Genomic DNA, 56,972 nt, shown 5'->3' on the forward strand with positions numbered 1-56,972 from the left:
GGTTCAAAAAGGGAGACAATATCGCCCTCGCGGGGTTCGGTGCGGGACTCACATGGGCATCGTGTATTATGAAGTGGGCGAAGGAGGAGAACGGTTAATGTTTGAACATAATCCGATCTGTCAGATGCTTGGCATCAAGTATCCTATTTTTCAGGGAGGCATGGCGTGGATCGGCACAGCGGAGCTTGCCTCCGCCGTCTCCAATGCCGGCGGGCTAGGACTCATCGGCGCAGGTCACATGCCGCCCGACGCACTCCGCGCCGAGATTCAGAAGGTCAAGGGATGGACGGATAAGCCCTTCGGTGTCAATGTGATGCTCATGAGTCCGTTTGTCAAAGAGGTCATGCAGGTCGTCCTCGAGGAACGCGTGCCGGTCATCACGACGGGCGCGGGCAATCCCGGCGAGTACGTTCCCGCACTCAAGGAAATCGGCTCGAAGGTCATTCCTGTTGTCGCCTCTGTGGCACTCGCACGCCGCCTAGAGCGTACGGGGGTCGATGCCGTGATCGCTGAGGGCACGGAGTCCGGCGGTCACATCGGCGAGATCACGACGATGGCACTCCTGCCGCAGGTGGTGGATGCGCTCCACGTTCCCGTCATCGGCGCGGGCGGCATCGGTGATGCACGCGGTATGGCGGCGGCGTTTGCCCTTGGCGCACAGGCGATCCAGATGGGGTCGCGCTTCGTCCTGAGCACGGAGTGTATTGCGCATCCGAACTACAAGAATGCCGTTCTGAAGGCAAAGGATCGCTCGACGGTCGTCACGGGACGCTCGCTCGGGCATCCTGCGCGCGTCCTCCACAATAAGCTCTCGCGCAAGTACGAGGAGATGGAGGCGGCGGGGGCGTCGCACGAGGAGCTCGAGCAGCTCGGTGTCGGCAGTCTGCACCGCGCCACCCATGAGGGCGATGTCGAGAACGGCTCGGTCATGATCGGTGAGATCTCGGGCATGCTCTCGGACATCAAGCCGGTCAAGGAGATCATCGAGGATATTGTGCGGGATCTGCCGGGCGCGATGGATGCCGCACGCAAGGTCTGTGACTAAGGAGTACCAGAATGGGAAAACTTGCATTTTTGTTCCCGGGACAGGGGGCACAGGTCGTCGGCATGGGCAGAGACTTCTACGATGCCTATGACCTCGCAAAGGAGCGTTTTGCCGAGGCGGATGAGGCACTCGGCTACTCCATCAGTAAGCTCTGCTTTGAGGGCCCTGCGGATCAGCTCCAGCTGACCGAGAATACCCAGCCGGCCATCCTCACCGTCTCCGTGATTGCGGCGCAGCTGCTGCAGGAACGCGGCGTTTCCCCGGCGATCGCGGGCGGACACAGCCTCGGTGAGTATGCAGCGCTCGTTCTCGCGGGTGCGCTCTCCTTCCGTGACGCCGTCGTGCTCGTGCACAAGCGCGGTGCCTATATGCAGGAGGCTGTGCCCGTGGGCGAGGGCGCGATGGCGGCGATCATCGGTCTGGACGACGCGACGATCATCGACGCCTGTGCCGCAGCAAGTGCACAGGGAGCGGTACAGGCCGTCAACTTCAACTGCCCGGGGCAGACGGTCATCGCCGGCGCCGAAAAGGGCGTTTCTGCTGCGGTTGAACTGCTCAAGGAAAAGGGGGCAAAGAAGGCGGTCATTCTTCCCGTCTCTGCACCGTTCCACTCGACGCTCATGGCACCGGCGGCAAAGAAGCTCGCCGCAGAGCTCGACAAGGTGGCACTCCATGACGCGGCGTTTCCCATCGTCTCGAACTATACGGGGGGGCTGCAGCAGACGGCGGCGGAGATCAAGGAGAATCTCGTCGCACAGGCGGATCATCCTGTGCGCTGGATCGCATGCGTTGCGACGATGCGCGACTTCGGTGCGGATACGTACATCGAGTGCGGACCGGGCAAGACGCTCGCAGGCTTCAACAAGCGCATCGACAAGACGCTGACGAGCCTGAATGTCGAGGATGAAGCATCTCTGCAAAAAACACTTGACACACTTAACAAGTAATGATTAAATAAATTCGTTATAATGAAGGAGGGCTTTCATGCTTCTTGATGGGAAGATTGCTCTTGTTACGGGCGGATCCCGCGGGATTGGACGTGCGATTGCGCTTCGTCTTGCTGAAGAGGGGGCGAAAGTCGCGATTAACTATGCCGGCAATCGGACGGCTGCCGAGGAGGTCAAGGCGATCATCGACCAGCACGGCGGTACGGCGATGATCGTTCAGACCGATGTCTCCGACAGCACGGCGGCGGCCGAGATGGTCGCACGCGTGCATGAGGAGCTCGGCGGGCTGGATATTCTCGTCAACAACGCGGGCATCACGCGCGATACGCTTCTCCTCCGTATGAAGGATGAGGATTTCGATGCCGTCATCAATACGAATCTCAAGGGGATTTATGCCTGCACAAAGGCCGCTGCAAAGTTCATGACGAAGCAGCGCAGCGGACGTATAGTGAATCTCTCCTCCGTTGTTGGTGAGATCGGGAACATCGGACAGACAAACTACGCAGCTGCAAAGGCGGGCGTGATCGGCTTTTCCAAGGCGGCGGCAAAGGAGCTCGCCGCACGGCATGTGACGGTCAACGTCGTTGCGCCCGGCTTTATCGACACCGATATGACAGCTGTCCTGAAGGACAGCATCCGTGAGAGGCTCATCGAGAGCATCCCCCTCGGAGCACTCGGCAAACCGGAGCATGTTGCCGATGCCGTTCTCTTCCTTGTAAGCGATGTGGCATCGTATATTACCGGCCAGGTACTCAACGTAGACGGCGGCATGGTGATGTAGCATATAACATCTTATTTAAAGGAGGTGAGAACACATGGCAACGTTTGACAAGGTTCGCGACATTGTCGTTGAGCAGCTTGGCTCGGAGGCTGATGAGGTCACCTTGGAGTCGACGTTTATTGACGATCTTGGTGCTGATTCCCTCGACATCGTTGAGCTCATCATGGCATTTGAGGAAGAGTTTAACGTCGAGATCCCTGATGAGGCTGCTGAGAAGATCAAGACGGTTCAGGATGTCGTCAATTACATCGACCAGCACAAGTAATGGACTGCGGCCGCGCTGCGGCACTGCACCATATCGGTCTTTTTGGGAAATCCCGTGACAGCTGAGGCGCACGGGATTTTTCTCAAAAGGCGGAATTAATTATGTATAAAACCAGGGCTTCTGTGTGCCCTGCATGAATAGATCCGCCTTCCATCCGGCGGTACAAACGAACAGCAATGGGTGGAGGGGGAGCCAAAACTTCTACGGAGAGACCTGCCGGAGGCAGTGCACTTTCCCGATTGGAGGGCTTATATGAGACTACCCGAGGTGAGGATCGGCAAGAAAGTGGCTACGATCCCCATCATTCAGGGCGGCATGGCGATTCGCATTACGACGGCGCGTCTCGCTGCTGCCGCTGCAAACGAGGGAGGGATCGGGCTCATTGCAGCATCCGGCATGAAGCCGAAGGAGCTGCGCTATGAGATCCGGCTCGCACGCTCACTTTCTCCCCATGGGATCATCGGCATCAACGAGATGGTCGCGGCAAACGACTTTGCTGATGCCGTTAAAATTGCCATCGACGAGGGCATTGATCTCGTCGTCGCAGGCGCTGGATTCTCTCGTGATATGTTCCAGTACGGCAAGGAATCGGGGACGCCGATCGTGCCGATTGTCTCCTCGGCAAAACTGGCGAAGATCTCCGAAAAACTCGGTGCGGCTGCCGTCGTGGTCGAGGGCAAGGAGGCAGGCGGACATCTCGGTACAGATCAGTCGGTGCGCAGCATCATCTCCGATGTCCGCGCCGCAGTGAAAATCCCCGTGTTTGCCGCCGGCGGCATTCTGACGGGACAGGATATTGCCGATCTGCACAAGATGGGCGCTGACGGTGTGCAGCTCGGCTCGCGCTTTGCCGCGAGCGTCGAGTCCAATGCGGCACCGTCGCTGAAAGAGTACTATCTGAAGACGAAGAAGGAGGACGTGGTCATCATCCATAGTCCCGTGGGGCTCCCTGGGCGTGCCGTGCGCACCCCGTTCTCCGCGCGGATCATGGAGGGACCCGTACCGCCGAAGGTCTGCGACCACTGCCTCAAGCAGTGCGATCACCACTTCTGCATCATCCGTGCGCTCTCGCGTGCACAGCAGGGCGACGTGGAGACGGGACTTGTCTTTACCGGCGAATTTATGCCGCGTATTGATCGCATTATGAGTGTTCATGAGATATTTGAGGAGTTGAAACAGCAGCTCGCAGCAGCGAATTAGCGGAAAGGAGTCGGTTGGTTTGAAACAGAGGATAGTCGTTACGGGGGTCGGCCCGATCACACCGATCGGCATCGGCAAGGAGGCGTTCTGGGATGCGCTTCTCGCAGGAAAGAACGGCATCGACCGCATCACCCACTTCGACGCGACACGCTACGCCGCGCAGATTGCCGGCGAGGTCAAGGATTTTTCCATTGACGGTTACATCGACAAGAAGGAAGCCAAGCGCATGGATCGCTATGCGCAGTTTGCCGTCGTCTCGGCGGGCATGGCATTGAAGGATGCGGGGCTCGATCTCGATAAGGAGAACCGTGACCGCATCGGCGCCTATGTCGGCGCGGGCATCGGCGGCATCGAGACGATGCACAGCACCTATGAGCGTCTCTTTGAAAAGGGCCCCGAGCGTGTCAGTCCCTTTTTCATCCCCATGATGATCGCCAACATGGCAGCGGGGCAGGTCGCGATCAACTACGGTCTGCACGGCCCGGTGTCCTGCATCGTGACAGCATGCGCCACGGGTGCGAACTGTGTCGGCGATGCCTATCGCGTCATGCAGCGCGGTGAGGCGGACGTCATGATCGCGGGCGGCACGGAGGCGAGCATCTCCGAGGCGGCGAGTGCGGGCTTTGCGGCGATGAAGGCGCTCTGCACGGATCACAATGACGATCCTGCGCACGCTTCGCGTCCCTTTGACAAGAACCGCTCGGGGTTCGTCATGGGCGAGGGCGCAGGGCTGGTCGTGCTCGAGACGCTCGAACACGCCGAGGCGCGCGGTGCGCATATCTACGCAGAGCTTGTCGGCTACGGCTCGAACTCGGACGGCTATCATATCACGAGCCCGGCGCCGCACGGCGAGTATCAGGCAAAGTGCATGCAGCTGGCACTCGATGATGCAGGGCTGCGTCCCGAGGACGTCGACTATGTCAATGCACATGGCACGTCCACGCACATGAACGATCTCTGTGAGACCGAGGCGATCAAGACGGTCTGGGGTGGGGCGGCGAAGGATGTCGCCGTCTCCTCGATCAAGTCCATGACGGGACATCTTCTCGGAGCGGCAGGCAGTGTGGAGCTGATCGCGAGCGCTCTTGCGGTGGAGAACGATATGCTCCCGCCGACGATCAACTACGAGACGCCGGATGAGGGGCTGGATCTGGACTATGTGCCGAACAAAGCACGCGCTAAGACAGTGCGTGCGGCGATTTCCAACTCGTTCGGCTTTGGCGGACACAACGCCTGTCTCGTCGTTAAGAAATACGCGAAAGAATCATGACATATCCGATAACGGAAAAAAGGCGCGCGGAACTCGTGCGCCTTTCTGCGTCCCTCGGCGTAGATTTTGCCAATCTCTCCACCCTCGACGAGGCGCTGACCCATCCCTCCTATGCCAACGAGGCACGGGGACACGCAGCACATAACGAGCGGCTGGAGTTTCTGGGCGATGCCGTTCTCGAGCTCGCGATCAGTACGTATCTCTACGACGCCTATCCGCACTGTGCGGAGGGGGAGCTGACGAAGATGCGCGCGAGTCTCGTGCAGAGCGAGACGCTCGCACGGCTGGCGCGCCGGCTGCATCTCGGAGCACATCTGCGCATGGGGCGCGGCGAGATGCTCGGCGGCGGGGCAGAGCGGCAGAACAACCTCGAGAACGTCTTTGAGGCGGTGATCGGCGCGGTCTATCTTGATCGTGGCTGGGATGCGGCACGCACCTATGTGCAGCGTCAGTTTGTCGACGAGCTGCCGCATCTGCGGCAGGAACACGTCGCACAGGACTACAAGACGATGCTGCAGGAATACGTGCAGGGACATGATCATGAGCCCATCGCCTATGAGCAGGTCGCTGAGAGCGGACCCGATCACGACAAGCGTTTCACGATGCGCGTCCGCATCGGTACAGCACCGTTGGGTGAGGGGACAGGACGCAGCAAGAAAGAGGCAGAGCAGCACGCTGCGGCGGCAGCGCTGGAACGTTTGAGGAAACGGTAAAAATACGGTGAAAGCATGCATCAATCTTGACTTTTGCCGTGGATTTCGATAAGATAAACTTACTATGGCAGGGATTCCGACGATGGATACCTGCTCTTCTTCTATGAAGGACTGAAGCATTTTGTACCTCGTTGCGGGAAATGGGAAGAGGAGGTTATTCACTTGTTTGAGATAAGGAAAGGACTTGGCGTATTTGCCGCCGCTGCACTGACACTCAGCCTAGTGCTCACGGGCTGTGGCGGAGAAAAGCAGAGGGGCGCACGTCCCACTGCCGTCAAGGCGATGAATGTCCTGCGGCAGGACGCGCCGCTGACGCACGTCTATGCCGGACAGATCATGGGCACGGACGAGGTGAAGATCCAGTCGCGCGTCTCCGGCAACATCGTGGAGAAATACATCACCGGCGGCCAGCCTGTACGCGCGGGGCAGCCACTCTACCGCATCGACGCGCGCCAGTATGAGAGCGCACTCCTGCAGGCAAAGGCGAATCTCGCGCAGTCGGAGGCGACGCTTGCCAACGCGCGCATGGATCTCGACCGCTACCAGCAGCTCTACGCAAACGCGGCGATTTCCGAGCAGACCGTGAGCAACCAGCAGGCGCAGGTGAATGCCTATGAGGCTGCAGTTGCGGCGCACCAGGCAATGGTGCAGCAGGCGCAGGAGAACCTCGACGATACGACGATCTACGCACCGATGTCGGGGCAGCTCTCCGTCGATGATGTTGCCGTCGGCACCTTTGTGTCGGCAGGTTCGACAACGTTGGTCTCCATGGGCACGTCGAACCCCATCTATGCGAAGTTTAGTCTCTCAGAGAACGAGTACCTGAATTTTGTCGAGCAGGCGGTACAGCAGGGCGGTATCGGCTCTGTCGTAGTGACGCTGACTCTCTCGAACGGCTCGAAGTATCCGATCACAGGCCATATCGTTACGTCTGACCGCGCACTGACGGCACAGACGGGCACGCTGACGGTCAAGGCACTCTTTGACAATCCCGACGGACTCCTCCTGCCGGGCATGTTCGCACGCGTCACGCTGATCGGCGATACGATTCCAAATGCACTCCTCGTTCCCGAGCGTGCCGTGCAGCAGCTCCTTGGCAAATCCTTCGTTATGGTCGTCGGCGCAAACAACAAGGCAGAAGCCCGCACGATCACCCTCGGGGATAAGATCGGCAGCTACTATGTCGTGAAGGACGGTCTGGATGCCTCGGACACGGTCGTCGTCGAAGGCCTCACGACGCTCCAGGAGGGCGGCGATCTCGCGGTGACGATGGTGACGCCGGACGATATGGGGTTCACGCTTGAGGGAGATTCCTCTGACTTTAATGCGAGCGCACCGACGCCCGCGCAGTAAGGAGGAAATCCGTTGGCAAAATTTTTCATTCACCGACCGATCTTTGCGATTGTTATCGCATTGATCATTGTTATCGTCGGAACGCTGGCTGGGTTTTCGCTGCCAATTGCGCAGTATCCACAGATTTCTCCGCCAACGGTTTCGGTGTCGGCATCCTATACGGGCGCGAGCGCTGCCGTTGTCAATGAGACGGTCGCACAGGTCATCGAGGAACAGATCAACGGTACGCAGGGAATGGACTATATGAGCTCCACCTCCGACGATACCGGACGCTACAGTCTCTCTGTCACCTTTGATGTCGGTACGGACGGCGATATGGACGCAGTCAAGGTGCAGAACAATGCCGCCGGAGCCAACGCAAGCCTGCCCTCCTCAGTCCAGTCTGCGGGGGTCACAACGCGTAAGTCATCGGGGCAGATGGCCTACTTTGTCTCGCTATATTCCGAGGACGGCACGTATGACCGCACCTTTATGAAGAACTATGCGACGCTCTACTTCCTCGATGCGATAAAGCGCATCAACGGTGTCGGCGACGTGCAGGTCTTTGGCTCAGACTATGCGATGCGCGTCTGGCTGAATCCTGACCGCCTCGCTGAGCTCGGCCTGACCGTCGCAGACATCACGGCGGCGATCAAGGAGCAGAACGTACAGGCTCCTGCCGGCACCGTGGGCGGCATGCCCACGGTCAACGGGCAGGAAAAACAGTTTACGGGCAAGGTGCAGGGACGTCTTACGACGCCTGAGGAGTTCGGCAATGTTATCATCGCCTCGGGCAAGGACGGCTCGTTTGTCCGCCTGAAAGATGTTGCACGCATCGAGACGGGAGCGCGCAACAATAACATCGTTGCGAAGTTCAACGGCTATCCTGCTGTCGGCTTCGGCATACAGCTCACCTCGGATGCGAATGCAATGATTACCCTCGCCGAGGTGCGCAAGGTGCTTGCGGAGGCGGAGAAGACGTTCCCGCCCGGGCTCAAGATGAAGTCGGTCTTTGACAGTACGGACTATATCAATGCGTCCATCAAAGAGGTGGTTCACACCTTCGTCGAGGCATTGCTGCTCGTCGTGCTCGTCATCTTCGTCTTTTTGCAGAGCTGGCGCGCAACGATTATCCCGCTGCTCGCCGTGCCGGTCTCGCTCATCGGTACATTCGGCACATTCGTCCTCTTGGATTTTTCCATCAATACCCTGACGCTCTTTGCGATGGTGCTTGCCATCGGCCTCGTCGTTGATGATGCCATTGTCGTTATCGAGAACGTAGAGCATCACATGGAGAGTGGGCTCTCGCCTGTGGACGCAACGGAGCGTGCCATGGCGGAGGTGCAGGGGCCGGTTGTGGCTATCGCCTTCGTCCTTGCGGCTGTTTTTGTCCCCGTCGCATTCCTGGGCGGTATGATGGGCGTGCTCTATAAGCAGTTCGCTCTAACCATTGCGATCGCGATGGCACTCTCCGCCTTCGTTGCCCTGACACTGACGCCCGCACTCTGTGCGATGATGCTGAAGCCAAAGAAGGAGAGCAATTCAGGGGGCGTACTCGACCGCTTCTTTGCTTGGTTTAACCGTGTCTTTGACCGTACGCGCAAGGGCTATGTCGGCGTCGTCTCAAGATTCATCCGCAAGTCGCGTATTGCCGTCGTGTTCCTGCTCATCGTCTGCGGTCTGACCGCCATCATCTACCGCAACCTCCCGTCGACGTTTGTTCCCGAGGAGGATCAGGGCTATCTGATGATCGCCATTCAGCTCCCGTCCGGGGCATCCACGAATCAGACACAGAAGGTCGTGGACAAGATCCAGCAGGCGGCGCAGAAGGAGATCAAGGGGCAAGATGCCGTCATGGCGATCAACGGCTTTGACATTCTCGCCGGCGGGGCAAATTCCAACGGCGCAGTTGTCTTTGTCGGTATGAAGGATTGGTCACAGCGTTCCGGTTTGGCTGAGTCCGTCGCCGCCGCAGTCGGAACGATGTTCCGCGTGGGGGCGATGGAGGCACCGGAGGCGACCGTCGTCGCCATCAACCCGCCGGCTCTGCCGGGGCTCGGCAACGTCGGCGGCTGGTCGCTCCAGCTGCAGGATATGAGCGGTCACTCGGATACCGAGCTGAACGACATCGTGAATGCTATCCTCGCCGAGGCGCGGACGCGTCCTGAGCTGCAGGGCGTTCGTACTACGTTCAAGATCAATGCGCCGAGCTATCAGTACGAGATTGACCGCGAGAAGGTCAAAAATCTCGGTGTGCAGCTTTCGGACGTGTTTACGGCACTGCAGACCAACTTTGGCGGCTACGAGGTCAACGACTTTAATCAGTTCGGCCGCACCTATAAGGTCGTACTCCAGTCTGCGACGCCGTATCGTACAGAGGCAGAGGCCGCGAAGTTCATCTTTGTCCGCAATTCGGCGGGAGAGATGGTACCGCTCGATACCCTCCTGAAGCCGAAACTCACGACTGGTCCGACACAGATCAGCCGCTTTAACGGCGCACGTTCGATCAACATACAGGGGAATGCGGCATCGGGATACAGTTCGGGCCAGGCGATGAACGCCATCACCGAGGTGGTGCAGCATCACATCAACTCCGGCTTCTCGATCGCATGGTCTGGGCAGAGCCGCGAGGAACAGAAGTCGGCGAACTCGACGATGCAGATTCTCGCGCTCGCACTGCTCTTTGTCTTCCTCTGTCTGGCGGCTCTCTATGAGAGCTGGAGCGTGCCGTTTGCCGTGCTCTTCACCGTGCCGACGGGCATCTTCGGTGCTCTCTTTGCCGAGTACATTCTCGCCGCGATCTTCGGGGCGATCGGCATTCCTGCACCGGGCTATCAGAACAGCGTCTACATGCAGATCGGTGTTATCATGGTCATCGGCCTTGCCGCGAAGAACGCCATCCTGATCGTCGAGTTCGCAAAGGTGCGCGTGGATCGCGGCATGGATCCGCTGAAGGCAGCCATCCAGGCGGCAGGACTGCGCCTGCGCCCGATTCTCATGACCTCGTTTGCGTTCATCATCGGCTGTCTGCCGCTCTGTATGGCGTCCGGTGCGGGTGCAGCGGCGCGCAACGGCATGGGTGTCGCCGTCGTTGGCGGAATGCTCTGTGCGACGGTGCTCGGCGTATTCCTCATTCCAGTGTTCTACGTCATTGTCGACCGCATCTCGCGGATGTTCGGCATCAGCAAGAAAGCGAAGACACGCACGGCGGACGATTATATGTAAAAAAGTGACTCTTTCACATCCCTCTATCGGCGCGCTGTGCCGGTATTCTCAAAGGCCTTCCCCGTGATCACGGGGAAGGGGGACCGCGTAAGCGGTGGAAGGGGCACAAAGATAAGGCTGCTTCACGAAGTTTCACGCTTCGTGAAGCAGCCTTTTTGTTTTCTTTATTATCTTTATGTAGTAAATATGAACTGAACGAGGAGCATATAGACTGCCGTTCCGCCGCCGATGGAGAGAAGCATCTGACGGAATTTCAAATGCAGGAGTGCTGTGACGGCGATGGCAATCCCCTCAGGCATGCCGTGCGTTCCGCTGAGGAGAGATACGTCCTTCAGGCAGTAAACGACGAGCATCCCGAAGACGGCGGCGGGGAGGACGTTGCCGAGGTAGCGAACAAGCGGCGGCGTCGGCTTTTTCTCCGAGAGGAGGAGAAAGGGGAGTGCGCGCGTGAGCACGCTCGCAAGCGCACAGAGTCTGATCGTGATGCACTGCTCGGTAAGACTCATGCCGTCTCCCTCCTCTCGATGATGGGGCGCAGGATGAGGCATCCGAGGAGGAGCATCCCCATGGTCGGCAGCATGAATGCATCTCGGCCGAATATTACGAGCGCAAGTACAGCAGCGGCGATGCCGAGGATGCCCGTCAGATGCTGCGGATCGTTCTTCCACTGTTCAATGAAGATCACGACAAAGAGTGCGGTCATGGCAAACTCAATGCCGGATGTGTTGATGGGCAGAGCGCTTCCGATCAGTCCGCCGAGCGTGGCCCCTGCGACCCAGTAGAGCTGGTTCAGAAGGGTGACAAAGAACATGAACCAGCCTGTGTCGATATGCGGCGGGATCTTTGCCGTATAGTTGATGGAGAATGACTCGTCACACATTCCGTAGATCAGGTACGGCTTTTTCCATCCCATTCCACGGTATTTCTCAAACATGGAGATGCCGTAGAAGATATGCCGCCCCTGCACCATGAGGGCGAGCAGAAACGTTTCGAGCGGGGCAAAGGGAGCGAGGAGGAGCGCCGTGGCAATGAACTCAAGCGAACCGCCGAAGATGATCGCGCTCATCGCCATTGGGTAGAGGAAGGAGAAGCCCAATGCATTCATGTAGATGCCATAGGCAATCCCAAGGAAAAAAATTGCGAGGATGGGGACGGTGTAGGGGAAGGCGGCGCGCAGGGCAGCGAGCGGGACGTTCGCCATTCCTTTCATGGCTGCCTCCAGTCGCAGTCCTCTGCGTGTGCGGCAAGCACGCCGATTGCCTGCAGTGTCGAGTAGATCGACGTCGAGCCGACAAATTTCATCCCGCGTCGCTTCAAATCCTTTGTGATGCGGTCGGAGAGGGGAGATGTGGTGCGGAGCTCCCAGCTCTCGCGGATGGACTTTCCCTCGGTGAAGCCCCAGATATAGGCGTCGAACGAGCCGTATTCACGAACGATGTCGAGAAAGACGCGGCTGTTCGTGATGCTCGCCTCGATCTTGCGGCGGTTGCGGACGATGCCCGCATCCTGCATGAGCGTATCTATCTTTGCTGCGCCAAATGCGGCGACGCGCTCCGGGAGAAATCCATCGTAGGCACGGCGGAAATTCTCGCGCTTGTGCAGGATCGTCGCCCACGAGAGTCCCGCCTGAAACGTCTCCAAGAGAAAGAGCTCATAGAGTGCGTGATCGTCATGGAGCGGGACGCCCCACTCTTCGTCATGGTACTTGATATAGATGGGATCATCTGGATTGACCCATGCACATCGTCTGCATTTTTTCTCCATACTCCCCGTTGTTCTCCTCTCCCGCCTTGCGATACGTCGTATTCTAGTAATCTTTGAATATAGGAAGCACTGATCAATTCGGCACAACCATCTTGACGCATCTTTTTCGCCCGCTTTTCGTTAGCAAATCCTCCACATAGCCCTCGCTATGCGTCCGGTTTGCTGCCTCAATCGGACAAAAAATCTACGCCAATCTGGCAGACCTCATTTTATCAGTGCTTCCTATATTGTCAAGGATAGGGGGCAGTTCCTCTTTCGTGTGATAGCGATAGATTAGCGCATCATTTGACGTTATCCCACTAGCTTTTTTCTTGTTGTCCATGTATAATGAAAAAGATTCAAAAATTTGATAGGAAAGAAAAGGTGGAGATTCGATGCGGATGAAAACGGCAATGAAGGCAGTTGCTCTTGGCGTCGCCGCCCTCGGGCTTCTGTCTCTCTCAGGCTGTGGGAAAAGTCAGCAGGCGAGCGGGGAGAAGACCTATAAGATCGGTGTCGTTCAGCTGGTGGAGCACAATGCGCTCGATGCGGCGAACCGTGGCTTTGTCGACGGGCTGAAGGCACGCGGCTACGAGGAGGGGAAGAACCTCACGATCGACCGCCAGAATGCACAGGCGGACCAGTCCAATCTCCAGAACATTGCGCAGCGTTTTGTCAGCGACAAGGTCGATCTCATCTGCGCGATTGCAACGCCTGCGGCACAATCGGTAGCGAATGTGACGAAGGATATCCCCATCGTCGGGACGGCGATCACGGACTATGTGAGCGCAAAGCTCGTCCAGTCGAATGAGAAGCCGGGCGGAAATGTGACGGGCACGAGCGATCTGAATCCGATCAAGAAGCAGATCGATCTCCTCATGCAGCTCTATCCGAATGCAAAGGTCATCGGGACGGTGTACTCCTCGAGTGAGATCAACTCGGAGACGCAGATCAAGGCGATGAAGGAGTACGCGGAGTCGAAGGGGCTGACGGTACGTGCTGCGACGGTATCGACGGTCAATGACATCCCGCAGGCGGCACAGAGTCTTGTCGGCGATGTCGATGTGTTCTATGAGCCGACGGACAATGTGATTTCCTCCTCGATCCCGACGCTCGTCAGTGTTACGGATGCGGCGGGCAAGGCGGTCATTTGCGCCGAGCCGTACATGGTCACGGGCGGCTGTCTCGCGACCTACGGCATCGACTACTACAAGCTCGGCGTGCAGACGGGTGATATGGCGGCCGACATTCTCGACGGCAAGGCAAAGCCCGCAGATATGCCGATTGAGACGGCACGTGACTTAACGCTGGTGGTCAGCAAGGGCAACGCAGAGCGGCTCGGGCTGACGATTCCGGAGGAGGTTCTGAAGGATGCAACACTGGTGGACTGATGAATGGATGATGATGGGACGTTGATGCGGATGAATAATTGGATGAAATGTGCCGCTCTTGGACTGACGGCACTCGGACTTGTGGCGGCGGGCTGCGGACAGCAGACGCAGCAAGGAGAGAAGACCTACAAGGTCGGGATTGTTCAGCTTGTAGAGCACAGATCGCTTGACGACGCCAACCGCGGATTTGTTGACGGGCTGAAGGAACGCGGCTATGAGGAGGGGAAGAACCTCACGATTGACCGTCAGAATGCGCAGGCGGATCAGTCCAACCTCCAGAATATCGTTCAGCGCTTTATCAGTGACAAGGTTGACCTAATCTGTGCGATTGCGACACCGGCAGTACAGTCTGCTGCGAATGCGACGAAGGATATTCCCATCGTCGGTACGGCTGTGACGGACTACGTGAGTGCGAAGGTCGTCGCATCGAATGATGCCCCGGGCGGCAACGTGACGGGGACGAGCGATCTCGCGCCCATCGCGGAGCAGATTGACCTCCTGATGCAGCTCTATCCGAATGCCAAGACCATCGGAACGATCTACTCATCGAGTGAGATCAACTCAGAGATTCAGGTCAAGGCAATGACGGAGTATGCACAGTCCAAAGGGCTGACGGTGCGTACGGCGACGATCTCGACGGTCAACGACATCCAGCAGGCAGCGCAGAGTATGGTGAACGATGTGGATGTGTTCTATGAGCCGACGGATAATGTGATCGCATCGGCGATTCCGACTCTTACAAGCATTACGGATCCTGCGGGCAAAGGCGTGATCTGTGGCTATGTCGGCGGTGTTACGGCAGGTGCGCTTGCGACGAAGGGCATTGACTACTACAAGCTCGGCGTACAGACGGGCAATATGGCGGCGGACATCTTTGAAGGAAAGAAGCCGGCCACGATGCCGATCGAGACGGCACATGACCTCACAGTGGTCATCAACAAGAAGAATGCAGAGAAGATCGGGCTGACGATTCCTGCGGATGTGTTAAACGGTGCGACCATCGTCGAGTAACAAGCCATCGACACAAAGAGAGCGGGCACGCACGGTGTCCGCTTTTTTACGGAGTTTGGGAGTGACATTATGGATCTCGTTGTAGCGACGGCTGCGCAGGGTGTCCTTTGGGGACTCTATGCGCTGGGCGTCTATCTGACCTATCGCGTACTGGATATTGCCGACCTGACCGTGGAGGGCAGCTTTCCGCTCGGTGCGGCAGTCGCCGCCTCAATGCTGATGGCTGGCTATGCGCCGATCACTGCGATCTTTGCCGCCTGCATGGCAGGGTGTGTCTCCGGGATCGTGACGGGATTTTTCTGCACGAAACTCAAGATTCCCGCGCTGCTCGCCGGTATTTTGACAATGATCGGGCTGTACTCCATCAATCTGCACGTCATGGGAAAGGCGAATCTGCCGCTCCTACAGCGTGAGACGCTGTTTACCCAGTGGAATATCTGGGGGCTGGATGCCTCGACCAATATCCTCCTCATCGGGACGGTCGTTGTCGTTCTTGCCATCCTGCTGACGTACTGGTTTTTCGGCACGGAGCTCGGGACGGCGATTCGCGCAACGGGGGCGAACCCGCACATGATCCGCGCAAACGGTGTGAACACGGATGTGATGATTGTTCTCGGACTGCTTCTCTCGAACGGGATGGTCGCGGTCTGCGGCGCCCTTGTCGCGCAGAGCAACGGCTTCGCCGATGTCGGTATGGGGACGGGTACGATTGTCATTGGACTTGCCTCCGTCATCATCGGCGAGGTGCTCTTTGGCACGCGCAGCTTTAAGAACTGGCTGATCTCCGTGGTGCTCGGCTCGGTCGTCTATCGCGCCGTCATCGCGATCGTGCTTCAGCTCGGTATGCAGCCGAATGACCTCAAGCTCTTTACGGCGATCCTCGTGGCGATCGCACTCTCGCTCCCGCTCATTCAGGAGAAGTACCATGCGATGCGGAAGGGGGCAGAGTGATGCTGCAGATCGAGGATATTAAGAAAACATTTAACCCCGGGACGATTACGGAGAAAAAGGCTCTCTCGGGCATCAGCCTTCACCTTCGCCCCGGTGATTTCGTCACCGTGATCGGCGGCAACGGTGCAGGCAAGTCCACGCTGATGAACGCCATCGCGGGGGCGATCTCGGTCGATGCGGGGAAGATCTACATCGCGGGCGAGGATATTACGAAGTGGCCGGAGCACCGCCGTGCAAAGTTCATCGGACGCGTTTTCCAAGATCCGATGATGGGGACGGCGGCACGCATGATGATCGAGGAAAATCTCGCCATCGCGGCGCGGCGCGGGCAGACGCCGACACTCAAATGGGGCTCGACGAGTGAGATGCGCGATGTGTTTCGTGAGAAGCTCGCGCGCCTGAAACTCGGTCTGGAGGACCGCCTTTCCTCGCGTGTCGGGCTTCTCTCGGGCGGACAGAGGCAGGCACTGACACTTCTCATGGCGACGCTCGTCAAGCCGCATTTGCTCCTCCTCGATGAGCATACGGCAGCACTTGATCCGAAGACGGCGGCGAAGGTGCTGGAACTGACCCAGCAGATCGTCGCGGAGGACCAGCTGACGACGCTGATGATTACGCACAATATGAAGGATGCCCTGCGCTACGGCAACCGCCTCATCATGCTGCATGAGGGGCGCATCCTCTTCGATGTGCCGCAGGAGAAAAAGGAGGGGCTGACCACGCGCGACCTGCTCTCCATGTTTGAACAGGCAGCGGGCAGCGAGCTGGCGAGCGACAGCCTCCTGCTGAGTTAGGAAAGCATTGATAAGATGAAGTTTGCCGTATTAGCATTGACTTTTGACCGTGCTTTGGCGCGAGATCTCGATCTTAGATTGTAAAATAATAGGCAAACGATAGTTCTTAATTAAAACCTAACGCGCTTCACAAGGCGTTTTAAAATCGTTCCGATATAGTAATCAATGTAAGCGAGAGAGCGACGCAGAGCATGCTGAACCAAACGCTTACGACCGATTCCGGTGAATCTCCTGCGGTCTTCCCTTCCGTAGGGTTCACATACATTCCCTACATTTCTTTCTCTCTATCGAAAAGCGTCTTCCGCTGCCCGGCGGGAGGCGTATTTTCTTTGCGTACAATTCTTGCCTTTTCGCTAATTCGTAGTACAATAAAAGGATGGATTCGAACGCATGAACGAGAGGAGGGAGCAATATGGTATGGGAGTGGAGGCCTGCAGACAGTAGGCGTACAGGGCGGAATCTCTATGGCGATGAGAAGATCCCGCCGCAGCCGCCGACGGAGAAAACACCGAAGCTGCTCCGTGCCATGCGCTCTCTCGTCAAAACCTCGACGAACTTCTGGCAGTCCCGTTCCGAGCTCTTTCTCAAGCAGGCACGTCTCATGGCGAACTACGAGGACGACTATGACTATCAGGGAACCGTTAATCAGTATTTCCCGACGTATGATTCACTCACCGATCCCGAACTGCGTGGCTATTTTACTTGGCGGACGAAGGTGCGGCGCGGGGCGGTGGAGCGGCGGGGGATGTCCTACGCATCGCTCTACGTCTATGAGCTTTTGGCACTCGTTGGCTGCACATCGCCGATGGATGCCTATGAGCGACTGCATTCCTTCGGTCATGCCTATGGTGCTCTGGATCCGCAAATTTTGCGCTGCCTCAAGGATTGGGAGCGTGCGCTCATCATCTACTATGGGCTCAGCTCTGCGCTGTTGGAGGAGCATGACGGGGCGGTGCAGGAGCGCAGACAGGATGATGCTGTCTATGTGATGCTGCATCAAGAAGAGCATACGCCAGAGGAGATCATGGCGGCAGTCTGTACGCTTTCCTCGTATCGTTTGGAGCGCTCCAAACTCTATCGCACGCATACGGCGGAAGCAGATGCCATTGTTCTTCGCGTTCTTGCGCGTGTTAAGGAATACTATGAGAAGCATCGCATCTGCGATTTCTTTTCGGACTGTATCGCACATTCCTATACGAGGTCGGTGGATCTCTTTGCGTCGGCCGTGTTCCATCCGCCGCACGCGGAGGAGGATCGCATCTATGCCGTGCATCCGTTGCGGCAGTATGAGTGCACCGGCGGCATGTGGCAGCTGCGTGCCTATGAGCGTACGGATGGTGCGGCGCAGCGTATCGGTGGGCTCCTGCGCGGGGTGGATACGCAGCTGCGCGAGCACTATGGGCTCACGGAGATTCGTCTGCCGCAGCTTCTCAAATGGCAGTGGAAGATCATCCGTGAGGAGACGGCAGAATTTTTCGCGGCGCAGCGCGAGATCGAGGCACGCCGCGTTCATTTGGATTTCAGTCAGCTTGACCGCATCCGCGCCGATGCTGCTGTCACCGAGGAGCGCCTGATTGTGGATGAGAATGATGAATTGCTCCCCGTCGCAGGGGAGAACATATCACCTCCTATGCAGGAGCATTCTCCGCAACCCCCTGCAGCGCAGAATGCAGCGGCAGCGCCATATACGAATCCGCAGCAGCAGGATACACCGTCCTCGTCGTCCGCCGATCATGGACTGACACAGGCAGAGAAGCGTCTCCTCTGTGCGCTCCTCACTGGTGGGACGCTTGACTGGGTGCGTGCGGAGGGACAGATCCTCTCCGTGCTCGTGGACAGCATCAACGAGAAGCTGTATGAGGACTTTTCCGATACGGTGATTGAGGGCGAGCCGCCTGTCGTTGTGGAGGACTATCGTGATGAATTGGAAGGGAGGTACAGTCATGGCATCGAATGAAACGCGGAAGGTTCCGCGCCGCATCGCACAGACGCTCATCAATGCGCTCAAGGGGGGCGTTGTGCCGCGTGTCGGGCTTCCCTATATCACGGTGGGGCGTCGGCGTGAGATCGAGGCGCTCCTGTCGGATGTGGATATGATTGCGGAGGGCGGCGCATCCTTTCGTTTTATTATGGGGCGCTATGGGAGCGGCAAGAGTTTCCTCCTTCAGACCCTGCGCAGCTATGTGATGGCGAAGAATTTCGTCGTGGTGGACGCAGATCTCTCCCCGGAGCGCCGTCTCCAGGGGACGCGCGGGCAGGGGCTCGCGACTTACCGTGAGCTGATCCGCAATATGGCGACCAAGACGACGCCCGAGGGAGGGGCGCTCACCCTCATCCTCGACCGCTGGATCAGCCGAATCCAGCAGGAGACGGCGGACGAAACGCCGCCGGACAGTGCGGACTTCTCGGCGGCAGTGGATCGGCGCATCGCTGCGATGATTTACGGTCTGAATGACCTTGTCCACGGCTTTGATTTTACGCGTCTTTTGACGCTCTACTATCATGCTTACCGCGACGGTGACGATGCACTGCGTGCGCAGGTGGCGCGATGGTTTCGCGGGGAGTATACGACCAAGACGGAGGCACGGCATGCGCTCGGCGTGAATATCATCATCACAGATGATGACTGGTATGAGTATCTGAAGCTGTTCGCCGCATTTCTGCGGCAGGCAGGCTACGCGGGGATGCTCATCTTTATCGATGAGCTGGTCAATATCTACAAGATTCCCCATGCGATTACGCGCCAGTATAACTATGAGAAGATCCTCACGATGTACAACGATGCCATGCAGGGGCGCGCCAAGTATCTCGGGATGGTTCTCTGCGGCACGCCTGCCTGCATGGAGGATACGCGCCGCGGCGTATACAGCTATGAGGCGCTGCGCTCGCGCCTTGCCGAGGGGCGCTTTGCAGGCGAGCACCGCGATCTGCTCTCGCCCGTTATCAAGCTGTCGCCCCTGACACATGAGGAGATGCTGGTGCTGGTTGAAAAGCTGTCAGGCATCCATGCGGAGCTGTACGGATACGAGACGACCGTCACGCAGGAGGATCTGGCGGACTTTATCCGCATCGAGTTCGGGCGCATCGGCGCAGATGACCACATTACGCCGCGTGAAGTGATTCGTGACTTCATTCAGGCACTGGATATCATCTATCAGACACCGACGCTCAAGATGGCAGATCTGCTCCTGTCAGAGAACTTTTCCTATGCCGCCAATGCGGTGGAGGGGGCGGAGGTCAGCGCGCAGTTTGCGGAGTTTGATCTATGAACGTGTTTGACCGCTATGCGCCCTGTGTCCGTGAGTACATCTACGGGCAGGATTGGCGGAGCCTGCGCGGGGTTCAGGTCGCGGCAGGCGAGGCGATCTTTGGGTCGGAGGAGCACGTCCTCCTCACCTCCTCAACGGCGTCGGGGAAAACGGAGGCGGCGTTCTTTCCGATCATCACCTTGCTGCTGGAGAGCCCTCCCAGCTCCGTCGGCTGCATCTACATCGGCCCGTTGAAGGCACTCATCAATGACCAATTTGAGCGGCTGACGCCGCTCTGCGCGAGGGCGGGGCTCCCCGTGTGGCATTGGCACGGCGATGTCGGCCAGACGCACAAGACGCGCCTGATGAAACATCCGTCGGGCATTCTGCAGATCACGCCCGAGTCACTTGAGGCACTCCTCCTGCATCGGCATGCGGCGATTCCGAAGCTCTTCGGCGATCTGCGCTTCGTCGTGATCGACGAGGTGCATTCTCTCCTGCGCGGGGATCGCGGCGGGCAGACGCTCTGCCTGATCGAACGTCTTTCGCGTATCGCCGGTGTGCAGCCGCGCCGCATCGGGCTGTCGGCAACCATCGGCACGCCCGCAGAGACGGGGGCACTGCTTGCGGCGGGGACGGGGAGCGGGACGCTGGTGCCGGAGATCGCAGCGAAGGGAAGCCGATGGCGGCTTTCCGTGGAGCATTTCTACGTGCAGGACACGCAGGCGGGAGAAGGCCGTACGGATATTGATCTGCCCACCGCGCCGGATGTACCGACCGATATGGCACCGGAGGGGGCGGATCCGGGGATTGCCTATATTTTTGAGCATACGCGCGGGAAAAAATGTCTCGTTTTTGTCAATTCGCGCGAGGAGTGCGAGGCGGTGACGAATACCCTGCGCTCTTACTGCGAGCGCAGGCATGAGCCGGATCGGTTCCTCATCCACCACGGCAATCTCTCGGCTGCCTTTCGTGAGACGGCAGAGGCGCGCATGAAGGATGAGGAGAGCTGTCTCACGACGTGCACGACGGCGACGCTTGAGCTCGGCATCGACATCGGCAGACTTGAGCGCGCGTTTCAGATCGATGCGCCGTGGACGGTGTCGTCCTTCCTCCAGCGCATGGGACGGACGGGGCGGCGCGGGCAGCCGCAGGAGATGCACTTTGTCGTGCGCGAGGATGTTCCCGATGCACGCGCTCTCCTGCCTGCAGCGATCCCGTGGAAGCTCCTGCAGGGGATTGCCCTGATTCAGCTCTATCTTGAGGAGCGCTGGGTGGAGCCGCCGCGCCTTCATCGTCTCCCGTTCAGCCTCCTCTACCATCAGACGATGAGTACCCTCGCCTCCTGTGGCGAGCTCTCTCCGCGCACACTGGCGGAGCGGGTACTCACACTGCCTGTTTTTGCACGCGTGACGCAGGAGGACTATCGCACACTTCTGCGCCATCTCCTGCAGGAGGAGCATATCCAGCGGACGGAGCGCGGCGGCCTGATCATCGGACTGGCAGGGGAGCGCGTCGTGCAGTCCTATCGCTTTTACGGTGTCTTTCAGGAAAACGAGGAGTACACGGTTCGCTGCGAGTCCCAGGAGATCGGAACGATTGTCACGCCGCCGCCGGTCGGTGAGAAGATTGCCATCGCGGGGCATGTGTGGCGTGTACTGGAGGTGGACCGCAAGCGGCATCACGTCTACTGTGAAATGGTCAAGGGGAATGTGCCCGCGTATTTCGGCGAGTGTCCCGGGGACATCCATACGCATATCCTGCATCGGATGCGGCAGGTGCTCGCCGAGGATCTTCTCCCTCCGTATTTGCTGAAAAATGCCGCAGCACGTCTCATGGGGGCGCGGAGGGCGGCACAGCATTCAGGGGCGGCGCGGGACGTGCTCATACCGCTCGGCGGAGCAATGTATGCACTCCTGCCGTGGCTTGGCAGTTATGCCTTTCTCGCGTTGGAGCGCTTTTTGCGGATCCGCTGTGCTGCGCGTCTTGGCCTGCGCGGGCTGGAATCCATGCGGCCGTATTTTATGCAGTTTGCGATGAAGGCGTCTCCTGCCGACTTTTTCCGCATTCTCGCGGAAGAAGCTGCGGCAGACTTTACGCCGATGGAGCTTCTCTATTCGGATGAAGTGCCTGTGTTTGACAAATACGATGAGTATCTCCCCGCGGAACTGGTACGGCGCGGATTTGCGGAGGGCGTGCTGCACACAGCAGAGATGCGGGAAACCGTTCTCTCGTGGCGGGGAGCGCGGATTGACAGCATCGCGCGTGCATGATAGAATGATTTCCATGCGGATGTGGCGGAACTGGCAGACGCGCTGGACTTAGGATCCAGTGCCGCAAGGCGTATGGGTTCGACCCCCTTCATCCGCACCATTTTGGCTTATCGGAACCGCTGACAGGATAGGGCTCAGCGCTTCCTTTCATTGTCCTCGTGGGTTCGCTGCAGGTTTATGCCGTCTTCTTTTCCTTGGCAGGACGAAGCCGCACCCATGGTGCACAGTTCCTTCCGACTGCAGTGCAGTCGGTATTTTTTTAGGGAATCACGGATGAAATGAAGCCCATCATTTGTTGTATAGGAGTGTGAATCTTATGTCTGTTCTTGCTGCTTATGCTGTACCGCATCCGCCGCTCATTCTTCCTGCGATCGGCGCGGGACGCGAGCAGGAGATTGCGCACACCATTGACGCCTATCGTGAGGTCATGCGTGCGGCGGCAGAGCTCCATCCCGATACCGTCGTTGTCATCAGCCCGCATGCTGTCGTCTATGAGGATTACTTTCATATCTCACCGGGAGAGCGTGCGGAAGGAAATTTTGCGGCATTCGGGCATCCCGCGATCTCCGTCGGTGTCGACTATGACGAAGATTTTGTGCAGATGCTCGCCGCGACGGCGATGGATCACGATATTCCGGCGGGTACACTCGGAGAGCGGGAGGCAGCACTCGATTACGGGACGATGATTCCGCTGGCCTTTTTGAGCGATTATCTCGGAGATGCGCCGGTCAAGGTGGTGCGCATCGGTATTTCGGGTCTGCCGGCATATCTGCACGCGCGGCTCGGTCAGTGCATTGCTGCCGTGTCGGAGCGGCTGGGGCGGCGCACGGTGTGTATCGCGAGCGGCGATCTCTCGCATCGGCTCAGTCCTGCGGCACCGAATGGTTTCGCCGCGGAGGGACCGGAGTTTGACCGCCTTTGTACGGCGTTTATGGGGGCAGGAGATTTTTTCTCCCTGCTGCAGATTCCGGGGAGCTTTGCCGAGACGGCAGGGCACTGTGGGCTGAATGGCCTCTGGGTGCTCGCCGGAGTGCTCGACGGCAGTGCGATAGAGAGCCGTCTCTGTAGCTATGAAGGCCCCTTCGGTGTCGGCTATGCAGTGGCTTCCTTTACGGTCACGGGAACGGATGAGAGCCGCGACTATACGGCACAGCTCGTTCGTGCGGAGGATGCGGCGATGGAGAAGTTGCGTGCATCGGAGGATATGTATGTACGTCTCGCGCGGGCGAGCGTGGAGCACTTTGTGCGGACGCATAGCTATGCCGCTCTGCCGCCGGATATGCCGGAGGAGCTGACGGAGGGACGTGCGGGGGTTTTTGTCTCCATCAAGAAATATGGCAAACTGCGCGGCTGCATCGGGACGTTTCTGCCCGCACAGCAGAGTCTCGCCGAGGAGATTCTCTACAATGCAGTCTCGGCAGCGGCACACGACAGCCGATTTGAGCCGATTGCCGTGGAGGAACTGGATCGTCTCGTCTACAGCGTGGATGTGCTCAGTACGCCTGAGCCGATCACGTCGGCAGAGGAACTGGATCCACATGTCTACGGCGTTATCGTAAAAAGCGTGGCGGACCGTCGGCGCGGTCTCCTGCTGCCCGATCTCGCGGGGATCGACACGGCGGAGCAGCAGATCGCCATTGCACGGGAGAAGGCACACATCATGCCGAAAGAGCCGATTTCCCTCGCACGATTTACCGTCATTCGGCATCATTGAACAGGAGCATTTCGCCGCGTGAGAGGAGTATTTGGATGGGAGATAAGCCGGACTTTTCCTTTTGGAATGCCTGGTGGAAGGAGAAATTTCACGAACGTACGGAGCACATACGGGCGAATCCGCAGGTGGATTACTGGGACAAGCGCGCACGGGATTTCTCCGCCATGCGCCGCAGCAACGATTATGACTACGGGCGGAAAACCTATGCGGCACTGCGGCACATTCTGAGCGCGGACGCGACGATGCTCGATATCGGTGCGGGACCCGGCTCCTTTATTATTCCCTTTGCCGAGAAGATCAAATTCGCTGCGGCCGTGGAACCGTCGCACGAGATGGTCCGCCTCCTGCGGGAAAATGCCGCTGCGGCAGGAGTGTCCAACTATGCGGTGATAGAGGATCTGGTGCAGGATCTTCCCGTCGGCGGGGCACTTGACCGCGCGTTTGATCTCGTGACGGTGTCGCTCGTCTTCTGGATGTATGCGGATGTATGGCCTCTCATCCTTCAGATGGAGGCATATACGAAGGCATACTGCGCCATCGTTGCCGAGATCCCCGACAAGAAAAACCCGCGCTCGGCGAGCAGCTGTGACGTGGAGGAGTTCCAGATTCTCTACAATATGCTTGCTGCGCAGGGACGGTTTGCCAACGTGCGCACAATTGACTATCGCTGTGAGCGCAGTATTGAGGATGAGCTGCGGTATCGGCTGCTCGCCTATGAGCAGTATGAGGGCGATGTCACGGATGCCGTGCGTGAGGAGCTGCACCGTGCCGTCTGTACGGAGGCAAAGAACGGAAAGTGCACTGTTGCGACGCGCTCGGCCGTGATTTGGTGGGATGTGCGGGAAATGCTCTAACAACTGCATCAAAAAAGCCGCCTCGCTGTCGTGAGGTGGCTTTTTCGTATGTATTTTGCTTACTGTGCCGCGGCTGTCTCGCCGACCGTCTCGTTGAGTTTGTCGATAAGCGCGTCAATGTCGATGCCGTGTGCCAGTGCGCCCTGCTCGATGTTCTCGAAATGGGCTGCCGCGCAGCCGAGGCAGCCCATGCCTGCGTTCATCAGAACCTCGACCGTGTCGGGGTACTTCTGCACAATCTCGATGATGCTCATATCTTTGGTAATCGCCATAATGACCTCCTATGGGAAAATACAGTGAAAAGAAGGAAGATATCCTTGACTTTTTCACATTATAGCACAAGATATAAAAATTGAAAGTACCATTTGCAACATATACGTCCATGCCGTGAAGAAAAGCGTCGGAAAACTGTGTTGGAATTGACCTGTGCATGGGTTGTGTGCTATAACATAACGTGTATATCTGTCATAACGTGTTTTGGAGGAATATCTGTGAGCAACCTTGAAGTCGGAATCGTCGGTCTGCCGAATGTGGGGAAAAGCACGCTGTTTAACGCGATCACGAAGGCGGGCGCAGAGGCGGCGAACTATCCGTTCTGCACGATTGAGCCGAACGTGGGCGTCGTGGCCGTACCGGATGCGCGCCTCAAGGTGCTGACGGATCTCTATCATTCCAAAAAGACGACGCCCGCCAGTGTGCGCTTCGTCGATATTGCAGGCCTTGTGAAGGGTGCCTCGAAGGGCGAGGGGCTGGGCAACAAGTTCCTCGAGCACATCCGCCAGGTGGATGCTGTCGCCCACGTGGTGCGCTGCTTTGAGAGCTCGGACATCACGCATGTAGAGGGCGGCATTGACCCGCTGCGCGATATTGACATCATCGAGACGGAGCTGTGCCTTGCCGATCTGGAGGCGGTGGAAAAACGCCTGGCCAAGGTGACGAAACTGCTGAAATCGGGGAGCAAAGAGGCAAAGGCGGAGCATGCGGCACTGGAGCGCCTGAAAGAGGCACTCGATGCGGGGCGGCCTGCGCGCGAGGCGGAGCTCTCCGAGGAGGAGCAGGGGATCCTGCGCGATCTGAATCTCCTCACGCGCAAGCCCATCCTCTATATCGCGAACGTCGGCGAGGATGAGGCGGCGACAGCGGATGCGGAGAATCCTCACGTGCAGAAGGTGAAGGAGTATGCCGCACGTACGGGCGCGCAGGTGGTGACAGTATCGGCGCGCCTCGAGGAGGAGATCGCCGAGCTCGATGACGAGGAAGCAGCGGCGTTCCTCGAAGATCTTGGCCTTGCGGAGAGCGGGCTGGATCGCCTGATCCACGGTGCGTTTGCCCTGCTCGGTCTGCAGACATTCCTTACGGCGGGAGAGGATGAGTGCCGTGCATGGACGATTACGCGCGGAACGACCGCGCCGAAGGCGGCAGGAAAGATTCACACGGACTTTGAGCGGGGGTTCATCCGTGCGGAGATCGTGAACTATGACGATCTCGTCTCGCTCGGCAGTGTCGCAGCAGCGCGTGATAAGGGGCTGGTGCGCCTTGAGGGCAAGGACTATGTCATGCGCGACGGTGATGTGGTGAATTTCCGCTTTAATGTTTGATGCAGGGTAATTTCTGAGCATGATGAAAGGAAGTGAAGAGCATGGACGATACACCTTTGCAGCCTCCGCCGCATACGTGTATTCTGTCCTCTCTTCGCTGTGCAGCTATGATGCTGTGACAGCGGGGGAGGACGATCGGAAAGGAGCGTTCTCCCTTGCTGCAGATTTATAAATCCATGGAATCCGGCCCCTTGCAGGAGCTGTCACTCAAGACGCTGTCCAAAGGAGCATGGATCAATATCGTCAATCCGACGCCATACGAGCTGAAGGTCGTCAGTACCCTCACGGAGGTCGATCCCGATTTCCTGCGTTCCGCTCTTGACGATGAGGAGCGTTCGCATACGGATGTTGAGGATGACTCCGTCATGATCCTGACCAATGTCCCCGTCTATCGCGGTGAGGACAGCTACGATACACTGCCGCTGGCGATCATCCTCACGGATGAGCATGTCATCACCGTCTGTCTCGAAGAGACGCCCGTCATCGCGGAGTTCAACGAGCGGACGGCGAAGATGTTCCGCACGTACAAGCGGACGCGGTTCCTCTTTCAGATACTCTATAAATCCGATGTGTTCTACCTGCGCTATCTGCGGCAGATCAGCAAGCTGACCGAGGAGATCGAGGATCGGCTGCGACACGATATGAAGAACAGCGAGATCCTGCGCCTGCTGCAGCTGCAGAAGGGGCTGACGTATTTCAATGCGGCACTGCGCTCGAACGGAGCGGTGCTCGACCGCCTGATGCGCCTGCGGACGAACACCTCCCTCCATCATATCTTTCGCATGTATGAGGAGGACGAGGATCTTCTGGAGGATGTCATCATCGAGAATAAGCAGGCGCGTGAGATGGCGGATCTATACAGCACGATCTTGGCGCGCCTTGCCGATACGTTTTCGTCCATCGTCTCGAACAATCTGAACCTCGTGATGAAGTTTCTGACCGCGATTACGATTATTCTCGCCATCCCGACGGTGATCTCAAGTTTCCTAGGGATGAATGTGCCGGTGCCGTATCAGGATGATCCGACGGGCTTCCTGCGCGTACTCATCTTTGCTGTCTGCGTATCGACGCTGGCGGTCTACCTGCTCTGGCGGAGGGATATGTTTTGATACGCGAAGCACAGCTGGATCGCGGCATCATCTTTGGTGATGCGCATACGGCGGAGTATGTCTATATGCCGGGCAGCGAGGTCGGTGCGGAGCATCCGGTCTACGTGTACGAGAACGGCTCCGAACGTCGAGACATTGATCTCGCGGAGGCACTGCACCTCATCCGCGTGCGTGACCTGCGCCCGACCACACATCCGCTCCTTGGCAGGACAAGCTGCTGAGAATGTCCCGTGCGCTGCCCGAGCGGGACATCGTCCTTTGTGTATTCCGATAGGAGGTTTCCCATGGATCAGCATATCAAGCAATCCATTCAGGATGGCATCGCGCAGATCGTTATGGATCGTCCCGCATCAAATAATGCACTGGACGCGCAGATGTTCCGCGATTTGATTGCGGCTGTGGAGCATTGTGATACGGACGAAGCGGTGAAGGTGATCATCCTTACGGGCGCGGGCAGGAATTTCTCTGCAGGCGGCGACATCAAGGAGATGGCGACCTTTTCATTCATCAGCTATGAACTCTCCATGCTGACAGGGCAGGCGTCGCTTGCTCTGCGAAAGTGCCGAAAACCTGTGATTGCGATGGTGAACGGCACGGCTGCGGGCGCCGGCTGCGGCCTTGCGCTCGGCGCAGATTTCCGCATCATGACGGAAGGGAGCTGTCTGCTCACAGCGTTCTCGAACGTCGCTCTGCCCGGGGACACGGGCTGCATTTATCATCTGCATCAGATTGTTGGACTCGCGAAGACGATTGAGCTCATGGCGTTGAGTACCCCCGTCTACGGTGAGGAGGCACTGCGCCTCGGACTGGCAACGCGAATCGCCCCCGAGGGAAAACTGGAGGAGGAAACGCGTGCCTTTGCCATACAGCTCCTGCGCCGTCCTCTTGGTGCCGTCGCCATGCAGAAGCAGCTTTACTATGAGGTTTTTTACCGCGACTATATGGCATACAGCCGCATCGAGGCAGAGAATCTCGGGAAGGCGGGGGCCTCTCCGGATCATCGTGAGGCTGTGACGGCATTCTTGGAAAGACGCGAACCGAGCTTTAATCAGAAGGAAACAGAAACGAAATAGGGTGTTCGGATGCTTGCATCATAAAAAACAATGATAGAACACCGTAATATCGGAGATACAAAGCACCTGTCTTGTTTACAAGGCGGGTGTTCCGTTGTATAATAAACAGAAAGTATAGAATTGATACTTCTCCATAGATATTGTTTCTCGTTCGACGGAGGGGAAGAAATTCTTTGCTCATGTGTATATATTTTAATATTCGATGAAGTGCAGAAGCATTTCTAGGGAATCGCTGATAAAACAGTCTCTCAGATTGGCGTAGATTTTTTGTCCGATTGAGACAGCAAACCGGACGCATAGCGAGGGCTATGTGGAGGATTTGCTAACGATAAGCGGGCGAAAAAGATGCGTCAAGATGGTCGTGCCGAATTTATCGGCGCTTCTCTAAAGAGAGGAGAGCAGTACTATGGCAAAAAAGATGAAGACGATGGACGGAAATACCGCCGCGGGCTATATTTCCTATGCCTTTACGGATGTGGCAGCGATCTATCCGATCACGCCCTCGTCGCCGATGGCGGAGTATGTCGACAGCCTTGCTGCCAAAGGGATGAAAAATATCTTTGGACAGAAGCTGCGTCTGATTGAGATGCAGTCGGAGGCCGGTGCTGCAGGTGCTGTCCACGGGTCTCTGCAGGCGGGTGCGCTGACGACGACCTACACAGCATCGCAGGGGCTTCTGCTGATGATCCCCAATATGTATAAAATTGCAGGTGAGCTGCTGCCGGGCGTGTTCCACGTCAGTGCACGCGCCATTGCCGCCTCCTCGCTGAACATTTTCGGCGACCATCAGGATGTCATGGCAGCGCGTCAGACAGGTGTTGCCATGCTCGCCGAGTCGAGCGTGCAGGAGGTCATGGATCTCTCTGCAGTAGCGCATCTCGTCGCCATCAAGGGACGTGTGCCGTTCATCAACTTCTTTGACGGATTCCGCACCTCGCATGAGATCCAGAAGATCGAGGTCGTGGACTATGCTGACCTCGCGAAGATCCTCGACTGGGATGCCGTTGAGGCGTTCCGCCGCCGTGCGCTCAACCCGGATCATCCGGTGGTGCGCGGCACGGCACAGAACCCTGATATCTACTTCCAGGGGCGTGAGGCGGTCAACCGTTACTATGATGCCATTCCTTCCCTCGTTGAGGAAGCAATGGCACAGATGGCAAAGATCACAGGCCGTGAGCACCATCTCTTTGACTACTACGGCGCACCTGATGCGGACCGCATCATCATTGCGATGGGCTCGGTCTGCCAGACGGCGGAGGAGGTCGCGGAGTATCTCAATGCACAGGGCGAGAAGGTCGGACTGCTGTCCGTTCATCTCTATCGTCCGTTCTCCGTCGAGCATTTCTTCAAGTATCTCCCGAAAACGGTGAAGAAGGTTGCTGTCCTCGACCGCACGAAGGAGCCGGGTGCCCTCGGCGAGCCGCTCTACCTCGATGTCAAGGCGGCGTACTATGGCTCAGGCATGGATCCCGTCATCGTCGGCGGCCGCTATGGTCTCGGCGGCAAGGATACGACGCCGGATCAGATTTTCGGCGTCTACGAGGAGCTGAAGAAGGACGAGCCGATGCACGGCTTTACGCTCGGCATCGTCGATGATGTGACGAACCGCAGCCTGAAGCCCGCACACAGCGATGTCAACCTCACGAAGGAGGGGACGACGGCGTGCAAGTTCTGGGGACTCGGCTCGGACGGCACGGTCGGCGCGAACAAAAGCGCGATCAAGATCATCGGCGACAAGACGGATATGTATGCGCAGGCATACTTTGCCTACGACTCGAAGAAGTCGGGCGGCATCACGATGAGTCACCTGCGCTTTGGCAAGTCGCCGATCATCAGCCCTTATCTCATCAACCGTGCGGACTTTATCTCCTGTTCGCAGCAGTCCTATGTACGTCAGTATGACCTGCTCGCAGGACTCAGAAAGGGCGGCACGTTCCTGCTCAATACGTTCTGGTCGGATGAGCAGCTGGATACGCATCTGCCCGCATCAATGCGCCGCTTTATCGCACGCAACGACATCCAGTTCTATACGGTGGACGCCGTTCACATCGCGCGTGAGCTCGGACTTGGCGGACGCTTCAACATGGTCATGCAGTCCGCGTTCTTCAAGCTCGCCAACATCATTCCGCTCGACGATGCAGTCAAGTATCTCAAGGATGCGGTTGTCACCTCCTACGGCAGCAAGGGCGAGAAGGTCGTCAACATGAACAATGGTGCGATCGACAAGGGCATCGAGGCGCTGCACCGCGTCAATGTTCCTGATGCGTGGAAGGATGTTGTGGACGAAGAGGTGCCGGTCAACGAGAAGACGCCTGCATTCATCACGAACGTCCAGAATGTCATGAATCGTCAGGAGGGCGACAAGCTCAAGATCTCCGAGATCCTCAGCATGGAGGACGGTACGTTCCCCGTGGGCGGTACAGCCTATGAGAAGCGCGGCACGGCGATCTCTGTCCCCGTATGGCGCCCTGAGAAGTGTATTCAGTGCAACCAGTGCTCCTTTGTTTGTCCGCATGCGACGATTCGTCCGATCCTGACGACGGACGAAGAGCTTGCGGCAGCACCTGAGGGGATGCAGTCTGTGAAGTCGCGTCCCGCAAAGGGAATGAACCTCACCATCGCCGTCTCGACACTCGACTGCCTTGGCTGCGGCAACTGTGCACAGGTCTGCCCGGGCAAGGCACTTGATATGACCTTGCTCGATGACAAGCTCCGTGATGCGCAGAAGTACTTTGACTACGGTGTCGATACGACGAAGGTCGCGGTCAAGAATGTCCCGATGAAGAAGACAACGCTGATCGGCTCGCAGTTCGAGCAGCCGCTCTTCGAGTTCTCGGGGGCGTGCGCAGGCTGTGGCGAGACACCGTATGCCAAGCTCATCACGCAGCTCTTTGGAGACCGCATGATGATCGCCAATGCAACGGGCTGCTCCTCCATTTGGGGCGCCAGTGCACCTGCCATTCCGTACACGAAAAACCAGAAGGGCTGCGGTCCTGCATGGGCGAACTCCCTGTTCGAGGACAACGCAGAGTATGGTCTCGGTATGCTGCTCGGCACGAAGTCGGTACGTGAGTCGCTCGCTGCCGCTGTGACGGAGGCGCTGGAGGCCAAGAAGGGCTCGGCGGAGCTCCAGGCGGCGATGCAGCTCTGGCTCGAAAAGCGCAACAGCGGTGAGGGAACGCGCGACCGCGCCGACCTCCTGCGCGAGCTGCTCGAGAAGGAGAAGGGGACGGACGAGCTCCTCTGCCGCATCTACAGCGACAACGACTACTTCGTCAAGCGTTCGCAGTGGGTCTTCGGCGGCGACGGCTGGGCATACGACATCGGCTACGGCGGTGTGGATCACGTGCTCGCCTCGGGCGAAGACATCAACATCATGGTCTTTGATACCGAGGTCTACTCCAATACAGGCGGACAGGCGTCGAAGTCCACGCCGGCGGCTGCGATTGCAGAGTTTGCTGCAACGGGCAAGAAGACGAAGAAGAAGGATCTCGGCATGATGGCGATGTCCTATGGCTACGTCTACGTTGCCCAGATCGACATGGGCGCCGATCAGAATCAGGTGCTGAAAGCGATCAGCGAGGCGGAGGCATATCCGGGACCCTCGCTCATCATTGCGTACTCGCCGTGCATCAATCACGGCATCCGCAAGGGCATGGGCTGTGCTCAGCTTGAGGGCAAGCTCGCCGTGGAGTGCGGCTACTGGGCGAACTATCGCTACAACCCGCAGCTTATCGAGACAGGCAAGAATCCGTTCAGCCTCGATTCGAAAGAGCCGGACTTCTCGAAGTTCCGTGAGTTCCTGCTGGGTGAGAACCGCTACATCAATCTCCAGCGCAGCTTCCCCGAGGCGGCGGATGCGCTCTTTGAGAAGACGCAGAAGGACGCGGAGACGCGCTACAACAACTACAAGAAGCTTGCAGGGAAGGCGTAAGGACATACACAGTTACCGTACGCTATAGACTGCTGCTGAAGAAACTGCCGTGAAAATTCACGGCAGTTTTTACTTGACAATTTATTAACATAGCAATATAATATGCAAACAATGTTTTTGAAGATCGATGATCTGCTCAGCATCATCGTATCAGCGATTTCTTACATCTTGGGATATGGAGGGATTCTCTATGGCAGATCAACATAAACATACGCCGCATGATGAGGTGGAGCAGCAGGCGCAGGCCGCGCTCTCTGCCGCGAAGCTCAGCGGGCAGAAGCGTCAGCTCGCGCTGTGGATCGCGGCACTCATCGTCGGTGGTATTCTTGGCTGGGCGAACGTGCCCGCACTGAACGACCTGTTCAGCTTTATCGCAACCGTCTTTACGCGCCTTTTCCAGTTCGTCGCCGTGCCGACGATTGCTCTTGCCGTCATCACGACGCTTGCCGCGCTTGGGACGAAGCGCGACACGGGGCGCATCTTTGCCCACGCCGTCACCTACACACTGCTGACGACGATCTGTGCGGCGGCGGTCGGACTAGCACTTTTCCTCTGGCTCGCACCTGCGAACCTGCCCGCCGATGTCGTCGGCGCGGGCATATCGGATGTGCCGGGCAAGCTGGAGGGACTGTCCTACTACGATCACTTCCTCTCCATCGTTCCGAACAATGTGCTCGCCCCGTTTGTCTCGGGAAACGTCCTCTCTGTCATGCTTGTCGCAGCAGCGGCGGGGCTTGGACTTGCCTTCGCACCCAAGACGGAGAACCGTGAGATGTTCCTCAAGGGGATTCATGGCCTGCAGGAACTGCTCTTCACGCTCATTCGTGCGCTGATCACTGTCCTGCCCGTGGGGATCCTCGCCTTTGCCGCACAGCTCGCGGCACAGATCGAGGCGGGCGTCATCATTGGTTCACTCGGTGTCTATACCGCTGTCGTCATCGGCGGCAATCTGATTCAGTTCTTTATTGTCATTCCGTTCTTCCTCGCTGTGCGCGGGCTGAATCCCGTGCGCGTGTTCCGTCAGATGATGCCGGCGGTCGCGGTCGCTCTCTTTACAAAGAGCTCGGCAGGTACGCTCCCCGTGACACTCGCTTCTGCCGAGCAGCGTCTTAAGGCGCATCCTTCGGTGACACGTTTCGTCCTGCCAATCTGCACGACAATCAACATGAACGGCTGTGCTGCGTTCATTCTCGTGACCTCGCTCTACGTCATGCAGAATGCAGGGATGGAACTCTCGCTCGGCACGATGATCAGCTGGCTCTTTATCGCCGTGCTCGCCGCCGTCGGCAATGCGGGCGTTCCGATGGGCTGCTATTTTCTGACGCTCTCTCTCATGGTGTCGATTGGCGCACCGGTCGGGCTCATGGGGGTCATCCTGCCGATCTACTCGATCATCGATATGATTGAGACGGCGGAAAATGTCTGGTCGGATTCGGCTGTCTGCGCGATCACAAATCACGACCTTGAGGGAACTCTGTCGGACGAGGATGTGCCGGTTCCAAGCGTGTAAGTAAAAATATCATAGAACTGTTCTGCTGCGTGCGGAACAGTTCATTTTTAAAAAGAAGGAATCAGGCGTTCGCAAGTAGAATAAAAGAGGTATGGCAACACAGGAGTGGAGTTTTGCGACACATACAGCAGAGGAGCATCCTCATGAAAATACACGCTTTTATCGATGCAGAGAATATCAGTCAACGCCTGTTTATCGAGGGATGCAGCCGTCTGCAGGAAGATCATGAGCTCGTTCAGATCGATGTATTTGGAAAAGTCTGTCCCAAGTGGGCTGCTGGACACAACTACGTGCGCGCCTTCGTCGGAAAAAATAGTGCCGATACCTTTATGACGGCGGCCATTGTACGTGCAATCTACGAAGAAGCGGAGATCGGCGGGGTCGCCATATTTTCCCATGATCGGGATTTTCTGCCCGCCATCAAGGTAGTGACAGAACATAAGAAGCGCGTTTTTATGGTGGCGGCGCGTCAGATGCGTGAGGAACATCTCAAGCGGCTGGCGATCGACCTTGGACTGATTGACCGCATTGACATTGATCCCATGGGCGCCCACCTCGTATGTCATGCGATGCTTTCGTCCAAAGAGTTGAAAAAGTTGCAGGCGTATGATATGACGACGTGTTTTCTCAAGACACAGAGTGGGCTGCTCGAAGTCCCATTTGCACGCGGGATCGATATGAATCTCTTCTGCCGTCTCATCCCACTCATGGAGATACGGAAAGGGTATGGGAAAACGCGAAAAATGAAGGATATACTCGCCGAGAGTCACCTTTGTGTCCAACAGAATCGGGTGTATATCGACATAGATCGACTCTAAGGAATCACGGATCATCAGAGTTTTCCCGTTATTTACGGGGAAGGGGGACCGCATAAGCGGTATAAAGGGCACAAGAAAAACGGGCGAAAAAGATGCGTCAGGATACTTGTACGGAGTTTATCCGTGCTTCCCTAAGATATGAAAAGCCTCTGAAAGGAAATATTCAGAGGCTTTTCAGCGTTTTATCCTATATTTTTATTAATAACAAAATAAGGAGAGAACGTGATGATTTTTTACAGCAAAATCGCAGGATTGGCTCTTGGCATCAGTTTCCTCGGTATGACCGCTGTGCAGGCGTCGGTGCCGCAGGATGCGCTCGCTGCCGGCGGGATTGCATACGGTGCGTCGGAGAGCTATGTGCGCAGTATTTACGGCGCGCCGCGCGAGGTGGAGACGAAGTATGACTCCATGTACGCGGGCAGTCATGTGACCGAGTGGGAGTACGGCAGCGATTTTGACATCATCTTTGTGGACGGCGTCGTTCGGCAGATTGAGGTCGGTGCGCGCAACGGCATCTATACGCAGGATAACATCACGGTCGGCAGTGATCTAAGTGCACTGATTGCGGCATACGGGCAGCCGGATGTGATCCATGGGGACGACTACATCTACCGCGTGGATGGGGATAACAGCGTCGGTCTTACCTTTGAAATCGAGCACGGCCGCGTTGCCGAGTTCTGCGTGGGCACAATCCGCTGAGGGAGAGATGGTCGGTGAAGATGCGAAAGAACGCAATGTATGCGGGAATTGCCATCGCAGGAGCCGCAGCTGTTCTTACCGCCTATTCTATGTTTCCGGGCTGTGCGGAAGAACCGCAGGACGGTACGCATAGCGGACATGTACCGATTGCACGTGAGTCTGTCAAAAAGACGTTGATGGCGGATGATGCGGCAAAGCGTGAGGCACAGCTGCTTCGCCAGCACCGTACAGAGGAGCAGACCTCGGCCGTTCGGCTGGAACGCAAATCACTGCTCCTCGGCGGCATCGCGTACGGTGCGGGGGACGCAGAGGTGCATGCCAGCTATGGAACACCGCAGGAGACGACATCGCAGAAATCCATGCGCTATGCGGGCAAGGATATCGTTGCCTGCAGATATGAGGATGGCCTTCTCGTCGAGACGGTGGACGGTACAGTGCGCATGGTGCGCGTACGGTCGCACAATACCATTGCCTCCGGCAAGGGCGTACGCATCGGCACGCCCGTCGAGGAGCTGCGGCGTGTCTACGGCGAGCCGAGCATGATTTATGGAAAAGACTACATATATTTCTTCGAGGAGGATCCCACGGTCGGATTTGCCTTCTCCATCACAGACGATCATGTGTCGGAGATGCGGATGGGCGATCTGGGGCTTTGATGCGGCATGGACAGCACGTTGCAGTGTGGTTCATGCCGTATTTGCATTTGACGCTGTCTGTCTTTTTTGATATGATGCAGGGTATATTGCATAGCCCATGTGGGCAAATGGATGAGGAGTGGCAAAGATGAAGCTGGTTGTAACGATAGTCGGACGGGATCAGGTCGGTATTGTGGCGATGGTGAGCGGGATTCTTGCCGAGCAACGCGTCAACATCATGAATGTGAACCAGAATATTATGGACGGTTTTTTCAACATGGTGATGATTGCCGAGATGCCGGATGATGCAGAGATCAAGCTCAAGGAGCTGCAGGAGATTCTGCGGAAGAAGGGCGAGGAGCAGGGACTCGAGATCAAGGTTCAGCATCAGGAGATTTTCCAGGTCATGCACAAGATTTGAGCAAGGAGCGGCAGATTGATTACATTTGAGAACATCCGTGAAACCAATCGGATGATTACGGAAAACCGCCTCGATGTGCGTACCATTACGATGGGAATCTCCCTGCGGGACTGTGCCCATCCAAATCTCGAGAAGTTCTGTCAGAATGTCTATGAGAAAATCACGCGCTCGGCGGAGTATCTCGTTCAGACGGGCGAGGACATCGAGACGGAGTACGGCATCCCCATCATCAATAAGCGTATCTCGGTCACGCCCATCGGGATTGCAGCGGATGCGTGTCAGACGGATTCCTTCGTCCCTGTGGCAGAGGCGCTCGACCGCGCGGGCAAGGCGGTCGGGGTCAACTTCATCGGCGGATTTTCGGCACTCGTCGAAAAGGGCATGACGCACGGCGACCGCGTGCTCATCGACTCCATTCCGCAGGCGATGGCAGCGACGGATATTGTCTGCTCGTCGGTCAACATCGGCTCGACGAAGGCGGGCATCAATATGGATGCTGTGCGCGAGATGGGCGATGTGATCAAGCGCACGGCGGAGCTGACGCGCGAGCAGGAGGCGCTCGGCTGCGCCAAGATCGTCGTGTTCTGCAACGCACCCGGAGATAATCCCTTCATGGCGGGCGCTTTCCACGGTGTTGCCGAGGGCGACCGCGTCATCAATGTCGGGGTCAGCGGCCCCGGTGTGGTCAAGCATGCCCTTGAGGATCTGAAGGGCGCGGACTTCACGGAGATCGCCGAGACAATCAAGCGTACGGCGTTCAAGATCACGCGCGTGGGACAGCTCGTCGCGCGTGAGGCGTCACGCCGCCTTGGCGTCCCGTTCGGCATCATCGATCTCTCTCTGGCGCCGACCTCGGAGGTCGGAGACAGTGTGGCGCGCATCTTGGAGGAGATGGGGCTCGAGGCGTGTGGGGCACCCGGTACGACGGCGGCACTCGCACTCCTCAACGATGCAGTCAAGAAGGGCGGACTGATGGCGACCTCTCATGTCGGCGGCCTGTCAGGGGCGTTTATTCCCGTCAGTGAGGATGAGGGCATGATCGACGCCGTTCAGCGCGGCAGTCTTTCCATCGAGAAGCTCGAGGCGATGACCTGTGTCTGCTCGGTCGGACTGGATATGATCGCGATTGAGGGCGATACGCCTGCCAGCACGATTGCCGGCATCATTGCGGATGAGGCGGCGATCGGCATGGTGAACAACAAGACGACAGCGGTGCGCGTCATTCCCGTGCCCGGGAAAAAGGTGGGGGAGACGGTCTCCTTCGGTGGGCTCCTAGGTTACTCGCCCATCGTCCCCGTCCGCAGTGCCTTCAGCTCGGCGGCGTTCATTGCACGCGGCGGGCGCATTCCAGCGCCGACGCGCGCCCTGACGAACTGATGCGCGTCACGAAGGCCGTTAAGGTGGAGCAGCTGCGTATCCTGCGGTCCCTCTATCCGAATGCAAAGCCCGCACTCACATTCCAGACGCCGTTCGAGCTCCTCATCGCCGTCATCCTTTCGGCACAGTGTACGGATGCACGCGTCAATGTGGTGACGGGACGGCTCTTTCCAAAGGCAAATACGCCTGCTGCGATTGCTGCGCTCGGACAGGCCGCACTCGAGGCGGAGATTCATGACTGCGGATTTTTCCGCATGAAGGCGAAGCACATCATAGAGACCTGTCATATCCTGCTGAATGACTACGGCGGCGCGGTGCCGGCGGACTTTGAGGCGCTGCAGAAGCTCCCGGGCGTCGGACGCAAGACGGCGAATGTCGTGATGAGCGTTGCCTTTCATACGCCCGCCATCGCCGTGGACACGCACGTGTTCCGCGTGGCGAACCGCCTGCGCCTTGCGGTCGGTACGACGCCGCTCGAGGTGGAGAAGGGGCTGCAGAAGGCGATTCCACGCGCGGATTGGAGCGACGCACATCATTGGCTGATCCTGCACGGCAGACAGGTCTGCAAGGCGCGCAAGCCGCACTGCGATACGTGTGCTCTCGCAGCAGTCTGCCCGAGCAGCACGGCATAGGATACGGGGAAGAGAGGAGGTATATGCGTGATCTATCGCAAGGCGAAATTTGACGACGTTGAGCCGATCTATCAGCTCGTACGGGACTATGCGGCGCAGGGGGATATGCTGCCGCGCTCACGCAATACGCTCTATGAGAACCTGCGCGATATTGTCGTCGCTGAGGAGAACGGTACCGTCGTCGGTGTCGGGGCACTGCGCATCATGTGGGATCGTCTCGCCGAGGTGTGCATGATGGCGATTGCACCGACGCATATACGACAGGGGATCGGCGCAGAGATCGTGCGCCGCCTCCTCGATGAGGGGGATACGCTCGGCATTGAGAAGTTTTTTACTCTCACCTACAAGCCGGCATTTTTTGAGACCCTAGGCTTCCTCCGCATCAGCAGGGAGGAGCTGCCGCAGAAAGTTTGGAAGGAATGCATCGACTGCCCCAAGTATCCGAACTGTGATGAAATCGCCATGATAAAGGTATGACGGAGGTACGCTATGATCGTCGTTATGAACGCAGGAGCTACGCAGGAGAACATCGACCATGTGATCGCCAAGATTGAGCAGGCAGGACTGCGCACGCATCTCTCGAAGGGAGAGGACCGTGTCATCATCGGGGTGATCGGGGACAAGCAGCTCATTTCAGGGCTCGAAATGAATATGATGGAGGGCGTCGAAAAGACGGTGCGCATCACGGAGAAGTACAAACTCGTCAGCCGCGAGTTCCACCCCGAGAGCAGCATTGTCTACGTGTCGGGCTTCCCTGTCGGAGGTGAGCAGCTGGCGATCATGGCGGGACCGTGCTCCGTCGAGAGCTACGATCAGGTCTATGACGCTGCGGTCAAAGTCAAGGCGGCGGGAGCACAGTTCCTGCGCGGCGGCGCGTTCAAGCCGCGTACGAGCCCGTACGACTTTCAGGGGCTCGGCGAGGAGGGGCTGAAGATCCTGCGCGATGTCGCGGATAAGACGGGACTCCGCGTTGTTACGGAGGTTGTGGACAAGGACGACATCGGACTCGTCTCGGAGTATGCCGATCTCCTGCAGGTCGGTGCGCGCAATATGCAGAACTTCCAGATGCTCAAGGCACTTGGCAAGACGCAGAAGCCTGTGCTCTTCAAGCGCGGGCTCTCCGCAACGATCAGCGAGTGGCTGAACGCGGCGGAGTATATTGCGGCGGGCGGCAACGAGAACATTATCTTCTGTGAGCGCGGCATTCGTACGTATGAGACCTATACGCGCAATACGATGGATCTCAACGCGATTGCAGCACTCAAAGAGCTGACGCATTTCCCCGTTATTGCCGACCCCAGTCATGGGACGGGTCGGTGGCAGATGGTGCGCCCGTTGGCGCGTGCCTCCGTCGCCGTCGGCGCGGACGGGCTCATCATCGAGGTGCACTGCCGTCCCGAGCTGGCACTTTCCGATGGCGATCAGAGCTTGATCCCGCGCAACTTTGAGATGCTGATGGATGAGGTGCGGCAGATTGCTCCTGCCGTTGGGCGGCGCGCATGACGCGGACGAAGCTTGCCATCATCGGCGTCGGACTGATCGGCGGCTCACTCGGGCTGTGCCTCAAAGAGGCTCTCGGTGACGAGATCTACATTACAGGGCTCTGCCGTTCGGAGCAGTCCATGCGCGCAGCGATGGACTGCGGTGCAGTGGACTATGCAGGGGCGGATCTGGCGAAGGTAGTCGGGGATGCGGACATCGTGTACCTCAGCCCGCCCGTCCTCCAGATTGTTCCGATGGTACAGAAGATCCTGCCGTATCTGAAACGCGGTGCGATCCTGACGGATGCAGGCAGTACGAAGGGCGAACTCTATCGGCAGCTGCATGAGATCCTGCCGGCGGATATCTACTATATCCCGGGGCATCCGATGACGGGACGCGAAAAGAGCGGCGTAGCGGTGGCGACAAAGGATCTCTTTGCCCATAAGGCGTACGTCATCATCGACGATCCGGCCGTCCCGCAGGAGGTCAAGGAGCGTCTGATGGATGTCCTGCGCCTCACGCGTGCCCGATTTACGACACTTGATCTCGCACAGCACGACCGCTGTGCCGCGGTCATCAGCCATGTGCCGCATCTCGCGGCGGCAGCCCTCGTCACCCTCCTCAACCGCAGCGGGGATGATCTCTCCTCCTGCCTGAAGCTCATCGGCGGCGGGTTCAAGGACACGACGCGCATCGCCTCCTCGAATGCCGATATGTGGGCGGACATCTGCATGACGAACGCGGAGGCGATCACGGATGCCCTGCGCGAGCTGCAGACGATCATGGGGGAGGTCATCACGGCCATTGATGCAGGAGATCGACAGGCGATCCACGACTATTTTTCCGCTTCGAAGGCACGCCGTGACAGTATCCTCCACGATGCAGAGCAGAAATTTGATACGAATTAGTGGAAAATCTTCTCTTACCCCCCTTTTTTTTAGAACGTATATATGCTATGATATCAATAATAGTATGTATGCGGACCTGTCAGGGGGTATCACGGTGAAGAAGACAAGAATATCCACGCGGCGGCAGTCGGAGATCTTGGACTACATCAAGGAGTTCTTGGTGGAGAAGGGGTATCCGCCCTCGGTTCGTGAGATCGGTACGGCGGTCGGGTTGAAATCCAGTTCGACGGTGCACCGCTATCTGTCGATGCTCGAGGAGAACGGCATGATTCGCCGTGATGCAACGAAGCCGCGCGCGATCGACATCATGGGGGAGAATCCGTGGGGTCGCACGATCCCCGTGCCGCTGGTCGGTGTTGTGACGGCGGGCGAGCCGATCCTCGCCGAGCAGAATGTGGAGGATGTGTTCTCCTTCCCACGTGGCCTTCTCGGGACAGCAGAGGATGTGTTCATGCTCCGCATTCAGGGGGACAGTATGATCAACGTCGGCATCTTCGACGGTGATTTCGTGCTCGTGCGCCAGCAGCCGACAGCGAACAACGGCGATATCGTCGTGGCGCTCGTCAACGGTGAGGCGGCGACGGTGAAGCGTTTTTTCCGTGAAAAGACCTGCATCCGCCTGCAGCCCGAGAATGATTCCATGGAGCCGTTCTACGAGACGGATGTCCAGATTCTCGGCAAGGTGATTGGGCTCTATCGTAATATTTGACAGGACACTGGGGAGCACTGTGTAAAATGCACGGTGCTCCCTTTTCATTTTGTCGGCAGAGTGTTATAATAAATCAGTTTTTCTTCGATAAAGGAATCACTGATAAAATGAGGTCTGCCAGATTGGCGTAGATTTTTTCGTCCGAACGAGGTGGAAAACCGGACGCAGAGTGGTGCTCTGTGGAGGATTTTCCGCCGAAGTGCGGGCAAAAAAGATGCGTCAAGATGGTTTACCGAATTTATCAGTGCTTCCTAAATTTCTTGTTTTGACGGAGACGATGTATGGCGACAGAACTGCGCAGCGGATATACGACAGGTGCGTGCGCGGCAGCCGGGGTCAAGGCGGCACTTCTCTTTTTGCAGGGGAAGCCGTGGCAGGAGATTTCCCTCACGGCATTGGACGGAACGCCGCTGACGATTCCCGTCAAGGTGGTCACACGCACGGAAGACGGGATCTGTGCAGAGGTCGTCAAGTTCTCGGGCGATGATCCCGATATCACGAACGGCGTTTCCGTTTTCACGACGATCCGGCTATGCGATGATGCCGATGGGATTGTATTCCGTGCGGGCGAGGGGGTCGGCACGGTGACAAAGCCGGGGATGAGCCTTCCTGTCGGTGAGCCGTCGATCAATCAGGGACCGCGCGAGCTGATCCGACGCGTTGTCGCCGAGATGACGGGGCGGGAGGATGTCGGTGCAGAGGTGACGATTGCCATCCCGGCCGGGACAGAGCTGGCAAAGAAGACGCTCAATCCCGTGCTCGGCATAGAGGGCGGCATCTCCGTGATCGGTACGACGGGCGTGCTTCGCCCCATGTCTGAGGAGGCGTTCAAGGACTCCCTTGTTCCGCAGATCGATGTGGCACGTGCGGCGGGGGAGGAGGTGCTCGTCTTCGTCCCCGGGAAGATCGGGCAGCGGATTGCCCTCTCTCTGGGGATTTCGCAGACAGCGATTATTGAGACGAGCAACTTCATCGGCTTTATGCTGGAGCGCGCCGTCGAGCGCGGCACAAAGGGTGTACTGATTCTCGGTCATACGGGCAAGCTCGTGAAGATTGCCGCCGGTATTTTCCATACGCATAACCGCATGGCGGATGCACGGCTGGAGACGCTCGCGGCGTATGGTGCCGCCGAGGGGCTCAGCCAGACGGAGGTGCGCGCCGTATTGGCATCAAATACGACGGAGGATGCCTTGGCGGTGATCGCGTCGGCAGGGCTCGCTGAGCGGGTCTGCGCGGTGATCGCCGCACGCGTGCGTATCCGTGCAGAGCGGTATCTTTTCGGAAAAATGAAGGTTGGTGCCGTCATGGTGAATTTCGCGGGGGAGATCCTCGGTGTGGATGAGCAGGCACGAGCTTTTGCTGATGCTTGTGGATGGAGACTGAACGCATGAGACATACGATCACCGTCGTCGGCATCGGCCCCGGCGACCCCGCCTATCTCCTGCCGCAGGCACGGGCGGCGATCCATGACGCACGCGTCCTCGTCGGCGGGCGGCGTGCGCTCGCCGATCTTGCTCCTGCGGGAGCGCATACGCATGTAATCGGAGCGGATATTGCAGAGGTACTGACCTATATCCGGGATGCGCTCCGCGATGATGATGTGGTGGTCATGGTCTCGGGAGATCCCGGCTACTACTCGATGCTGGATGCTCTGCGTCGGACGTTCCTACCCGAGCAGATGGCTGTGATCCCGGGTATCAGCTCGATCCAATTTGCCTTTGCACGGCTCGCCCTGCCGTGGCATGATGCGCGTCTGCTCAGTTTTCACGGGCGCGAGCCGCGGACAGAGGAGCTCTCGCGTACGGCAGAGGCCATGCTCGGGATGCTGACGGACGGGAAGCACAACTCGCAGACCATTGCGCAGCGGCTGCTCTCCTCGGGCTGGCGTGCAGATGATGTGATGTATATAGCGACGCGCCTTTCTTATGCGGATGAGAACATTGTTCGGACGACGCTGGGAGATGCGGCGCGTGATGAGGGAATTGGGCACGGCGTGATTATTGTCTGTGCAGTGAAGGAGGATGATGCATGAATCTCGGCATAAAAGATGACGCTTTTGTGCGCGGAAATGTGCCCATGACGAAGGAGGAGATACGCATCCTCACGCTCGTCAAGGCGCAGATTGCCCCCGATGCTGTCGTCTATGATGTCGGCGCGGGGACGGGCTCGCTCTCGGTGGAGGCGGCGCGCCTTGCACCGCAGGGGCATGTCTACGCCATCGAAAAGAATCCCGAGGGAATCGCCCTCATCAAGGAGAATGCGGCACGTTTTTCCACACAGAACCTCACAGTGGTCGAGGGGGCGGCTCCCGCCGCGCTGGACGGGCTTCCCCATCTCGATGTCGCCTTGATCGGCGGCAGCGGACGGCGTCTGCCCGAGATTCTGGACATCATCGGAACGCGTATGCAGAGCGACGGACGCATCGTGGCAAATGCGATTACGATGCAGACGGTCTCCGCCTGTCTGGATTATTTCCATGCGCATGCGGAGCTCTATACGTGCGAGGCTATACAGGTGCAGATCAGTCGGTTGGAACGCGTCGGTCCCTACGATATGGCAAAGGCACTGAATCCAATTTATATCATTACGGCACAGAGAAAGTGAGGAATACATGATTCATATTGTCGGTGCGGGTCCCGGTGACCCTGAGCTCATCACGGTGAAGGGCGCACGCTATCTGGCTGAGGCAGATGTCGTCATCTATGCCGGCTCACTCGTGAACCCCGCACTCCTCGATTTCTGCAAGGAAGAGGCGGAGATCCATAATTCGGCGCACATGACGCTCGATGAGGTCATCGAGGTGATCGCGCGTGCAGAGACGGCAGGGAAGATGACCGTGCGTCTCCATACCGGTGACCCTGCGATCTACGGAGCAATTCAGGAGCAGATGGACGCGTGGGAAAAGCGCGGCTTTTCCTATGATGTTGTGCCGGGCGTGAGTTCCTTCCTCGGGACAGCGGCGGCGCTGCGGCAGGAGTATACCCTGCCCGGCATCTCGCAGACGGTCATCATCACGCGCAACGAGGGGCGCACGCCCGTGCCGGGGCGCGAGAAGCTGCGCAGTCTCGCTGCACACCATTCGACGATGTGTATTTTCCTCTCGATCACGATGATCGAGGAGGTGGCAGAAGAACTGACAGCGGGCGGATATGAGCCGACGACGCCTGTCGCCATTGTGCAGCGTGCGACATGGCCGGAGCAGAAGATCCTGCGCGGTACGCTTGCGACGATTGCAGAGCAGGTGAAGGCGGAGGAGATCGACCGCACGGCGATGATCGTGGTCGGCGACTGCCTTGATGCGGTGTATGAGCCGTCGCGGCTCTATGCTGCCAATTTCTCACACATGTTTCGGGATGCAAAGCAGTGAGAGTTGCTGTCTTTGCCCTGACGGACGGCGGAGCTGCGCTCGCGGCGCGTCTCTGTGCCGCTCTTGACGGAGAGGCACGGCTCTATTTGCCGGAGCGGCTACGCGGCAGTACACCCACGGCAGGACATACTGCCTATTTTGCCCACCTGTCCGCAGCGATTACGACGGCGTTTGCACGCTATGATGCACTCGTCTGCGTCATGGCGACGGGGATTGTCGTGCGCACGCTTGCTCCCTGTGTCCGCAGTAAACTGTACGACCCTGCCGTGATCGTCTTTGACGAGCAGGGACGGCATGGCATCAGTCTCCTTTCGGGGCACGTCGGCGGGGCAAATGATCTGACACGCACGCTCTGTGCGGCGGTAGGTGCGGATCCCGTTGTTACGACGGCAACGGATGTGACGGGGGTGCTCGCCCCCGATGCTATCGCTGCGCGGCTTGCCTTGCGCCCTGTGCCAAAGTCTGCCATACAGGTGCTGAATACGGCGCTCATGGCGGGCGAGGAAGTGCATTACTATATCGACAGTGATCTGCCGCAGGCTGCCTTCTATGAGGCGCAGCTGCGGGAGCAGGAGATCGGTGCGCGGCTCTTTCGCGGTGTGGTTCCTCCTGCGGATGGGACGAGTTGTCGCGTTGTCATCGTTGGGGCGGAGCATGTGCCTGCTGCTGCGGAGGAGCGGACGCTCTATCTCGTTCCGCGGCGCCTCATTGCGGGCGTCGGATGTCGTGCCGATGTAACGGAAGCGCAGATTCTTCGTGCGTTGACGGAGGCATGCGGGATGATCGGACGGGAACCATCCGCCATCGACCTTTTTGCGAGTACCGAGGTCAAGCGCAATGAGGCAGGGCTTCTCGCAGCCTCGCAGACACTCGGACGAGAGATTGTCTTTTTCCCGCAGGAGGCGCTTCGGCAGATGATTGAGGACTATGGTCTGACCGAATCGGATTTTGTGCGGAAAACAATCGGTGTCGGAAATGTGTGTGAGGCGGCGGCACTCTGTGCAGCAGGCACAGAAGGCGGCCGCATGGCACTCGGAAAAACAGTATTTGGGAAAGTGACGGTGGCACTCCTATGGGAAAAATAAGTGTTGTGGGTATCGGCCCCGGCAGTACGGATGATATGACCTATCGTGCACATCGCACGATTGAGGAAGCAACGGCGGTTGTCGGCTACAGCCGCTATATCCAGCTGATCGCCGACCTGGTCGAAGGGAAAAAGGTGCTCGATACGGGCATGACGCAGGAGATCGATCGCTGCCGTGCGGCACTGGAGGAAGCAGCAGCGGGGGAGAATGTCGTCGTGATCTCGAGCGGCGATGCCGGCATCTATGGCATGGCCGGGCTGGTGCTCGAGCTCCTCATGAAGATGGATGAGGATCAGCGTCCCGAATTTGGCGGCGTGATCCCGGGTGTCTCTGCACTGAGTGCAGCGGCAGGGCTCCTTGGTGCGCCGATCATGCACGACTTTGCCGTCATCAGTCTTTCCGATCTCCTCACGCCGTGGGAGCTGATCCAGGAGCGTGCAGAGCTCGCGGCGAAGGGAGACTTCGTCACTGTGCTTTACAATCCGCGCAGCCATAAGCGTGTCGGCCAGATCCAGGCCGTGCAGGAGATCTTCCTGCGTGAGCGTGCGCCTGAGACGCCCGTCGGCATTGTGACATCGGCGAGCCGCGAGGGAGAGAACGTGGTGATCTCAACCCTCGGTGCGTTCACCAAGGAGGACATCAATATGTTCTCGATTGTGATCATCGGCAACTCGAAGACGAAGCAGAACGGGCAGTGGATGATTACGCCGCGCGGCTATCAGAAGCGGGAGCCGGGACTGTGATCTTCACAGCTGCGGGGACGCAGGACGGGCGTGCTGTCGTCCGCCGTCTCTGCGAAGCGGGATACGACGTCACAGCATCCGTTGTGAGTTCCTACGGGGAGCAGCTGCTCGAGGCACAGCATGCGGCAGGCGGGCATCTGACAGTGCATGATACGCCGCTCGATACGGACGAAATGACGGCGTATTTCAGGACACATGATATTCGTGTTTTTGTCGATGCAACGCATCCATACGCCGTCAATGTTTCGCGCAACGCCATGACGGCGTGTGCGGCGGCAGATGTTCCCTACATTCGCTACGAGCGCGATTTGAGCGATATCTCGTATGAGAAGGTACATCTCGTACACTCCTATGAGGAGGCTGCGGAGACCGCGGCGGGCTTGGGGCAGCATATCTTTCTTACGACGGGCAGCCGCAATCTGGCGCGCTTCGTCCATGCGACAGCGGCGCTTGACTGCGTGCTCACGGCACGCGTTCTGCCGACGGCGGAGGTCGTGGCACTCTGCACGGAGCTGGGGCTGACCCCCGCGCAGATCATTGCGATGCAGGGACCCTTTTCCCGTGCGCTGAACCGTGCCATGTACGAGAAGTACGAGGCAGATGTGATTGTGACGAAGAACAGCGGCACTGTCGGCGGGACGGATGCGAAGTTTCAGGCGGCGGAAGATCTCGGCCTGCCTGTCGTGGTGATCGACCGCCCTGTGCTTTCCTATCCGCATCTGGCCCATACGGCGGAGGAAGTTCTGGCGTTTGTTGCTGATATTTATGATAGAAAATAGGAGACCTTCATGGATTTTATCAAAGAGCCGATGACCATTGAAAATCGCAGCATGGAGCTGATCGCACCGCATCTGGCGGAGCTGCATCTCGACGAGCGTGAGACGAAGCTCTATTCGCGCCTCATTCACGCGTCGGGAGATGTGGGCTATGCGCCCATTACGCGCGTCCACCCGCAGGCGATTGACGCGGCGATTGCTGCCCTGAAACGCGGGGTCGATATCTATACGGATGTCGAGATGGTGCGTACAGGCATCAACAAGAAGAAACTGGCCTCGTTCGGCGGCATGGTGCACTGCCTGGTGGCAGATCCCGATGTTGCCGCACGCGCAAAGGCGGAGGGGATTACGCGCTCAATGGTCGCCATGCGTACGTTTGGCAAGGATATGGACGGCAGTATCGTCGCCATCGGCAACGCACCGACGGCACTCTTTGAGGTCCTGCGCCTGGTCCGTGAGGAAGGCATCCGCCCCGCCTGTATCGTCGGTATTCCTGTCGGCTTTGTCGGTGCGGCAGAGTCCAAGGCGGAGCTCGCCGCAAACGATATCGTTCCCTACATTACGGTCGAAGGGTCGAAGGGCGGCAGTCCGATTGCGGCAGCGGCAGTCAATGCGCTGATGTATATGATCGACAACACCCGTCCCTGAGGAGTGCATCATGCAGTGGAATATTCCGCGCATTGTGATCGCGGCAACGCAGTCGGGGGCAGGGAAGACAACACTGACGGCAGGACTGCTTGCGGCACTGCGCGCACGCGGTCTTTCCGTACAGTCCTTTAAGGTCGGGCCCGACTACATCGACCTCGGCTATCACCGCATCGCAGGTGGGCGTACGGGGCATAATCTGGATACATGGCTTGTGCCAGAGGCACGGCTCGCGGAGATCTTTGCCCGCGAGTGCCGCGGCGCAGACATTGCCGTGATCGAGGGTGTGATGGGGCTGTACGACGGCGGCCGGCGCGGCATCAGTTCGACCGCCGCCATCGCAAAGGTTCTGGATGCGCCCGTGCTCCTCGTCATGGATGTTAAATCCGTCGGGGCTTCCTCTGCGGCGACAGCACTAGGCTTTCGCAGCTACGATCCGAGCGTAAACCTCGCAGGTGTACTGCTCAACCGCCTCGGCAGCGGGACACATGAGGCGATGGTTCGCACGGCTATGGTGGGGATTGATATGCCCGTCTATGGGTCGCTGCGCCGCGATGCGTCTTTCGTTCTTCCCGAGCGGCATCTTGGTCTGACCCCCGTGGAGGAGCATGAAGCAAAGGCGATGATTCAGAGCCTTGGGACGTGCGTTGAGACGGGACTCGACATCGACCGCATTATGGCTCTGGCTAAGACGGCACCGCCCCTTTCGGCAGCAGCAGGGGGGGGAGAACGCCCACCGCAGCATCCGTGCCGCATTGCCGTTGCGCGCGATGAGGCGTTTTCCTTCTACTATGCGGCGAGTCTCGACGAACTCCGTGCATGCGGCGCGGAGCTGGTGGAGTTCAGCCCGCTGCACGATGCGGCACTGCCGGATGTGGACGGCATCATCATCGGCGGCGGCTTCCCTGAGATGTTTGCCGTAGACCTAGCGCAAAATACGGCAATGCGCGCTGCGATACGTGCAGCGTCGGAGGCGGGGATGCCCATCTACGCCGAATGCGGCGGCTATATGTACCTCATGCGCTCGATGGTGGATTTCGCGGGAGCAGAGCATGAGATGGCGGGGGTGTTCGCGGCGCGGGCGCGCATGACCGAACGCCTGCAGATGGTCGGCTACGTGGAGGCGGAGCAGACGGAGGATACGATACTTGGTGCGGCAGGGCTTATCCTGCACGGGCACGAGTTTCACTTTTCCGTTGAGGAGACGGAGGCGGAAGAGAGTGAGCTCCGTCCTTTCCGCTTAACGAAACTGCGCAGCGGCGCGCAGTATCCAGCAGGACATCGTCGGGGGAATACGCTCGGCAGTTATCTGCACCTGCACTTTGCAGGATGCCGCAGTGCGGCGGAGCATTTTGTGGAGGCGTGTCATCAATGGGGCAGATCATTCTCGTAACGGGCGGCGTCCGCTCGGGCAAATCCTCGTTTGCCGAACGCTGTGCGGCGCGCTGCGCCGCAGAGAGCGGCACGGCCGTCGCCTATATTGCGACCGCGCAGATCTATGATGCAGAGATGCAGCTGCGTGTCGATTTGCATCAGTCGCGCCGTCCGGCAGACTGGACGACCTACGAGGCTCCGTTTTCCTCTGAGAACGCCATACGGGAGGCGGGGCAGGCGCACGGCGTCATCCTCTTTGATTGTGTGACGATGTTTCTCAGCAACGATATGCTCCAGTATTCGGAGGAGGAACAGGAGCGCGACTTTTTTGCACGCCATGTCGAGGCGCGTATCCATGCGCTCATTCGTGCCGCTGAGGAAGCCGATGCGACGACGATTTTTGTCACAAACGAGGTGGGGGACGGGATCGTTCCCGCCAATCGCCTCGGACGGCTCTATCGGGATATGGCGGGACTTGCCAATCAGCAGCTCGCCCGCCGCGCGGCAAAGGTCTATCTCGTCACCTGCGGCATTCCCGTTGATCTCAAAAAGCTGGCGGAGGCGGTGTAAATGGCGAAGAGCATCATGCTGATGGGAACGAGTTCCCATGTCGGCAAGAGCATTCTGACGACGGCACTCTGCCGTATTTTTCATCAGCAGGGCAAGCGTGTCGTGCCCTTTAAGGCACAGAACATGGCGCTGAATTCCTATGTCACGCTCGACGGGCGGGAGATGGGAAGGGCACAGGTCGCGCAGGCGGAGGCGGCGGGACTCGCCCCCGAAGTCGATATGAACCCTGTCCTCCTCAAACCGACGGGGAACGCGCAGTCACAGGTTGTCATCATGGGGGAACCGGTCGGCAATATGAGTGCGCGGGAATACCACACAGGCTATTCGCTCAAGGCATGGGAGGCCGTTGAGGTGTCGCTGGATCGCCTGCGTGCCGCGTATGATCTGCTCGTGATCGAGGGCGCGGGCAGCCCCGCCGAGATCAATCTCAAGGCAAACGATATCGTCAATATGCGCGTGGCAAAGCATCTTCGCGCGCCCGTCCTCCTGATCGCTGACATCGACCGCGGCGGTGCGCTTGCCGCCCTTGTGGGGACGCTGGAACTGCTCGACGCGGAGGAGCGTGCGCTCGTCAAGGGCCTTGTCATCAACAAGTTTCGCGGTGACGTGAGCCTCCTGACGCCCGCCCTTGACTTCTTGGAGCAAAAGACGGGAAAGCCTGTCCTCGGGGTCGTCCCGCACATCGACGCGCTCGGCATCGACGAGGAGGACTCTGTCTCCCTCGACGAGCAGCACTATGGCGATGCGGCCGCCCTCGATGGACAGCTGCGCATTGCGGTCGTTCGTACGCCGAAACTATCGAACTTTACGGACTTTGACGCGCTGGCGCACGAGCCGGATGTCGCGCTCTATTACGTGCGCACGCCAGAGGAACTGGGTCATCCGGATCTCATCCTCCTGCCGGGGTCGAAGAATACGACGGAAGATCTCCTCCATATCCGACAGGTGGGCCTCGCGGATGCCATCCGTGCGTGCGTCACGGCGAGGACGCCGCTCTTTGGGATCTGCGGCGGCTACCAGATGCTCGGGGAGAGGATCTCCGATCCGCTCCATACCGAGTCGGCGCATGATGCGGTGGAGGGGCTGGGGTATCTGCCGCTCACGACGACCTTTGCCGCGCGCAAGCATCTGAGGCAGGTCACGGCGGACTGTGCGATGTTTCCCTTCTTGGGGGAGAATATCTCTGTGCACGGGATGCGGGGCTATGAGATTCACATGGGCGACACCACATTTGCCGAGGAGGTATGCCGTCCGTTCCGCATCGTCCGTGCAGGAAATGCGGAAGAGTCGGTATTGGACGGCGCGGCCTCGGCAGACGGAGGAGTCGTGGGCACGTATATCCACGGCATCTTTGACGATGATCATTTCCGTCGGGCGGTGCTCAACCGCCTGCGTGCGCGGCGCGGCATGGAGGAGCTTCCCATCCAGTACCGCTGCGGGGCGGAAAAGGAGCACGCCTATGACCGCCTGGCTGCGACGGTGCAGCGGAGTCTCGATATGGATCAACTGGCGGCGATCATTGCGGCCGGAGATGCACGATGATCGCCCCGCCCATCGCCGCCATGGCGGCTTTTTTTCTCGATACGATGGCGGGAGATCCGCAGAACCGCCTGCATCCCGTCGCCTTTCTCGGGCGATTTATCGGATGGCTGGATCGACACCTCTATCCAGCCCATGGGGGAGACGACAGGAAGTTCTCCATGGGAACGCTGCTGGTGCTCATTGTCCTCTCGATTTCCTACGCTGCGGCGGAGGGGCTGATCCTTGCTGCGCGGCATCTGCCCGTGGCGTGGGGGGGGATGTTCTTGAAATCATCCTGCTCTATTTCTGCATCTCCCCACGGTCACTGGCAAAGGCGGGGCATGAAATCTATGCCCTGCTCGACGGGGATAACCTTGTGGGTGCACGGGTGCGCGTCGGCTATATCGTCGGGCGGGATACGGCGGAGCTCGACGAGGAGAACGCTGCGCGCGCGGCGATTGAGACCGTCGCGGAGAATACAGTGGACGGAGTCATCTCACCGCTTTTCTTCTTTCTCCTCGGCGGCGCACCGCTCGCCGTGCTCTATCGGGCAGCGAATACAATGGACTCCATGCTCGGCTACAAGAATGATCGCTATCTCTACTTCGGGCGGATGGCGGCGCGTGTGGACGATGTGCTGAACTATGTTCCCGCGCGCATCACGGGCATCCTCTTTGTGATGGCGGCGTTCCTCCTGCGCTATGATGCACGCAACGCGCTCTTTATCCTGCGGCGGGACGCGGCGGGGCATCCCAGTCCGAACGGCGGATATGCGGAGGCTCCTGTGGCAGGCGCGCTGCACATCCGTCTCGGCGGCATCAACTACTACTTTGGACAAAAGCACTTCCGTGCTTATATGGGCGACGCCCACATGGACATTGCCCCCAAACACATCTTGGGCGCGATACGGCTCATGTATACGGCGACGGTTCTATTTCTGCTCTTTGCCTATTTGTTTTCGCTCTATCGTTAAGGATCGGTTCTATGCATTCTTTTTTGATCGGCCTTCAGTTTCTCACACGGATCCGCTTCGTCCGACAGACGACGTGGACGGCGGAGGACTTTGGGCGCAGTACGCGTTTTTTCCCGCTGGTCGGGCTCGTGCTCGGCCTGTGCTACATGCTTGCGGCATGGGTGCTCATCTACTTCCTCGGCGTGCGGTCGCTGACGTGCGTCCTGATCCTCATCCTGCCGATTCTCCTGACGGGCGGCATCCATGCGGACGGCTTTATGGATACGGCGGACGGCATCTTCTCGGGGCGGGAGCGCGCACGTCAGCTCGAGATCATGAAGGACAGCCGCGCGGGCGCATTTGGCGTCGTTTCTTTCGTCATGCTCATGTTCGTGCAGTTTGCCCTGATCTCCGATATGCATCCGCTCCTCTTTGTGCCCGCGCTCTTCGTCATGCCAATCATCGGCAGGCTTGCCATGGTACTTGCGATCGCGCTCTTTCCATACGCCCGACCGGAAGGTGTCGGAAAGACCTTTGCCGATATGGCAGATCGACGCACCGTTCTCATCGCTGCTGTGACGACGGCGGTGCTTGTCCTGCCGTGGGGCGTATTGGCGGCACTTTCGCTGCTGTTGGGCGTGCTCTTTGCCCTTCTTTTCTGCCGTACGATCACCAATATTCTCGGCGGAGTGACAGGTGATGTCTATGGTGCAGTCACCGTATTGACGGAGACTCTGGTTCTCGCTGTCTTTTCCCTGGCATCAACACATCCGAACATTTGGGGGTTATTATGGAAATTATAGCAAAAGCGCCCGCGTCCTGCGGGGAGCTGATCGAGGGCTCTCTTGCGGGAACGCCGTTTCTTGTCACCGCACCGATCAGTATGTATGCGACGGCGACGGTCTCGGATGCGTTTACGGGGATACATGCACTGGGAACCAAGGCGCAGGAAGCACTGCGGCGGACGCTCGCTCACATCGGTGAGGAGGCGTTTCGCTTTGGCATCCGTCTTGAGACGGAGATCCCGCAGGGAAAGGGCATGGCATCCTCGAGTGCGGATATTGCAGCGGTCTCCTATGCCGCAGCGCGTGCATACGGACGGGAACTGACGGGACGCGAGATCATGGACATCGCCATCGCCATCGAGCCGAGCGACGGCATTGCCTTCGCGGGGCTTTCGCACGTCAGTCATACGACGGGGGAACTGTTCGGTCAGTACCATAATGTTCCGCTGCTCGGCGTCTCCATCTTCGATGCGGGCGGTGAGGTCGATACTATCGCCTACTATCAGAGCAAGGGCAATGCAGGCGACCAGGACGACGCCTATCGCGCTCTGCTGCATACAGTCGATCAGGCATTTGCCGTGAGTGGGGCAGAAAAAGAGCGCCTCCTCGGACAGGCGGCGACCGAGAGCGCACGGCGCAACCAGCAGCACCTAGAAAAGCCGGAGCTGGAACGCTTCATCACGGCGGCGCAGAGCAGAGGAGCGCTCGGTGTACTGGTGGCACACAGCGGCACGGTGGTCGGTGCACTCTGGGCATCCGATTTGTCGACGGCGGCGATCGACGCGCGTACGCATCAGCTGGCACAGGAATTTTACGGCACGTATGCCTTTATGCGTCAGGAACGGCTGATCTCGGGCGGCGTTGTCTGTGAGATTCGCGCATAGAAAATCATAGGAAGGGGAAGGGAAATGACGGAAATTATCATCATACGTCATGGGGAGACCGAGTGGAATAAGACGGGACGCTTTCAGGGACAGTCAGATGTGCCGCTCTCACCGGAGGGACACGCACAGGCAGCACTGCTCGGCCAGCATCTCGACGTCGACCACGCAGATGCATTCTATGCGAGTGATCTCATACGGACGATGGAGACGGCGGCACCGCTTGCAACGCGTCTCGGTCTGACCGTTGTACCCGATCCTGCGCTGCGCGAACTTCACTTTGGGGCATGGGAAGGGCGCTTCTTCAGTGAGATCAACACCGAGGATCCCGAGACGCTGAAGCATTTTTACCGTGATCCGGAGCATGCGAATATTCCGGACAGTGAGGACTTTTCCGTGTTCCAAAAGCGCATCGCAGGGCGTGTGCGCACGATCGCCGCAGAGCATCGAGGCGAGCGCGTCATCATCGTCTCGCACGGGGCGGCGATCCGTATTCTGATCGCCGACATACTTGCCATGCCGATCCGCTCGATCTGGCACGTTTCTCAGCTCAACACGGCGGTCAACTGCATCCGCTTCGAGGATGACGGTTTTGCTGTATTGACGCGCATGAACGATGTGGCACATTTGCGTGCGGGGACGGTACAATGAGCGTCCTTGCCGTCGGGCTTGGCGGTGCGGTCGGAGCGATTCTGCGCTTTCTGCTGGGACAGGTCGTGCCGAAACTCGGGAGCGGTTTTCCTCTTGCTACGTTTGCTGTCAACATCCTTGGATGTTTCGCCATCGGCGCCGTCGTCGGTCTGGCGGGACGTCAGAGCGGCCTTGACCCACGCCTTGTCCTCTTCCTCCAGACAGGGATATGCGGCGGCTTTACGACATTCTCCACCTTTTCGTTGGAAACGCTTTCTCTCATCGAGAACGGAAAGCTCGCCGTCGCCCTTGCCTATATCGCGCTGAGCATCGTGCTCGGCATTCTTGCCCTCCTGCTGGCAAAGCATCTGGTGAGCGGCTGGGAATAGGGGCATCTCCTATCCATTTCAATCATTTGGGGCGCTGCGTAAAGCCATACAACTTCGCTCAGCAGCCCTGCCTTCTGTGCATGGCGGGCTGAATCGCTTTTCCCGATAGAGAAATGCTTCAAGAGCCTGTATGGGAATATTGTTTTGTTGGCATGCGAAAATAAAATCTTTGGCGGTATGATTAAAGAATAGACATATATTATCGTAAATAATGATCTTGTTTCGATAGTTGTTTATGATATCGTTCACAGAACAGTTCCTTTTTGAGCATCAGCCTCATTGAGGGGATTTCTCTAAAGATATCTTCGTTCCGATAATTCTTATTGTGTCACCAGAGTTCAACGTTATGGTCAAATGCAGTTGTCCATTTGGAGATTGCCGTATTTCTTCTGAGAAAATATATGTTCCTCGTCCCCATGGTTCTTCGAATGATATGTCAAAATGTGATGTGTTCTCCATAATTAGAGCTGCTGCCTGTTCTGCGTTTCTTATGGGAGGAAATTGGGGCAGTATCAATGATATGACAATCCTTTTTTCTTGATATAAAACCGCTATATCTTGCAGTAATGAATCATGCAAATCTATTTCTGAAATTTGGAAGTTCTGACATATCGGTTTCATTCTATCTGTCTCCTTTCAATGGATGAGTTTGTCTTACTTATGGAGAGAGCCTTCTTTATGCCATGAAGGATGCTCTGTCTTCTGTAATCCACACTAATAATAACATGAGTCAGCGGAGAATGACAGCAGAATCGAGGGAGTGTTCTATCTCTCCGTCTTGACAACTGCCCTTTTGATATGCTATTATCCCCTAATGTAGGCGTATAGCCTGTTTGGGCGAAAGCCCATCCCCAACCGCACGGCGAGGTCACACAATCGGCGCTGCCGAACCGCAGCCGGCGAGTAACGTGATAGGGAGGTGTTTTCATGTATGCAATCGTAAAGACGGGCGGCAAGCAGTACAAGGTCGCTGAGGGCGATACCATTTTTGTGGAGAAGCTCGAGGCGGGCGAGGGCGAGGCTGTCGTTTTCGATCAGGTTCTGACCGTTGTCAACGGTGCAGATGTCAAGATCGGCCGTCCGATGGTGGACGGTGCGAAGGTGACGGGCAAGGTCGCGGCACACGGCAAGGGCAAGAAGATCCTGGTCTTCAAGTACAAGGCGAAGTCGAACTATCGCAAGCGTCAGGGGCATCGTCAGCCGTTCACGAAAGTCGTTATCGAGAAGATCGAGGGCTAATCCGTGATTTCGGTCAAGATCTTCGTGAATGAAGATGGGATGATCGACGGTTATGCTGTTTCAGGGCACAGCGGAACGGCGGCACGCGGACAGGATATTGTCTGTGCCGGTGTATCTGCGCTCACGCAGTCCGCGCTTCTCGGAATAATGGAGCATCTGCATCGCGCCGTCACCTATGACATTGCGAGCGGCAACCTCCGTGTGCGGCTCTCTGAACCGCCGGATGAACCCAGTGAAGCGATTCTGCGAACCATGTGGATGGGACTCGCAGAGATTGAAAAGATCAGCCCGAAAGGCATTCAGATTCAGGCAGTAAAGGGGTGAATAATTTGTTCTCGTTTGATTTGCAGCTT

The 56,972-nt window shown here is 58.1% G+C and carries 58 protein-coding genes, 1 tRNA gene and 1 pseudogene (2 of these 60 running past the window's edge); 55 read left to right on the forward strand and 5 right to left on the reverse strand.

Annotation, left to right across the window (positions count from 1 at the left end; genetic code table 11):
- From AXE86_RS09760 to AXE86_RS09805, 10 genes are all read left to right on the forward strand, one after another.
- Positions 1-98, forward strand: the end of a protein-coding gene (locus AXE86_RS09760) for a beta-ketoacyl-ACP synthase III (RefSeq protein ID WP_061946601.1). Its footprint begins 907 nt before the window's first position; the window shows 98 of its 1,005 coding nt (coding positions 908-1,005); its start codon lies off the left edge, out of view; its stop codon occupies positions 96-98.
- Positions 98-1,045, forward strand: coding sequence for an enoyl-[acyl-carrier-protein] reductase FabK (gene fabK / locus AXE86_RS09765; protein WP_009442436.1), 948 nt, complete (start codon positions 98-100; stop codon positions 1,043-1,045). Before AXE86_RS09760 ends, fabK begins: the two co-directional genes overlap by 1 nt.
- A gap of 11 nt (positions 1,046-1,056) precedes the next feature.
- Positions 1,057-1,992: an ACP S-malonyltransferase gene (gene fabD, locus AXE86_RS09770; RefSeq protein ID WP_061946603.1), complete on the forward strand. Its 936-nt coding sequence runs from the start codon at positions 1,057-1,059 to the stop codon at positions 1,990-1,992.
- A gap of 37 nt (positions 1,993-2,029) precedes the next feature.
- Positions 2,030-2,773, forward strand: a complete 744-nt coding sequence (gene fabG, locus AXE86_RS09775) for a 3-oxoacyl-[acyl-carrier-protein] reductase (protein WP_061946606.1) — start codon at positions 2,030-2,032, stop codon at positions 2,771-2,773.
- A 34-nt stretch (positions 2,774-2,807) separates the two neighbouring features.
- Positions 2,808-3,038, forward strand: coding sequence for an acyl carrier protein (locus tag AXE86_RS09780; protein ID WP_009442433.1), 231 nt, complete (start codon positions 2,808-2,810; stop codon positions 3,036-3,038).
- A gap of 252 nt (positions 3,039-3,290) precedes the next feature.
- The gene (locus AXE86_RS09785) at positions 3,291-4,238 is read left to right on the forward strand and encodes an NAD(P)H-dependent flavin oxidoreductase (RefSeq protein ID WP_061946608.1); all 948 of its coding nucleotides are present in this window, start codon (positions 3,291-3,293) and stop codon (positions 4,236-4,238) included.
- Positions 4,239-4,257: 19 nt separating this feature from the next.
- Positions 4,258-5,508 carry a beta-ketoacyl-ACP synthase II gene (gene fabF / locus AXE86_RS09790; RefSeq protein WP_061946610.1) on the forward strand — a complete coding sequence of 417 codons (1,251 nt, stop codon included), beginning with the start codon at positions 4,258-4,260 and terminating at the stop codon, positions 5,506-5,508.
- Positions 5,505-6,221 (forward strand): ribonuclease III, encoded by a 717-nt coding sequence (gene rnc, locus AXE86_RS09795; protein WP_061946612.1) that lies wholly within the window; start codon positions 5,505-5,507, stop codon positions 6,219-6,221. Before fabF ends, rnc begins: the two co-directional genes overlap by 4 nt.
- Positions 6,222-6,383: 162 nt before the next feature.
- Positions 6,384-7,574, forward strand: a complete 1,191-nt coding sequence (locus AXE86_RS09800) for an efflux RND transporter periplasmic adaptor subunit (protein WP_061946614.1) — start codon at positions 6,384-6,386, stop codon at positions 7,572-7,574.
- Positions 7,575-7,586: 12 nt separating this feature from the next.
- A complete protein-coding gene (locus tag AXE86_RS09805; protein WP_061946616.1) occupies positions 7,587-10,778 on the forward strand; it encodes an efflux RND transporter permease subunit in 3,192 nt (1,063 codons plus the stop codon).
- Between the two features lie 173 nt (positions 10,779-10,951).
- Here the strand turns inward: AXE86_RS09805 and AXE86_RS09810 are convergent, their stop codons facing one another.
- From AXE86_RS09810 to AXE86_RS09820, 3 genes are read right to left on the reverse strand one after another with little or no spacing between them, the layout of a single operon-like run.
- Positions 10,952-11,284 carry a branched-chain amino acid transporter permease gene (locus AXE86_RS09810; RefSeq protein ID WP_061946618.1) on the reverse strand — a complete coding sequence of 111 codons (333 nt, stop codon included), beginning with the start codon at positions 11,282-11,284 and terminating at the stop codon, positions 10,952-10,954.
- A complete protein-coding gene (locus AXE86_RS09815; RefSeq protein ID WP_061946620.1) occupies positions 11,281-11,988 on the reverse strand; it encodes an AzlC family ABC transporter permease in 708 nt (235 codons plus the stop codon). The genes AXE86_RS09810 and AXE86_RS09815 overlap by 4 nt, the downstream gene beginning before the upstream one ends.
- The gene (locus AXE86_RS09820; RefSeq protein ID WP_061946622.1) at positions 11,985-12,542 is read right to left on the reverse strand and encodes a DNA-3-methyladenine glycosylase I; all 558 of its coding nucleotides are present in this window, start codon (positions 12,540-12,542) and stop codon (positions 11,985-11,987) included. The genes AXE86_RS09815 and AXE86_RS09820 overlap by 4 nt, the downstream gene beginning before the upstream one ends.
- Before the next feature lie 374 nt (positions 12,543-12,916).
- Between AXE86_RS09820 and AXE86_RS09825 the strand changes: the two genes are divergently transcribed.
- From AXE86_RS09825 to AXE86_RS09870, 10 genes are all read left to right on the forward strand, one after another.
- Positions 12,917-13,912 (forward strand): ABC transporter substrate-binding protein, encoded by a 996-nt coding sequence (locus AXE86_RS09825; protein ID WP_061946625.1) that lies wholly within the window; start codon positions 12,917-12,919, stop codon positions 13,910-13,912.
- A gap of 24 nt (positions 13,913-13,936) precedes the next feature.
- Positions 13,937-14,923 carry an ABC transporter substrate-binding protein gene (locus tag AXE86_RS09830; protein WP_061946995.1) on the forward strand — a complete coding sequence of 329 codons (987 nt, stop codon included), beginning with the start codon at positions 13,937-13,939 and terminating at the stop codon, positions 14,921-14,923.
- 69 nt (positions 14,924-14,992) lie between these two features.
- Positions 14,993-15,874, forward strand: coding sequence for an ABC transporter permease (locus tag AXE86_RS09835; protein ID WP_039981537.1), 882 nt, complete (start codon positions 14,993-14,995; stop codon positions 15,872-15,874).
- The gene (locus AXE86_RS09840) at positions 15,874-16,668 is read left to right on the forward strand and encodes an ABC transporter ATP-binding protein (protein WP_061946627.1); all 795 of its coding nucleotides are present in this window, start codon (positions 15,874-15,876) and stop codon (positions 16,666-16,668) included. The genes AXE86_RS09835 and AXE86_RS09840 overlap by 1 nt, the downstream gene beginning before the upstream one ends.
- Before the next feature lie 412 nt (positions 16,669-17,080).
- The gene (locus AXE86_RS09845) at positions 17,081-18,625 is read left to right on the forward strand and encodes a TerB N-terminal domain-containing protein (RefSeq protein ID WP_061946629.1); all 1,545 of its coding nucleotides are present in this window, start codon (positions 17,081-17,083) and stop codon (positions 18,623-18,625) included.
- Entirely contained in the window at positions 18,612-19,937 is a 1,326-nt protein-coding gene (locus AXE86_RS09850) for an ATP-binding protein (RefSeq protein ID WP_061946631.1), read from the forward strand. Before AXE86_RS09845 ends, AXE86_RS09850 begins: the two co-directional genes overlap by 14 nt.
- Positions 19,934-22,189 (forward strand): DEAD/DEAH box helicase, encoded by a 2,256-nt coding sequence (locus tag AXE86_RS09855; RefSeq protein ID WP_061946632.1) that lies wholly within the window; start codon positions 19,934-19,936, stop codon positions 22,187-22,189. Before AXE86_RS09850 ends, AXE86_RS09855 begins: the two co-directional genes overlap by 4 nt.
- 15 nt (positions 22,190-22,204) lie before the next feature.
- Positions 22,205-22,289, forward strand: a tRNA-Leu gene (locus AXE86_RS09860).
- Between the two features lie 216 nt (positions 22,290-22,505).
- The gene (gene amrA, locus AXE86_RS09865) at positions 22,506-23,903 is read left to right on the forward strand and encodes an AmmeMemoRadiSam system protein A (protein WP_061946633.1); all 1,398 of its coding nucleotides are present in this window, start codon (positions 22,506-22,508) and stop codon (positions 23,901-23,903) included.
- A 35-nt stretch (positions 23,904-23,938) separates the two neighbouring features.
- Positions 23,939-24,757, forward strand: a complete 819-nt coding sequence (locus AXE86_RS09870; protein WP_061946634.1) for a class I SAM-dependent methyltransferase — start codon at positions 23,939-23,941, stop codon at positions 24,755-24,757.
- Positions 24,758-24,816: 59 nt separating this feature from the next.
- Here the strand turns inward: AXE86_RS09870 and AXE86_RS09875 are convergent, their stop codons facing one another.
- Positions 24,817-25,029, reverse strand: a complete 213-nt coding sequence (locus AXE86_RS09875; protein ID WP_009442412.1) for a DUF1858 domain-containing protein — start codon at positions 25,027-25,029, stop codon at positions 24,817-24,819.
- A 219-nt stretch (positions 25,030-25,248) separates the two neighbouring features.
- Between AXE86_RS09875 and ychF the strand changes: the two genes are divergently transcribed.
- The 32 genes and pseudogenes from ychF (at position 25,249) to crcB (ending at position 55,380) form a co-directional block, all read left to right on the forward strand.
- Positions 25,249-26,355, forward strand: coding sequence for a redox-regulated ATPase YchF (gene ychF / locus AXE86_RS09880; RefSeq protein WP_061946636.1), 1,107 nt, complete (start codon positions 25,249-25,251; stop codon positions 26,353-26,355).
- 155 nt (positions 26,356-26,510) lie between these two features.
- Positions 26,511-27,464: a magnesium transporter CorA family protein gene (locus tag AXE86_RS09885; RefSeq protein WP_039981535.1), complete on the forward strand. Its 954-nt coding sequence runs from the start codon at positions 26,511-26,513 to the stop codon at positions 27,462-27,464.
- Positions 27,461-27,685 carry a hypothetical protein gene (locus tag AXE86_RS09890; protein ID WP_061946638.1) on the forward strand — a complete coding sequence of 75 codons (225 nt, stop codon included), beginning with the start codon at positions 27,461-27,463 and terminating at the stop codon, positions 27,683-27,685. Before AXE86_RS09885 ends, AXE86_RS09890 begins: the two co-directional genes overlap by 4 nt.
- A gap of 63 nt (positions 27,686-27,748) precedes the next feature.
- A complete protein-coding gene (locus AXE86_RS09895) occupies positions 27,749-28,537 on the forward strand; it encodes an enoyl-CoA hydratase/isomerase family protein (protein ID WP_061946640.1) in 789 nt (262 codons plus the stop codon).
- A gap of 406 nt (positions 28,538-28,943) precedes the next feature.
- Positions 28,944-32,471, forward strand: a complete 3,528-nt coding sequence (nifJ, locus tag AXE86_RS09900) for a pyruvate:ferredoxin (flavodoxin) oxidoreductase (RefSeq protein ID WP_061946642.1) — start codon at positions 28,944-28,946, stop codon at positions 32,469-32,471.
- A gap of 190 nt (positions 32,472-32,661) precedes the next feature.
- On the forward strand, positions 32,662-33,981 hold the full coding sequence (locus tag AXE86_RS09905) for a dicarboxylate/amino acid:cation symporter (protein ID WP_061946644.1): 1,320 nt from the start codon (positions 32,662-32,664) through the stop codon (positions 33,979-33,981).
- A gap of 29 nt (positions 33,982-34,010) precedes the next feature.
- Positions 34,011-34,799 (forward strand): NYN domain-containing protein, encoded by a 789-nt coding sequence (locus AXE86_RS09910; RefSeq protein WP_335338493.1) that lies wholly within the window; start codon positions 34,011-34,013, stop codon positions 34,797-34,799.
- A 225-nt stretch (positions 34,800-35,024) separates the two neighbouring features.
- A complete protein-coding gene (locus AXE86_RS09915; RefSeq protein ID WP_009442404.1) occupies positions 35,025-35,498 on the forward strand; it encodes a hypothetical protein in 474 nt (157 codons plus the stop codon).
- Between the two features lie 20 nt (positions 35,499-35,518).
- On the forward strand, positions 35,519-36,154 hold the full coding sequence (locus AXE86_RS09920; RefSeq protein WP_050344133.1) for a hypothetical protein: 636 nt from the start codon (positions 35,519-35,521) through the stop codon (positions 36,152-36,154).
- A gap of 127 nt (positions 36,155-36,281) precedes the next feature.
- Positions 36,282-36,554: an ACT domain-containing protein gene (locus AXE86_RS09925; protein ID WP_009442401.1), complete on the forward strand. Its 273-nt coding sequence runs from the start codon at positions 36,282-36,284 to the stop codon at positions 36,552-36,554.
- Positions 36,555-36,605: 51 nt separating this feature from the next.
- Positions 36,606-37,931, forward strand: coding sequence for a PFL family protein (locus AXE86_RS09930; protein ID WP_371137025.1), 1,326 nt, complete (start codon positions 36,606-36,608; stop codon positions 37,929-37,931).
- Positions 37,931-38,563, forward strand: a complete 633-nt coding sequence (gene nth / locus AXE86_RS09935) for an endonuclease III (protein WP_061946647.1) — start codon at positions 37,931-37,933, stop codon at positions 38,561-38,563. The genes AXE86_RS09930 and nth overlap by 1 nt, the downstream gene beginning before the upstream one ends.
- Before the next feature lie 27 nt (positions 38,564-38,590).
- On the forward strand, positions 38,591-39,040 hold the full coding sequence (locus AXE86_RS09940; protein WP_009442398.1) for an N-acetyltransferase: 450 nt from the start codon (positions 38,591-38,593) through the stop codon (positions 39,038-39,040).
- Positions 39,041-39,052: 12 nt separating this feature from the next.
- Positions 39,053-40,066, forward strand: coding sequence for a 3-deoxy-7-phosphoheptulonate synthase (gene aroF / locus AXE86_RS09945; protein ID WP_009442397.1), 1,014 nt, complete (start codon positions 39,053-39,055; stop codon positions 40,064-40,066).
- Positions 40,063-40,953 (forward strand): prephenate dehydrogenase, encoded by an 891-nt coding sequence (locus AXE86_RS09950; RefSeq protein ID WP_061946650.1) that lies wholly within the window; start codon positions 40,063-40,065, stop codon positions 40,951-40,953. The genes aroF and AXE86_RS09950 overlap by 4 nt, the downstream gene beginning before the upstream one ends.
- A 94-nt stretch (positions 40,954-41,047) precedes the next feature.
- Entirely contained in the window at positions 41,048-41,662 is a 615-nt protein-coding gene (gene lexA, locus AXE86_RS09955) for a transcriptional repressor LexA (protein ID WP_061946651.1), read from the forward strand.
- Between the two features lie 281 nt (positions 41,663-41,943).
- A complete protein-coding gene (gene cbiD, locus AXE86_RS09960) occupies positions 41,944-43,053 on the forward strand; it encodes a cobalt-precorrin-5B (C(1))-methyltransferase CbiD (protein ID WP_009442394.1) in 1,110 nt (369 codons plus the stop codon).
- The gene (cbiE, locus tag AXE86_RS09965; RefSeq protein WP_232294873.1) at positions 43,050-43,694 is read left to right on the forward strand and encodes a precorrin-6y C5,15-methyltransferase (decarboxylating) subunit CbiE; all 645 of its coding nucleotides are present in this window, start codon (positions 43,050-43,052) and stop codon (positions 43,692-43,694) included. The genes cbiD and cbiE overlap by 4 nt, the downstream gene beginning before the upstream one ends.
- A complete protein-coding gene (cbiT, locus tag AXE86_RS09970; RefSeq protein ID WP_061946655.1) occupies positions 43,691-44,266 on the forward strand; it encodes a precorrin-6Y C5,15-methyltransferase (decarboxylating) subunit CbiT in 576 nt (191 codons plus the stop codon). Before cbiE ends, cbiT begins: the two co-directional genes overlap by 4 nt.
- 7 nt (positions 44,267-44,273) lie before the next feature.
- Positions 44,274-45,029 (forward strand): precorrin-4 C(11)-methyltransferase, encoded by a 756-nt coding sequence (gene cobM, locus AXE86_RS09975; RefSeq protein WP_061946656.1) that lies wholly within the window; start codon positions 44,274-44,276, stop codon positions 45,027-45,029.
- Complete coding sequence (locus AXE86_RS09980; protein ID WP_061946658.1) at positions 45,026-46,114, forward strand: cobalt-precorrin 5A hydrolase; 1,089 nt, start codon at positions 45,026-45,028, stop codon at positions 46,112-46,114. The genes cobM and AXE86_RS09980 overlap by 4 nt, the downstream gene beginning before the upstream one ends.
- Entirely contained in the window at positions 46,102-46,857 is a 756-nt protein-coding gene (gene cobJ, locus AXE86_RS09985) for a precorrin-3B C(17)-methyltransferase (protein WP_061946659.1), read from the forward strand. The genes AXE86_RS09980 and cobJ overlap by 13 nt, the downstream gene beginning before the upstream one ends.
- Positions 46,854-47,636 carry a precorrin-6A reductase gene (gene cobK / locus AXE86_RS09990; RefSeq protein ID WP_061946660.1) on the forward strand — a complete coding sequence of 261 codons (783 nt, stop codon included), beginning with the start codon at positions 46,854-46,856 and terminating at the stop codon, positions 47,634-47,636. The genes cobJ and cobK overlap by 4 nt, the downstream gene beginning before the upstream one ends.
- A 9-nt stretch (positions 47,637-47,645) precedes the next feature.
- A complete protein-coding gene (locus tag AXE86_RS09995; RefSeq protein ID WP_061946661.1) occupies positions 47,646-48,281 on the forward strand; it encodes a precorrin-8X methylmutase in 636 nt (211 codons plus the stop codon).
- Between the two features lie 10 nt (positions 48,282-48,291).
- On the forward strand, positions 48,292-49,671 hold the full coding sequence (locus tag AXE86_RS10000; protein ID WP_061946662.1) for a cobyrinate a,c-diamide synthase: 1,380 nt from the start codon (positions 48,292-48,294) through the stop codon (positions 49,669-49,671).
- Complete coding sequence (cobU, locus tag AXE86_RS10005) at positions 49,650-50,222, forward strand: bifunctional adenosylcobinamide kinase/adenosylcobinamide-phosphate guanylyltransferase (RefSeq protein ID WP_061946663.1); 573 nt, start codon at positions 49,650-49,652, stop codon at positions 50,220-50,222. Before AXE86_RS10000 ends, cobU begins: the two co-directional genes overlap by 22 nt.
- Entirely contained in the window at positions 50,223-51,764 is a 1,542-nt protein-coding gene (locus AXE86_RS10010; RefSeq protein WP_061946664.1) for a cobyric acid synthase, read from the forward strand.
- Positions 51,761-52,716, forward strand: a pseudogene (gene cbiB / locus AXE86_RS10015) (adenosylcobinamide-phosphate synthase CbiB). The gene AXE86_RS10010 and the pseudogene cbiB overlap by 4 nt, the downstream one beginning before the upstream one ends.
- Before the next feature lie 11 nt (positions 52,717-52,727).
- Positions 52,728-53,498 carry an adenosylcobinamide-GDP ribazoletransferase gene (gene cobS, locus AXE86_RS10020; protein ID WP_061946665.1) on the forward strand — a complete coding sequence of 257 codons (771 nt, stop codon included), beginning with the start codon at positions 52,728-52,730 and terminating at the stop codon, positions 53,496-53,498.
- Positions 53,486-54,364 carry a GHMP family kinase ATP-binding protein gene (locus AXE86_RS10025; RefSeq protein WP_061946666.1) on the forward strand — a complete coding sequence of 293 codons (879 nt, stop codon included), beginning with the start codon at positions 53,486-53,488 and terminating at the stop codon, positions 54,362-54,364. Before cobS ends, AXE86_RS10025 begins: the two co-directional genes overlap by 13 nt.
- Positions 54,365-54,388: 24 nt before the next feature.
- On the forward strand, positions 54,389-55,012 hold the full coding sequence (locus AXE86_RS10030; protein ID WP_061946667.1) for a histidine phosphatase family protein: 624 nt from the start codon (positions 54,389-54,391) through the stop codon (positions 55,010-55,012).
- Entirely contained in the window at positions 55,009-55,380 is a 372-nt protein-coding gene (gene crcB / locus AXE86_RS10035; RefSeq protein WP_006691328.1) for a fluoride efflux transporter CrcB, read from the forward strand. The genes AXE86_RS10030 and crcB overlap by 4 nt, the downstream gene beginning before the upstream one ends.
- 276 nt (positions 55,381-55,656) lie before the next feature.
- On the opposite strand, the gene AXE86_RS10040 is transcribed toward crcB, so the two are convergent.
- Positions 55,657-56,001: a hypothetical protein gene (locus tag AXE86_RS10040; protein ID WP_040572719.1), complete on the reverse strand. Its 345-nt coding sequence runs from the start codon at positions 55,999-56,001 to the stop codon at positions 55,657-55,659.
- Between the two features lie 306 nt (positions 56,002-56,307).
- Here AXE86_RS10040 and rplU point away from each other — a divergent pair, with 306 nt between their 5' ends.
- The 3 genes in view from rplU to rpmA are tightly spaced (at most 3 nt apart) and all read left to right on the forward strand, a layout consistent with a single transcriptional unit that may run on beyond the window.
- A complete protein-coding gene (gene rplU / locus AXE86_RS10045; RefSeq protein ID WP_006691324.1) occupies positions 56,308-56,619 on the forward strand; it encodes a 50S ribosomal protein L21 in 312 nt (103 codons plus the stop codon).
- A 3-nt stretch (positions 56,620-56,622) separates the two neighbouring features.
- The gene (locus AXE86_RS10050) at positions 56,623-56,943 is read left to right on the forward strand and encodes a ribosomal-processing cysteine protease Prp (protein ID WP_061946668.1); all 321 of its coding nucleotides are present in this window, start codon (positions 56,623-56,625) and stop codon (positions 56,941-56,943) included.
- Positions 56,940-56,972, forward strand: partial view of a 50S ribosomal protein L27 gene (gene rpmA / locus AXE86_RS10055; RefSeq protein ID WP_006691322.1) — the 5' portion only. Its footprint extends 270 nt past the window's final position; only the first 33 of its 303 coding nucleotides appear in the window; it begins with the start codon at positions 56,940-56,942; its stop codon lies off the right edge, out of view. Before AXE86_RS10050 ends, rpmA begins: the two co-directional genes overlap by 4 nt.

Origin of the sequence: Selenomonas sp. oral taxon 136 (genome assembly GCF_001554015.1) — a bacterium.
Taxonomy (GTDB): Bacteria; Bacillota; Negativicutes; order Selenomonadales; family Selenomonadaceae; genus Centipeda; species Centipeda felix.

Excerpts from the sequence above, each read along its gene's own strand:
- fabK (WP_009442436.1), top strand. The coding sequence starts at position 98 with ATGTTTGAACATAATCCGATCTGTCAGATGCTTGGCATCAAGTATCCT.
- fabD (WP_061946603.1), top strand. The coding sequence starts at position 1,057 with ATGGGAAAACTTGCATTTTTGTTCCCGGGACAGGGGGCACAGGTCGTC.
- fabG (WP_061946606.1), top strand. The coding sequence starts at position 2,030 with ATGCTTCTTGATGGGAAGATTGCTCTTGTTACGGGCGGATCCCGCGGG.
- AXE86_RS09780 (WP_009442433.1), top strand. The coding sequence starts at position 2,808 with ATGGCAACGTTTGACAAGGTTCGCGACATTGTCGTTGAGCAGCTTGGC.
- AXE86_RS09785 (WP_061946608.1), top strand. The coding sequence starts at position 3,291 with ATGAGACTACCCGAGGTGAGGATCGGCAAGAAAGTGGCTACGATCCCC.
- rnc (WP_061946612.1), top strand. The coding sequence starts at position 5,505 with ATGACATATCCGATAACGGAAAAAAGGCGCGCGGAACTCGTGCGCCTT.
- AXE86_RS09810 (WP_061946618.1), bottom strand. The coding sequence starts at position 11,284 with ATGAGTCTTACCGAGCAGTGCATCACGATCAGACTCTGTGCGCTTGCG.
- AXE86_RS09815 (WP_061946620.1), bottom strand. The coding sequence starts at position 11,988 with ATGAAAGGAATGGCGAACGTCCCGCTCGCTGCCCTGCGCGCCGCCTTC.
- AXE86_RS09820 (WP_061946622.1), bottom strand. The coding sequence starts at position 12,542 with ATGGAGAAAAAATGCAGACGATGTGCATGGGTCAATCCAGATGATCCC.
- AXE86_RS09825 (WP_061946625.1), top strand. The coding sequence starts at position 12,917 with ATGCGGATGAAAACGGCAATGAAGGCAGTTGCTCTTGGCGTCGCCGCC.
- AXE86_RS09830 (WP_061946995.1), top strand. The coding sequence starts at position 13,937 with ATGCGGATGAATAATTGGATGAAATGTGCCGCTCTTGGACTGACGGCA.
- AXE86_RS09835 (WP_039981537.1), top strand. The coding sequence starts at position 14,993 with ATGGATCTCGTTGTAGCGACGGCTGCGCAGGGTGTCCTTTGGGGACTC.
- AXE86_RS09840 (WP_061946627.1), top strand. The coding sequence starts at position 15,874 with ATGCTGCAGATCGAGGATATTAAGAAAACATTTAACCCCGGGACGATT.
- AXE86_RS09845 (WP_061946629.1), top strand. The coding sequence starts at position 17,081 with ATGGTATGGGAGTGGAGGCCTGCAGACAGTAGGCGTACAGGGCGGAAT.
- AXE86_RS09850 (WP_061946631.1), top strand. The coding sequence starts at position 18,612 with ATGGCATCGAATGAAACGCGGAAGGTTCCGCGCCGCATCGCACAGACG.
- AXE86_RS09855 (WP_061946632.1), top strand. The coding sequence starts at position 19,934 with ATGAACGTGTTTGACCGCTATGCGCCCTGTGTCCGTGAGTACATCTAC.
- amrA (WP_061946633.1), top strand. The coding sequence starts at position 22,506 with ATGTCTGTTCTTGCTGCTTATGCTGTACCGCATCCGCCGCTCATTCTT.
- AXE86_RS09870 (WP_061946634.1), top strand. The coding sequence starts at position 23,939 with ATGGGAGATAAGCCGGACTTTTCCTTTTGGAATGCCTGGTGGAAGGAG.
- AXE86_RS09875 (WP_009442412.1), bottom strand. The coding sequence starts at position 25,029 with ATGGCGATTACCAAAGATATGAGCATCATCGAGATTGTGCAGAAGTAC.
- AXE86_RS09895 (WP_061946640.1), top strand. The coding sequence starts at position 27,749 with ATGGATCAGCATATCAAGCAATCCATTCAGGATGGCATCGCGCAGATC.
- nifJ (WP_061946642.1), top strand. The coding sequence starts at position 28,944 with ATGGCAAAAAAGATGAAGACGATGGACGGAAATACCGCCGCGGGCTAT.
- AXE86_RS09905 (WP_061946644.1), top strand. The coding sequence starts at position 32,662 with ATGGCAGATCAACATAAACATACGCCGCATGATGAGGTGGAGCAGCAG.
- AXE86_RS09915 (WP_009442404.1), top strand. The coding sequence starts at position 35,025 with ATGATTTTTTACAGCAAAATCGCAGGATTGGCTCTTGGCATCAGTTTC.
- AXE86_RS09920 (WP_050344133.1), top strand. The coding sequence starts at position 35,519 with ATGCGAAAGAACGCAATGTATGCGGGAATTGCCATCGCAGGAGCCGCA.
- AXE86_RS09925 (WP_009442401.1), top strand. The coding sequence starts at position 36,282 with ATGAAGCTGGTTGTAACGATAGTCGGACGGGATCAGGTCGGTATTGTG.
- AXE86_RS09930 (WP_371137025.1), top strand. The coding sequence starts at position 36,606 with ATGATTACGGAAAACCGCCTCGATGTGCGTACCATTACGATGGGAATC.
- nth (WP_061946647.1), top strand. The coding sequence starts at position 37,931 with ATGCGCGTCACGAAGGCCGTTAAGGTGGAGCAGCTGCGTATCCTGCGG.
- aroF (WP_009442397.1), top strand. The coding sequence starts at position 39,053 with ATGATCGTCGTTATGAACGCAGGAGCTACGCAGGAGAACATCGACCAT.
- AXE86_RS09950 (WP_061946650.1), top strand. The coding sequence starts at position 40,063 with ATGACGCGGACGAAGCTTGCCATCATCGGCGTCGGACTGATCGGCGGC.
- cbiD (WP_009442394.1), top strand. The coding sequence starts at position 41,944 with ATGGCGACAGAACTGCGCAGCGGATATACGACAGGTGCGTGCGCGGCA.
- cbiE (WP_232294873.1), top strand. The coding sequence starts at position 43,050 with ATGAGACATACGATCACCGTCGTCGGCATCGGCCCCGGCGACCCCGCC.
- cbiT (WP_061946655.1), top strand. The coding sequence starts at position 43,691 with ATGAATCTCGGCATAAAAGATGACGCTTTTGTGCGCGGAAATGTGCCC.
- cobM (WP_061946656.1), top strand. The coding sequence starts at position 44,274 with ATGATTCATATTGTCGGTGCGGGTCCCGGTGACCCTGAGCTCATCACG.
- cobJ (WP_061946659.1), top strand. The coding sequence starts at position 46,102 with ATGGGAAAAATAAGTGTTGTGGGTATCGGCCCCGGCAGTACGGATGAT.
- AXE86_RS09995 (WP_061946661.1), top strand. The coding sequence starts at position 47,646 with ATGGATTTTATCAAAGAGCCGATGACCATTGAAAATCGCAGCATGGAG.
- AXE86_RS10000 (WP_061946662.1), top strand. The coding sequence starts at position 48,292 with ATGCAGTGGAATATTCCGCGCATTGTGATCGCGGCAACGCAGTCGGGG.
- cobU (WP_061946663.1), top strand. The coding sequence starts at position 49,650 with ATGGGGCAGATCATTCTCGTAACGGGCGGCGTCCGCTCGGGCAAATCC.
- AXE86_RS10010 (WP_061946664.1), top strand. The coding sequence starts at position 50,223 with ATGGCGAAGAGCATCATGCTGATGGGAACGAGTTCCCATGTCGGCAAG.
- cobS (WP_061946665.1), top strand. The coding sequence starts at position 52,728 with ATGCATTCTTTTTTGATCGGCCTTCAGTTTCTCACACGGATCCGCTTC.
- AXE86_RS10025 (WP_061946666.1), top strand. The coding sequence starts at position 53,486 with ATGGAAATTATAGCAAAAGCGCCCGCGTCCTGCGGGGAGCTGATCGAG.
- AXE86_RS10030 (WP_061946667.1), top strand. The coding sequence starts at position 54,389 with ATGACGGAAATTATCATCATACGTCATGGGGAGACCGAGTGGAATAAG.
- crcB (WP_006691328.1), top strand. The coding sequence starts at position 55,009 with ATGAGCGTCCTTGCCGTCGGGCTTGGCGGTGCGGTCGGAGCGATTCTG.
- AXE86_RS10040 (WP_040572719.1), bottom strand. The coding sequence starts at position 56,001 with ATGAAACCGATATGTCAGAACTTCCAAATTTCAGAAATAGATTTGCAT.
- rplU (WP_006691324.1), top strand. The coding sequence starts at position 56,308 with ATGTATGCAATCGTAAAGACGGGCGGCAAGCAGTACAAGGTCGCTGAG.